Source organism: Acinetobacter schindleri CIP 107287, assembly GCF_000368625.1.
GTDB classification, from domain to species: Bacteria; Pseudomonadota; Gammaproteobacteria; order Pseudomonadales; family Moraxellaceae; genus Acinetobacter; species Acinetobacter schindleri.
The window spans coordinates 171795-229465 of record NZ_KB849576.1; the positions used below are offsets into that span (position 1 = coordinate 171795).

Here is a 57671-nt window from a genome sequence, read left to right on the forward strand (position 1 = left end):
ATCTGATCAAGTTTATTTAAGAGATTATTTCTTAAATCCTGAAGTTCAGAATTGTTTTTCCCTAGCTCTAGCTTATCAAATCCATCAATTAGAATATCTAAATCTAAAAGAGAATATACTTCAATATCAAAATGTTTATAGAAATCATAAAACCTTTTTGTATTCATTTTTCCATTTATTCTAATAATTGGAATATTTGTTTTTTCGAAACAATAAGATTCATTAATGAATTTTGACAATCCTTTCAAAAATATTAAATCTGAATCGCCTTCTACCAAAAGCACCTTTTTAGAAAAGAAAGCTGGTGTGCTGTTTTCATAACATATAATTTGGAAGGCATCCTTATAAGAACTATTTTGAACAAAATTAATTTCTTTTGCTTTAGAGCTAGGAGGTGTACAAGAAAATTCTTTATAAATTTTAATAAAACATGTTTCTTTAGCCGTAGCAGAAAAAAAGTTTGGGGAATGTGTCGTGACGAATACTTGATCTTTTAAGGATAATTTTTCAAGAACGTTATAGAGGATTCTCTGACCATTGGGATGGAGGTATAATTCAGGCTCTTCAAAAAGAAAAATGTAGTCTGTGTTTTGGTTGTCAGAATTAAGCTTTTCAACGTAAGTTCTAAGTATAGAAAATACTAGAGTACGTTTAACACCATCGCCTTTATAATCAATAGTCGTTTTTATACCATCATCTATTAAAATTTGAGTGCTATTAAAAATTTGTTTTACTTCTGGATTGGGAATTTCCAGCTCTAATTTAATTTGTGAAAAGCTTTCTTGAAAAACCTTTTCTATTTCAGTTTCTAATAATTTAAGGCTAGGTAATCGCTCGTCAAGAGTACTTTCAGTGCCATCCTCATCTTTGATAAGCTGACGATTTAGCATTTTATTGAGCTTTTCAAAAGAGTTTTTTATGTCTAAAAATTCAGGCGATTGTTCAATTTGTTTGAATAAAATTTTTATTAATTTACCAAAACTTGTACTTTCTTTAGTTTTTATTTCATCACTAAAATCTTTTACAGCTGGAATATAAATAGGTTCAGGAAACATTGGTGTAACTGTGTTACTGAACCCAGTTGGTAAATTTTCCCAACCATACTGGAATTTATCCTCAGGTAGATTTTCAATTAACTCTTCAATTTTTTCTTTTGCACCTGTTTGTGTGGAAATTGAGCCAGCTATATCTGGTGGCAATTGGTATGTATCTCTCATCAAGGCTTTTATTTCTGCTGGTTTTTTGCCTTTAAGTTCATTAACTATCCAGTTAGCATTATAAATTGTATCAATAGGTACTTTTTTGTAGCAAAGTAAATCACTTGTGAAATCTAGTTTATATTTCCTACGAAAGCTAATTGTATTATTTTCAATAATATTTTGAATTCTTGATCTATTTTCTTCATCTGATATTTTGTTTAAGTCATTTTCATTTAAATCACTAAAAGTTATATCGATAAAAATTTCTTTAGATTTATCATAATAGTCAGATTCTGAAATTTTTGTGCCATTTAGAAATAAATTGATAGCCAAAAGAGCAGTTGATTTTCCTGCATTATTTTCACCTATTATACAATTCATTTGTGATGGCGTTAAATCGATCTCTTTAAGACCACGAAAATTTTCAATGTGTATTTTTGAAATTCTCATTATTAAGTATCTATTTAATTTTAATGATTATATTTATAAATTATACATTAAAAAAAAGCCACCCTAAGGTGACTCTTTTTAATATCAAATTAACACATTAAAGCGCCGCAATCTGCTCCATATTCGCTTTAATCTTCGCTAACTGATCAGCAAACTCAGCAAGTTTCACTTTCTCACCTTCAACCACAGCCGCAGGTGCTTTTGCCACAAAACCTTCATTACCAAGTTTAGTTGCAATTTGGTCATGCTGTTTTTGAACCTTATCTAAGTCTTTTTGTAGACGACCCAATTCCGCTTTAGGGTCAATTAAACCCTTCATTGGAACGAATACAGATACATGACCTACCACACTTGATGAAGACAATGGCGGTTGTTCAGCATCCGCAAGGAAAGTAATGCTTTCAACTTTTGCCAATGCTTTAAACAACGGTTCAATACGGGCGATTTGCGCTTTTTCCGCATCCGTTGTGTTTTGCAGAAGAACAGGCAACAAACGCGCATTACCTAGACCCATTTCACCACGGATGTTACGTACCGCACCAATCAAACCTTGCAGCCATTGCATATCTGCTTCAGCTTGGTCATTGATGAGTGCTTGGTCAGCAACAGGGTACTGTGCAAGCATAATTGTTTCGCCAACGATGTTCAGTTTCGGCGCTAGCGTTTGCCAGATTTCTTCAGTCAGGTACGGCATTAACGGATGCGCTAAACGTAAAGACGCTTCCATCACTGAAAGAAGAACACGACGCACTTCAGCTTTACGCTCAACCGATACGTTTTCGTCATTCAGAACAGGCTTGGTTAGCTCTACATACCAGTCACAGTATTCATTCCAAATGAACTCGTAAATCGCTTGTGCAGCCAGATCCAAACGGTAGGTTGCAAATGCTGTTTGCACCGCTTGTTCCGCTTTTTGCAGACGGCTGACGATCCATTGTTCAGGCAATTCCCAAAGGTCTTGACGTGTTTCTGAACCAATCGTTTGACCTTCGACATTCATCATCACGAAACGCGTTGCATTCCAGATCTTGTTGGCAAAGTTACGGTAGCCTTCAACACGCTTCATGTCGAACTTGATGTCACGACCAGTATTCGCAAGCGCACAGAAGGTGAAACGAACCGCATCTGTACCGTAAGACTGAATCCCTTCAGGGAATTCTTTACGGGTTGATTTTTCAATCTTCGCCGCTTGTTTCGGGTTCATCAAACCTGTGGTACGTTTTTGTACCAGTGTTTCAAGATCCACACCGTCAATCAGGTCTAATGGGTCAAGCACGTTGCCCTTAGATTTAGACATCTTCTGACCTTCACCATCACGTACTAAACCGTGTACATACACCGTTTTAAACGGCACTTGCGGTGTGCCGTCTTCATTTTTCATGAAGTGCATGGTCAGCATGATCATGCGGGCAACCCAGAAGAAGATGATGTCGAAACCTGTTACCAATACATCAGTTGGGTGGAAGGTATTTAAGAAATAGTTTTCTTTATCTTTCGCTTCGTCACCCGTCCAACCTAAAGTTGAGAATGTCCAAAGACCTGAAGAGAACCATGTATCTAACACGTCTTCGTCTTGGTTCAGTTCAACGTCGGCAGGGATATTGTTTTTCGCACGAACTTCAGCTTCATCACGACCCACAAAGACATTACCTTGTGCATCGTACCAAGCAGGAATACGGTGACCCCACCACAATTGACGTGAGATACACCAGTCTTGAATATTGTTCATCCACGCCATGTACATGTTGCTGTACTGTTCAGGTACGAACTTGATGTCGCCATCTTTCACTGCTTTAATTGCAGGTTCAGCAAGTGGTGCAATCTTCACATACCATTGGTCAGTCAGTAATGGCTCAACGATCACGCCTGAACGGTCACCGCGAGGTGGTTTTAATGTGTAAGGTTGGATCTGATCTAACCAGCCTTCAGCTTCAGCTTGTTCAACTAATTTTTTACGTGCTTCAAAACGTTCTAAACCAACGTATTCTGCAGGTGCAGGAATGGTTTTAGAAATTTGCTCGCCCGCTTTTGCGATGTATTCAAACTCAGTCAACACTTCAGCATTTTTGTTGAAGATGTTGATGATTGGCAATTCGCAACGTTTACCCACTTCATAGTCATTGAAGTCGTGAGCAGGGGTGATTTTTACACAGCCTGTACCGAATTCTTTATCGACATATTCGTCTCTAACGATAGGAACCGCACGACCGGTAATCGGCAGGATAATATTTTTACCCACCAAATCTGCATAGCGTTCATCATCCAGTGCAACTGCAACTGCGGTATCACCTAACAATGTTTCAGGACGAGTTGTCGCTACTACGATGTGATCTTTACCATCGTGTGTGCGTAGTGACTTATCTTCAAAGAAGTATTTGAAGTGCCAGAGTGAACCTGCTTCTTCTTTATCAGACTCAACTTCCAGGTCAGACAGGGCAGTTTGCAGTTTAGGATCCCAGTTCACCAGACGTTTGCCACGGTAGATCAGACCTTCTTCATGCAGTTTTACAAACACTTCTTTTACCGCGTTTGATAAACCATCATCCATGGTGAAGCGTTCACGAGACCAATCTACAGAAGAACCCAAACGACGAATTTGACGGGTGATGTTACCGCCAGATTGTTCTTTCCATTCCCATACTTTTTCGATGAATTTTTCACGACCTAGGTCATGACGGCTAACCCCTTGCGCACCCAACTGACGCTCAACCACCATTTGCGTTGCAATACCTGCGTGGTCAGTACCCGGTTGCCATAAGGTATTTTTACCTGACATACGGTTATAACGAGTTAAGGCATCCATGATGGCATTGTTGAAACCATGACCCATGTGCAGGCTACCGGTGACGTTTGGTGGCGGAATCATGATACAGAAAGATTCGCCTTTTTCAGACGGCTTAAAGTAACCACGCTCTTCCCAAGTTTGGTACCATTTTTTCTCGATCTCGGTCGGATCGTAGGTTGTCGCGATATTTTGCGCTGAGTCAGTCATAGTCTAAACAGATCAAAAGTGAATGAAAAATTGGATCTATTGTAGCAAAAAAAATAGTGCATGCGGCAGCTTAACCAAATGCAAACTTTAGCCAATTGGCATGTATAGCAACTCATCGTATGATAGCAACAGCGCTAGACAACTCATCACAAAATTTAAATAACAAGATGAATATTAAGGATAAGAAGATGAGCTATAACATTTCCCTGAAAATACAGCCAGAAACTCACTATCGTTTCCGCGATATTCATTCCCGTCTCAATAGTGGTGATCAAACCAGTCTGTCCAAAGCCCTGGGTGAAAACCTGACGGATATTGCCTGCGAAATTATCGATCAGGTCTTTGGCCGCCTTGCGCGTCTTTCAAATTCTGCGGATCGCGAGTCTGAAAAAGTCGTTCAGCAAATTGTCGAGACTACACGTAAATATATGCCATGGTCAGTATCATTTTTTGGCAATGAACGGCTGATTCCAATGGTGAATTATCTTTATGAAATGACCCATGAAATTGAAGGCGATTATTACGTGCGTTATCCCATTCAGAAGACGCTGGCGATCGAATTACTCGGCTATGTAAAAGAAATGGAAAGTGGCAATTATCACTGTGTTTCACCTGCCTTAAAGACCTTTATTGAAGTAGTGGATCAGGGGGTTACCCATCTGGTACGTCAACCCAAAAACATGCTGAAGTTCAATATGGTGGTTGATAAAACCCTGAATGGTGTGATTCATTTAACTACACAGCTCGGTTATAAGCGTTTTGACAAGTTGGGAAGCCTGTATGATGCACCGACCATCAGTCATTACTTTGAGCATTTTTTAGCGTTTTTAGAAGATGAAGTAAAACAGACATCGGATATTTAAAAGAGATAGAGGGATCAATGGCAAAGCTGGAAAGTTTAAATGGAAAAGTGGTCTGGATCACGGGTGCATCTTCAGGGATTGGCAAGGCGGTCGCGCAGGAATGTGCATCACAGGGAGCGCAGGTAGTTTTAACGGCACGCCGTTTTGAAGAACTAGAAAATGTGCGTCTCAGTTTGCCCAATCCTGATCAGCATCTATCTGTCATTGCTGACATTACCGATGAAACCCAGGTGGAAAAAGCCTATGCCAAGGTTTTGGAAAATAAAGGCCGGATTGACTGGCTGATCAATAATGCCGGTTTAAGTCAGCGTGCCTTGATTACCGACACCACCATGCAGACTGAACGTGCCATTATGGAAGTGGATTATTTCTCGCAGGTGTTTTTGACTAAAACGGTCTTGCCAACTTTCTTGAAACAGCAGTCTGGACGGATTGCGTTTATTTCCAGTGTGGCAGGTTTGCTCGGCACCCAGTATCGCGCATCCTATTCCGCTGCCAAAGGTGCAATACATATGTGGGCGAACAGCCTGCGTGCTGAAGTGGCGGATCAGGGTATTCAGGTCTCGGTGATTTTCCCGGGCTTTGTCAAAACCAATGTCTCCTTTAATGCCTTAAATGGTGAAGGCAAACCGCAAGCCAAGCAGGACGAAGCGATTGAAAATGGTTTAGAGGCTGATGATTTTGCTAAACAGACGGTGAGGGCGTTACAGCAGGGCGAGGAATATATTGTGGTCAGTGGCAAGAAAGAAAAACTGGGCGTATTGGTTTCACGTATTTCACCGAAGATGCTGTATAAAATGATTCGCAAGACTAAAGTGAAATAAATTATTTAGCATACATAAAAGGGCAGCATTGCCCTTTTTTGATATCCCTTAAAAAAAGAAAATTAAAATAGATCTTTTTTATAAATCAAAACATGATCGTTATATTCATATTTAAATGGATATTGAAATTTCCGTCTCCCTCTGGGATGAGAAGCATAGCTTCGCAAGAGGATGAAGGGATTTCTTAGAAAAAAACCTCTCCTAAAAGGAGAGGGAATTCCCTTTGTAGTGATTCAATTATGATTTATGGAAGAACTCTAATATATGTACCATTTATTTCTGGAGAATCTGATCCAGAGAGTCCAGCTCTGATAACACGGATATGCAGTAAATTACCTTTTCACTCTGGTACTTAAGCTGAAAACCGGTATGTTAATTAAAAATAATAGTGAATTGGAATAAGCTCATTCGATGAAAACGCCGGTGCCAGACTACCTCAAGCATGTTTTAACTTCCTGCCGTGACAATCATAAAGGTGCCCTGGCAGATTATATTCCTGAGCTGGCAGCAGTAGACCCGGATAAGTTCGCTTTGGCACTCTCTACCGTAGATGGCACGATCTATTCAACCGGTGATGACGAAGTTGAGTTTACCATGCAGTCCATGTCCAAGCCCTTTGCCTATGCCTTGGCTTTGCAGAAAGTCGGCTTGACCAAGGTCATGGAAAAAGTAGGCGTGGAGCCTTCGGGTGAGGCCTTTAACCAGATTTCACTGGAGAAGGATTCCAATATTCCGAAAAATCCGATGATCAATTCGGGTGCTATTACCACCCATTCTCTGATTCCCTATAAACGAACAGTGTCCCGTGCCGAACAATTGCGCCGTTTTTTAAGTGGTTTGGCTGGGCGTGAACTGAGTTTTGATACCGATGTATATACCTCCGAACTGAAAACAGCGTTTCGTAACAAATCCCTGGGCTATATGCTGCGTACCGTGGGGGTGCTGGAAGAAGATCCAGAAGCGATTGTTAATGGCTATATCAAGCAGTGTTCAATTAAGGTGACGGTCAAGGATCTGGCGATGATAGCCGGGGTGCTCGCCAACGGCGGAATTCAGCCACAGACTGGTAAAAAATTGCTGGACCGTTCTGTAGTGCGGCAAGTCCTGAGTGTGATGCTCACTTGCGGCATGTATGATGCTGCCGGTGACTGGCTGACCACCGTGGGTATTCCGGCCAAAAGTGGGGTTGCAGGCGGTATTATCGGAGTGTTACCTGGACAGGTGGGTATCGCCGTGTTTTCTCCGAGAATTGATGAGCATGGACATAGTGTACGTGGCGTCGATATTTTTGAACGTATGTCCCGGGAAATGGGGCTGCATTTAATGGAAGGGACACCATCGGCACAAACTATTTTGCAAAGTCGTTATCTCACCGGTAAACGTGATCATGTGGTGGTATATGAACTACGTGGCGTATTGCAGTTTACTGAATCGGAAATGCTGCTACGTATATTGCAAGATGAACCGGAAGGCAAAAAACGAATTGTGTTGGATCTGACCAATTTGACCTTAATTCATAATGTCGGTGCTCGAATGTTATTTGAAGGTGTGGCCCGTTTGAAGAAGGATGGTCATCCAGTCGTGGTGGTTGACTCGGAAGGAATTTTAAGTGAAGCCCAAATGAAGGGAAATAAAAGGGTCGTGGTCAAAGAAAAACTGACCAAGTATCTGGAAAAATTTCAATAGACGTTTTTCTGCCAGCTTGCTTCAGAACAGGGTATACACCAGTAAATAAAAAAGCCCCGATAATGCGAGGCTTTTTTCAAATCTTGAAATTCTTATTTAATATGTTCAGCAATATCGGTAAAGATTACGCCTAACCCATGTGCACCTGCATCAGGATAGCCCAAGCTACGGTCACCGACCGTACCGGCACGACCCATACGCGCCACGATATCTTTGGTCGATTCCGCACCTTTTACTGCCGCCGCTGCACCCAACACAAAGTTTTCTTTAAACGTCTTGTCGGTATTGGCAGACCAGGAATCTGTACATGGCACTAAGGCATCAATCAGGGTCTTGTCACCAACAACTGCTCCACGACCAAATGAACGCTCACCGGTAACTTGAATACCTTTCACTGCTGCTTGCAGCATCTCGGCAAAATCTGCCACAGTTAATGTGGTTTTGCCTTGAATAGCTTTACTCGCTGCACGAAATGCTGAACCCCAGATTGGACCTGATGCACCACCACAGTGTTCCATAATAATCATTGAACTGTTCAGCAAAAATTCATCCATGTGCTGGGCTTGAATCAGGCTTTGCCATTCGCGTTTCAGCTGTTTAAAACCTTTAGCTACACTCATGCCAAAGTCACCATCACCTGCATGGGCATCCAGCTCGCAGAATGGCACTTCGTTTTTGATAATGCAGGCAGCCATCACATCGACTACATAACGCATATTTTCAATCGTGAACTGTTCATTTTGAATTTCAGCATGTTCGGGCTGAGTTTCGACTTCCGTATTTATTACATCTTCTGCTGCGGCATTTTTTGTTGAGAAGATTAAAGGCTGTGCTGCTGAACCATCCATTTTAAGAGCGGGCGTGTTCGCCTCTGCATCTAAATAGCCTTTTAGTTCATCATCCACAGCTAGCAATGACACCGAAGCACCATTCATATCGATACTGGTCATGTAGTTGCCGACAAAAGTGCGGTAAATCTTGATGCCTTTGCGCGCCAAATGTTCGCACACATCGTTATTAAAGACATACAGCTCTTGCATTGGTGTTGAACCAAAGCCGTTGACTAGAACAGCAACTTCAGTCAGATCAGGGCGATCGAGGAACAGATCATCGATAATACGTTGTGCCAGTTCTTTGGATGGCAGGATTTTTTCACGACGAATGCCGGGTTCGCCGTGGATGCCGACGCCGTATTCCATTTCATCATCTGCCAACGTAAAGGTGGGCGTGCCTTTGGCAGGAACGGTACATGAGGTGTAGGCGAAACCAAGGCTAATCACGTTATCTGTTGCTTTTTGAGCCACAGCTTTGACTTCCTCAAGCTCTAAACCTTTTGACGCTGCTGCACCTGCAATTTTGTGCACGAAGATGGTACCAGCAACACCACGACGGCCGACCGTGTAGAGGCTGTCTTTTACCGCGATATCATCCGCCACTTTTACATAGTCAACCTTGATGCCATCTTCCGCTGCTAAAGCTGCACCATTCTGGAAATTCATCATATCGCCAGAATAGTTCTTGATGATCATGAGCACGCCTTTGTCTGTTGCCACCTGTTGCAAGGCTTTATAGACTTGAATTTGCGAAGGTGATGCAAAGACATCCCCACATACGGCAGCATCTAACATACCTGTACCGACAAAGCCTGCATGGGCAGGTTCATGACCGCTACCACCGCCACTGATCAGTGCAACATTGTTGTGTTTTTCTTTTCTTGAAATGATTTTATGTGACTCAGTGAACGCTAGTTCAGGGTGGGCAAGGACAAAGCCTTTGCACATTTCGACAACCAGGTTTTCAGGGTTGTTGATGAGTTTTTTCATGGAGGAAAGCCTTCACGTGAATTTGGGAGATTTATAAATGTGGCTATTATCCTAGAAAGTGAGGTTTTTTGCTGACTTAAAAATGTAAAAACGGATGAATTAGGGGTGGGTGGTTAGAAAAAGGGCGGCTTGTTATTTTATTGCTTGCTTAATTTTACCTCCCTAGCTCTCACTTACACTTCATTTTAAAGCAATGCTTTAAAACATGCTCAGGAGAGGGAGCATCCATTATTAAATGCATACAGTTATTGGATTTGCTATGAGTTCTCCCTCTCCCATTGGGAGAGGGTTGGGGTGAGGGTGCTTAATATTTGATTATGAAATTATGTCTTATAAAGGAGATATAACGTTATTTATAATTTTATGTGTGTTGGGGGACATTACCTCTAAATCGCAAGAAGTAAAGAAATGAGGAACAATTATTAAAAGTAAGCCTGTAATCAATGTAATTATGCTTACAGCAAGTTCCAAAACAATATTAATTAATTCAATTTGAGTAGCCATACCTATAAATAATGTTAGTTTACTCATACTATTTATTACAAGTGCTAGAGAAGCCACCAAAAGTATGCTTCCTATAAATTTTGAATATTTAAGAGTAAAAAAATACATGTAAGAATAAACACGAGCGCTCATGTTGAACTCTTGTTAAAAAGAATTGAGGATTATTTAATCTATATTCGAATGTAGTAGTAAACGCAAGCAATTCGATAATTATTTATTACTTATTAAATTTTTTTACTTACATAACGGGCAGTCAGCACTTTACGTATGAAGGATTAGACACAGATAGAATTCGGGATGAAGCTTAGGCTGAGTTAGGTTTAAAGGTGCTTAGATTTGATAATGGTCAGATGATGGGGCAGTTGGATGATGGGGTGGAAGTGATTTATCAGTATTGTTTGAATCAGTTAGTTGATGAATCCTCCTAAATCCCCCTTTTGCAAAGAGGGACTTTCCACGAATTTGATGATGGTTTTGGATTTGTGTTGTTCCTCCCTTTCTTAAAGGGAGGTTAGGAGGGATTACGAATTTAATCTAATAAATGAAAATTAATGCCAATCTAGCTTTTTAAAAGACAACATATAACCGTGGAAAATACCATCTTGGGTTTCGGGTTTATTTTCGATAGTCTCAAGAGTAAAAGAATCTATAATTGAATTACCTTGACCATAGGATGTGAAAATACATCTCCTATCATTAGGGTTTTCAACTAATGCAACGTGGTTGGCTTTAATATTTTCAATATTTATCCTAAAGCATAGCTGCCCACAATAAACATTGTTTTCAATATGCTCACATTCAAAGAAACTTCTATTACAGATAGAGCAATTACCAATTGAAGAGGTAAAGGCAGAGCTTAGATAAACTTTTCTCTGAGGGAAGATACTATTTTCGATAGCTTCAAGATGTTTTGCTAAATTGTCTATGCCTTCGTAAGTGTTTATCTTCTTTGCAATAATCAGATATTCTTGTGCATCTACTAATGAATCCCATGCTTTTTTATAATCATTTTCCTCTAGCAATATCCAAATCTTTAATGATGATAACAAGCTATTCAAGAAGCACTGCATATGAAAGAGTTGATCTGCTTCATATGTATGTCTTTTTTCGATAGCTTGATATTTCATATTTTTTATATAGTTAATGAAAAGTGAGCAATCTTCTATAGCTAATTTTTTTCTAGATAAATTAACTGTGAAGTTGTTATTAACTTGAAGTTCATCAATTTTTTTACAAAATTGTATATGAATATCTTTAAGCGTTAGAGTGGACATACTATTTCTTTAATTTCTCAATTACTTTTTCAATTTCTGTTAATCCATCTTTAGGGCCTTCATACATAAAGTTTGTGTATTCTGTTTTAGATTTTTGAATAACAATATTTATCTTAATGTTGGGTGCTCTTTGGCCTTTAAAGTAATCAGATATATAATTTGAGAGAACATTAAGTGCTACTGACACTAATTCAGGGTTTTGTGTTAACGCGGCTGTTGTAAATAATAAAGTTGGCCCAAACCAATCAATAGATCTTTGTTCTAACACTATATCTGGTTTTTTTACGTAATTTATATTTATGAATTTCCTAGCAAATTTGAAAAAAGAAACCGTTGAAGAAGCATAAATATTTTGTTTATCTTCTGTTAACTCAGGAAGAATCATTAAATCGGAATAATGATCTAAGTTAGAAAGTTGTAAGTCTATTTGTTGTATTGTCATAATTAAAAAAATTATTTCTGTATATTCATAGCTTAACAAAAAATCCCCTCAATCGAGGGGATTTTTTATCTCAAAACTAGAGGATTCTTAAACCAATGAATCATCCAAATTCGGCGCTAACCAACGTTTCGCTTCATCTAACGTCCAACCTTTACGCTTTGCATAATCTTCCAACTGATCGCCAGAGATTTTACCCACGTTAAAGTATTCCGTTTCAGGGTTTGCATAGTAGAAACCGCTCACAGATGAAGGTGGCCACATCGCAAAGCTAGACGTTAAGTACGTGCCCATTTTCTCGGTTGTACCTAACCAGTCAAAGAGTGGCGCTTTTTCAGAATGCTCAGGACACGCAGGGTAGCCCGGTGCAGGACGAATACCGACATACTTCTCTTTGATCAACTCATCATTTGAAAGCTGTTCATCTGCCTGGTAGCCCCAGAATTCTTTACGAATACGTTGATGCAAATGCTCAGCAAATGCTTCTGCAAAACGGTCACCCAAGGCTTGAACCATAATCGCGTTATAGTCATCGCCTTTGGCTTTGTATTCTTGCGAAAGTTCTTCCGCACCAAAAATCGACACGGTGAAACCACCCAAGTAATCTTGAGCCACATCTTTAGGCGCAATAAAGTCAGCCAGCGAGTAGTTCGCTTTACCGGTCACTTTGTCAGACTGCTGACGGAGGTGCTCAAAGCTGTGTGTCACATTGCCATTTTCATCAGTCACCGCAACGGTATCTGCTGCGACACGGTTGGCAGGGTAAATGCTGAAGGTTGCACGCGCATCGAAACGTTTATTCTCGATGATGTCTTTCAGCATTGCTTGTGCTTGTGCATACAGATCACGTGCGGCTTCACCCACCACTTCATCTTCTAAGATTTTCGGGAATTTGCCCGCAAGGCTCCATGAGATAAAGAACGGTGTCCAGTCAAAGTATTCAACCAAGGTTTCTAAAGGATAGTTGGTGAATGTTTGTGAGCCAATGAAATTTGGTTTAACTGGTGCATTGTTGTCGAAGTCGATTTTGAAACCATTTTCAACTGATTCTGCATATGAAAGCTTCGCAGCTTTCGGCTGTTTGTTGGCAAGACGGGTACGGATTTTTTCATAATCCGCTGCATAGTCCGCCATCAATTGTGGTTTCATTTCAGCAGAAAGCAATTGTGTGGTCACACCTACAGCACGAGATGCATCGGCAGTATAGAACACACCATCATTTTGATATTGCGGAGCAATCTTCACCGCCGTATGGGCTTTAGAAGTCGTTGCACCACCAATCATCAGTGGAATGTTAAAGCCTTTACGTTGCATTTCTTTGGCAACAAAGACCATTTCATCTAAGCTAGGTGTGATCAAACCAGATAGACCGATGATGTCCACTTTCTCATCAATCGCCGTTTGTAGAATCTTCTCACATGGCACCATTACGCCAAGGTCAACGATGTCATAACCGTTACAGCCCAATACCACGCCCACAATGTTTTTACCGATGTCGTGTACGTCGCCTTTTACTGTAGCCAGCAGGATTTTACCTTTGGCTTCGCCTTGGGTTTTTTCCGCTTCAATGAACGGGTTGAGCCAAGCCACAGCTTGCTTCATCACACGTGCAGATTTTACCACTTGCGGTAAGAACATTTTACCAGCACCGAACAGGTCGCCGACCACGTTCATACCTGCCATCAGTGGTCCTTCGATTACATCCAGTGGACGGGCAGATTTTAAACGAGCTTCTTCAGTATCTTGGTCAATGTACGTGGTGATGCCTTTCACTAATGCATATTCAAGACGTTTTTCAACACTTTCATTACGCCATTCAAGGTTTTCTTCGGCTTTTTGTGCGCCTGCTTGACCACGGTATTTTTCAGCAATAGTCAGTAATTTTTCAGTCGCTTCTTGACCGCTTTCACCTTGATTACGGTTCAATACCACATCTTCAACAGCTTCTTTCAGTTCTGCATCGATATCATCGTAAATCGCAAGCTGGCCGGCATTCACGATCCCCATGGTCAAGCCTTTCTGAATCGCGTGATACAGGAACACCGCATGGATTGCCTCACGAACAGGCTCGTTACCACGGAATGAGAATGATACGTTGGAGATCCCGCCTGAAATCATCGCATTTGGCAGGTTTTGCTTGATCCAACCAGTCGCTTCAATAAAATCGACGCCATAGTTGTTGTGTTCTTCAATACCGGTTGCCACTGCAAACACGTTCGGGTCAAAAATGATGTCTTCAGATGGGAAGCCAACTTCATTCACCAGCACGTCGTAAGAACGTTTACAGATTTCTTTTTTACGCTCTGCTGTGTCGGCCTGACCATTTTCATCAAATGCCATCACGATAACCGCAGCACCGTACTGACGGCAAAGGCGGGCACGTTCGACAAACTCGTCATAACCTTCTTTGAGAGAGATCGAGTTAACAACCGCTTTACCTTGCACGCATTTCAAACCTGCTTCAATGATCTCCCATTTAGAAGAATCGAGCATGATAGGCACACGTGAAATATCTGGCTCAGATGCGATCAGATTCAGGAAGTGTACCATCGCACCTTGTGAATCCAACATGCCTTCATCCATGTTGATATCGATGATCTGCGCACCGGCTTCCACCTGTTGACGGGCAACGTCCAACGCTTCTGTGAAGTTTTCTTCTTTAATTAAACGCAGGAACTTTTTAGAACCAGTCACGTTGGTACGTTCACCGACGTTCACGAATAATGAATCTTTGGTGATGTTAAATGGTTCTAAACCACTTAAACGACATGCAGGCTCAATTTCAGGAATCTGACGTGGCGCAATACCTTCAACCGCTTGTGCAATCGCGCGGATATGATCCGGCGTCGTACCACAGCAACCACCCGTGATATTGATCAAGCCACTTTCTGCAAATTCTTTGATGAAAGCAGCCGTTTCTTCAGGGGTTTCATCATAACCACCGAAAGCATTTGGCAAGCCTGCGTTTGGATGTGCTGAAACGAAGGTGTCGGCAACGTCAGACACGGTTTTTACGTGTGGACGCATCGCATCTGCACCCAGCGCACAGTTAAAGCCGATTGAAATCGGTTCTGCATGACGCATTGAGTTCCAGAACGCTTCAGCCGTTTGACCTGTAAGCGTACGACCTGAGGCATCGGTAATTGTGCCCGAAATCATGATTGGCAATTCATAACCAATTTCTTTAAAGACTTCTTTCACCGCAAAGATCGCAGCTTTGGCATTCAAGGTATCAAATACTGTTTCGATCAGGATGATGTCCACACCACCTTCAATCAATGCTTTGGTCGATTCTATATAGTCGACTTTTAATGCATCAAAAGTGATGTTACGAAACGCCGGGTCATTTACGTTTGGTGAAATAGAGGTGGTACGTGAGGTTGGACCAATTACACCTGCCACAAAACGTGGTTTTTCAGGGGTTGAGTATTTCGCGCAGGCCTCTTTGGCAAGACGTGCCGCTTCACGGTTAATCTCCGGTACCAGATCTTCCATATGGTAATCCGACATTGAAACACGGGTACCGTTAAAGGTATTGGTTTCAATAATGTCAGCGCCCGCTTCAAGATACGCTTCGTGGATACCTTGAATAATGTGTGGTTGTGTTAAAACCAGAAGGTCGTTGTTGCCTTTAAGGTCATATGCCCAATCAGCAAAACGCTCACCCCGATAATCGGCTTCTTCCAATTTATGGCGTTGGATCATGGTACCCATCGCACCATCGATAATTAAAATTCTTTTGGCAAGAAGTTCTTTCAGGGTGGCAAGTGTGGACATTCAGACTTTCTCAGTAAGCATCAAAAACGGCAATAATCTTAACAGATTAGTGCGCAGTTTTCTGTAGCCATTATTCAGAATGCTGGATATGGCTGATATGAAAATCTGATAAGCAAATTGAACTGTGCATAGAAAGCTGAAAACAGATAGAAAACAGAAAGCTCGAAGTCAGTTATGGAGGAATTTGACCGAAAATAAAATATAAATGAGTTTCATGAAAGTGTCATATGACTGGGGCAATATAGAGTCAACTGTGACAGGCTCAGGAAGATGACAGTCCTGAGAAAATGATCAATTTTATTGCAAAACATGAATAAAGTTGAGTGGATAAACGGTTTTTATTTAAATAAATTATTGATTTTTATTTTTTAATTTTAATTTTAATAGTATTTAGCTTTAGGATGAACGGCAGCAAGAAAGTCTAAAAAATTGGTCTATATGACGGTGCTTTGTCATATAATTGTCACAATTAAACTGAACAATATGGGGATTCTTGAATCCTCTATTCCTGCTTGCATGAATTCTAATCAAACTCCCTCAGGTTCAGCCCATCAGTCGCCTTCACATAAGTCGACTAATGTTCATGTGCCAACACCGAAATTTTTTATGCCGGTGTTTCTGACTGTAATTATTTCTACGCTGATTTATATCGGCTTTCAGTTGACTTCAGATCTGGCGCATGTTCCAGCAATCGGTCTGTATTCGATGATTCTTTTAGCCACAGCGCTATTTATTGCGCTGGGCTTTGAATTCGTCAATGGTTTCCACGATACAGCCAACGCGGTTGCCACCGTAATCTATACCAACGCATTGTCTGCACCGGTTGCAGTCATGTGGGCAGGTTTCTGTAATTTCCTTGGGGTAATGGTGGCCAGTGGTGCCGTTGCTTACGGGATCATTGCATTACTTCCTGTTGAACTGATTATGAACGTGGGTACAGGTGCCGGTTTTGCCATGGTCTTTGCCATGTTGATCGCCGCGATTCTCTGGAATCTGGGCACCTGGTTCCTGGGTATTCCTGCTTCGAGTTCACATACCCTGATTGGTTCGATTCTGGGTGTGGGCATCATGAACTATCTGCTCAATGCAGGTGGTGGTGCTTCCGGTGTGGACATGGAGCAGGTGATGAAAGTCGGTAAGGCGCTGTTATTTTCGCCTTTGATCGGTTTTGCTTTTGCTGCAATCCTGTTCTTGCTGGTGAAAAAAATCTTCAGAAAGCAGCTAGAACTGTTTAAGCCACCTGAAGGTAACAAGCCACCACCACCATTGATTCGTGCCATTCTGATTTTTACCTGTACTGGCGTAAGCTTTGCCCATGGTTCAAATGATGGTCAAAAAGGTATGGGCCTGATCATGCTGATCTTGATCGGTTGTGTACCATTGGCATACTCGTTAAACAAGAATCTTGATGCACAGCATATCCAGTCTTTCGGTCAGTTATCTGCTCAAACTGCTGATGTGATCTATCCACAGCATGATGATATTCCGGATGAACAGGCACGTGCCGTAATTACCAAATATATTCAGACTAAAGAGTTAAATGCTGAAGTTGTACCAGCATTGGCAAGCTTAACGGATCATTTGGGTGAAAAAGTCGGTTCATACACGAACATTAAAGATGTGCCTGAGGCGCAAGTTTCAGAATTCCGTAATGACATGTACTTGAGCACCACAGCATTTAAACGCTTGGATAAAGCAGAAGCTTTACCTGCGATGACTGCTGCACAGGAAAAAACAGTTGACGACTATCGTGATAACCTGGATTCATTCTTGCAATACATCCCGACTTGGGTAAAAGTAGCAGTTGCTTTGGCACTTGGTCTAGGTACCATGGTGGGCTGGAAACGTATTGTAGTGACTGTAGGTGAGCGTATTGGTAAACAACATATGACTTATGGTCAGGGGATGTCTGCCGAGCTGGTAGCCATGACTACAATTGCTGCTGCAGACGGTTTCGGTATGCCGGTATCAACGACTCATGTTCTGAACTCTGCGGTTGCAGGTACGATGGTAGCGAACAAGTCTGGCCTGAACTTCCAGATGGTAAAAACGATTCTGTCTGCCTGGGTGTTCACACTGCCAGCAACGATCTGTCTGTCAGGTGGTTTGTACTGGGTACTGTTAAAAGTTTTCTAAGAAAATTTGATGTAAAAAAACGCTGCCGAGGCAGCGTTTTTTATGACGTTTTGAAAAGTTTAAAAATCGAAAGGTTTTAAATTATGATGAAGGCGACAGGGATGTCGCCGTTAGGCTGTCTTGAGTAATTTTTTAAAGCAATGCTTAAAAAATTACTCAGGATATATCATCAGCCTAACAAAAGATTTTTTACCTTGCGCGGCCGTGCTGCTCATCTTTCAAAAGTAAAGAAAAAAAGAATGTATAGAATGGATCAACTTCAATTTTCTTTAAAGTCCATTCATAAAAATTTGAAAGATTCAAAGCCTATATTGACCTCTTCCTTGCGCAGCAGTGCTGCTCATCTCCTAGGAGGAAAAAGAACTTTAAATTTACTTCTTCAACTTACCTAACAATCCTTTCGGCAACTTATCCGTCGCAAAACCATACAGCGCAGCAAATGGCAGTGCAGTACGTGCCAGATAAGCCACTCTCCATAAACCACCATGATTTGCACCGGACATCATCAGCTCAAGTGGATGATTCAGTTTTACATCTGGATTAGCCACAGACTCCGGATTACGCAGATCATGAATCCATAAGGCTGCCATAATCGCATTGGTAGTTTCTGGTGCAAAAGCTTCAACATCAAACAGGCTGGCACCATTAAACGCAGCCTTAAGCAGCGGATTCTTGGTTACAGAATAAGTGGTTGTAGAAGGTGCGATATTAATACTGACACGTTGGCCATTGGCACGTGCCAGTGTGGCACGCCATTGCTGGATGCGTTTTGCCAGCGCATAGTTCGGGCCTTGTTCAACGACCAGACAGTCACATATGCCGTAGGATTGATCAGCAACTTTGAATAAATCTTGTGCATTTTTCTTAAAGAAATTTTTGCGTGAGATTAGCGAAATACCTTTGGTCAAAGTACTTTCCAGTTTAGACAATTGCTGGTATTTGCTTTGCGATGCTTGAACCACTTCTTCTGGTACGGCATAGACGTCAGTTGGCGTACACATATACATCAGACTGGTATTGGCTTTCTGCTCGCTAACGTGTTTCATGATTGCATCCATTGCCATGGAAACACGCACATGTTTTTCACCATCCAGATAGGCGATTGCTGCCAGATCCAGGTTTTGCTTGAACTGAATCAGCCATTGGGCAATTTCTGGAATTTGCGTCAGCAGGTTGGCACCGAGCTTCTCTTTTAGAACTTCAATTGAAGTATCTGCTGGCAGAGTTTCAGCTGAAGGCGCATATAAAGTAGCATTACCTTCACTTACCGTATCCAGAATCTTGCTCCAGACACGGGTATTGGGCAGGTCAATTGCCACGATATTGGCTTTCCATTTAGATAACCAGGTCAGTGGACCCGCTTCAGAAGCAGCACCGAACAGCACCGTGGTACGATCTGACAGGTCAAACCATTCCGGATGGGCAATACATTCACGCAGGGCATGAGCATGACTTGGCTCGACGATACCACGTTCTTCCCATAGTTGGATCTGGTCCAGTAGGGCTTGTCCCTGCAATTTTTTACCATGATAAGGCACATACCATTCAGGAGCTTTTTCAGACTGACCTTTCAGCTGAAAGGTACTCAGGTTTTGCGCAGGTAAAGACATTACATCTTTGAGTAGATGCTTCTGGCCATCACGGTAATATTCAAAACTGGCATGCGCTGTTTCCAGACCTTGTTGGGCAATATTCAGTGCTGCACCTGGAGAGCGCAGGCCATCTTCAACCAGATGTTTAAAGTGAACCGGATATTGCTTACGCCAGTTTTTTTCCTGTTTAGCTGCGCTGGCATGTACAGGATCAACAGCGTTTAAGGCTTCAGAAATGATAGTGCGGCCAATTTTTGAAGTGCTAGGTTTTTGTTGTGAAGCAGAAATAGGGAATTGAAGACCGTCTGGGGAATTGGACATGCAAAATATCTCGCGATTTACAGCAATTAATATACAGATGTATACATTATCACTGCAAAATCCACCCCAAGGTTGGCAATATATGACATCCTGACTTTTAAAATTATTACGAGATGTTTCGAAATAAAAGGAAGCATATGGCTTCCTTATCATCATTCGTTTAAAAACTAATTCTCAGTACCCTTGATGAATGAAAGAATCTAGAAGGGAAGTTGAGCCAGTTTATTCAGGAAGTGTGGAATAAGTCGAGGTTCCAGGATAATAGTCATAATCACACCATAAGCCGCCCCCCAAAGATGAGCACTGTGATTGATATTGCTGTTCCCGCGTTTGCCAGACCAGACACTATAAGCGACATAAAGCACAGCAAAAATAATGGCCGGCACAGGAATAAAGAACACGAAAATCAGTTTCCATGGCTCAAACAGAATATAGGCAAATAGCACTGCTGATACTGCACCCGAGGCACCCAGACTTGCCCAGCGTGGATTATTTTTATTTTGCAGATAACTCGGAATAATGGCTGCAATCAGACCACCCAGATAGAACAGGACAAAGCCCAGATCATAAAGATACTGGCGATAAAAGCTCTCGATAATACTGCCAAAGAAGAACAGTGTAATCATATTGAACAGTAGATGTGTGCCATCTGCATGAATAAAGCCATGCGAAATAAAACGGTCATATTGACCACGTTGAATTGCCGGTGGCCAGAAAATCAGACGGTTCATGACCTGCTCTTTGGAAAAGGCAATAAAAGAGATGATGCAGGTAATCAGAATAAGGGTAACGGTATGATTAAAGGGTAAATGCAGCATAGACGGCAGTTCTAATTCTGAAGTAGTGATCCTTAATCTTGCCATTATTCTGACATTTAGGTAGTACTTTTATAATAAATCCGACAATTTTAGTTGAAATTTTAAATTTACCCCGCATCTTCAGTTAAAATGGCAGCTTCAGCTTGAGGAAATTATTGTTATGTCGACTGAGAACAGCAGCACTGCAGTTACAGAAGAAATTCCAAATCTATTGATTACACCGACTGCACAAGAGTATTTAAAGGATCTACTGGAAAAACAAAATACACCAGGTATTGGTGTACGCGTTTTCGTGGAAAATCCGGGTACACCGCGCGCTGAATGTTGCATGGCTTATAGTGCACCAGATGAAGTTGTACCGACAGATTACAAACAGGATTATCCAGAATTCCCTGCGTACATCGATACTCCATCTATTCCTTATTTGCTTGATGCAGTAATTGATTACAACAAAGACCGTTTTGGTGGTCAGCTGACTTTCCGCGCACCAAACTCTAAAGTGCCACGTGTAGGTCCTGATGCCTCTGTAGAAGAGCGTATCACTTACGTGCTTCAGTCAGAAATTAATCCAGGTCTGGCAGGTCATGGTGGTAACTGTGCACTGGTTGAAGTGGTTGAAGATCCTGAACACGGTTTGACTGCTGTACTTAAATTTGGCGGCGGCTGTCAGGGCTGTTCAGCAATTGACGTGACTTTGAAACAAGGCGTTGAAACGACTTTGAAACAGCACGTTCCAGAACTTGCACGTGTGGTTGACCAGACTGACCATAGTCAGGCTGAAGGTGCATACTTCAAGTAATATCCTGATTTAAAAAAAATTTAAAAGCCTCGCAAAAGCGGGGCTTTTATTTACTTTGGATTTTAATGAGAATTGTTATCAAAATCATTTACATTAGATTTTTAATCTATTACAATCCGCAACAATTCGGACATGATCTCTACATAACAATCGGGGTACCAGCGTATGAATACGCCATTCTTGAAATCCGCTTTAGCTTTCGCAGTGCTTTCTGCATTGGCTGTTCAAACACAAGCTGAAGTACAATCAGTTGACAATACTAAAGAACTACAAGAATCTACTTCATCGCTTGAAGCTCCTACATCTGATGCCGTTAAACTCAATACGATTGTAGTTACTACAGCAGGTGGTTATGAGCAAAACATTGCGGATGCAGCAGCAACAATTTCAGTGATTACAGGCGAAGAGTTAGCAAAAAAATCGTATAGCGATGTGACTGATGCACTTAAAATGTCCCGGGTGTTTTTGTGAATGGTGGTGGTACCAACCAAACCATTTCAATCCGTGGGATGGGTTCAGCTTATACCTTATTCTTAATCGATGGTAAGCCAATGAATGATGGTAGCCTATTGACCACAAACGGTGGGGTAGCGGGTGCATCTGTAAACTTTTTACCACCTATCGAAGCGATTGAACGTATTGAAGTGATTCGTGGTCCATCTTCATCTTTATATGGCTCAGATGCGATGGGGGGGGTGATTAACATCATTACCAAAAAACATCAGGATCAGTTGACCGGAAGTATTCGTACCGAATATATCAAGGCGGGCCAATCAAATGATGTGAATAACGATGCAACAAATACCAGTTTATATGTCAATGCACCTTTAATTGATAATTTATTGTCATTACAGGTAAATGCTGGTTTTCAAACCATTGAAGAAAGTGATTTACAAAAAAATAATACCGAATCTGCTGAAAGTGATCCTGAATTTAAAAAGAAAAATTTAGGTGCAAAATTTGTTTATACGCCAAATGATAAAAATACGATTACTGCAGAATATATAAACACCCAGCAAGAAAGAACACATAATCCTGGCAAAAGTATGTTGCCAGAAAGTAGCCGGACTTATTCTGAATTAGAGAAAAATAATTATAATTTAATTCATGAAGGTAAATATGAAAATTTAGTAGTTAATTCATATTTACAATATGATAAAGACCAAAATAATGCGATTACTGGCCGAACTGTCAATGGTGTGACCAACCCGGGCGGAATTTTATTTGAAACAATGACCGCAAACTCGCAAGGTACCTATTTCTTTGATCAACACACTTTAACGGTGGGTGGACGTTTCTTGAAAGAAAACTTAGAAGATGGGACGACCAACCAAGAGCCAACTATGGCAGGTAAAGTCACTAAAATGGATCGTTACCAATGGTCATTGTTTGCTGAAGATACTTGGAACGTCACTGATGATTTAGCATTAACCTTAAGCGGACGTTATGATGAGAATGAGTTCTTTGGTAGTAACTTCAGTCCTAAAGCATATGCAGTCTATAAAGCAAATGATAATTTCATCCTGAAAGGCGGTGTAATTTCAGGATATAAAGCTCCAAGCTTACGGGATTCATCTTCAGACTATCGTTTAGGTTCAATGGGTGGCGCGATTATTGCCAACCCAGATTTAAAACCAGAAAGCAGTTTAACCTATGAAACAGGTATTGCATTTGAAGATTCAGATCTTGGTTTAACTGCAAGTCTGATGCTTTATCAAACCGATTTCAAAGATAAGATTACCCGTTCTGGCCGTATTGCAGGTAGTCGAGCTCAAGATGAAAATGGTAATGCTATTGAACTAACAGGAAGCGCATTGGATGAATGGATGGCAGATAGCGCATTTTACCAAGCTAATCCTGAACTTCCATATAGCAGTACAGGCTATACACGTAAATTCAACATCGATGAAGCAACAATCCAAGGTCTTGAATTAACAACAGATTATCAAATCACGGATTATATTAAATACAGACAGTCTTATACCTATACAGACAGTGAACAAAAAAGTGGTGCAGATAAAGGTAAACCTTTAAATGATTTACCAAAGCATATGTTTAATGCAGGTCTAGATTGGGATGTAAATGATCAATTACTCTTATGGACTCAGGCTAATTATCGTGGTGAAACAGCAGGTACATCAGCAGATGTGCGCACACCTTCTTATACGTTCGTGGACCTAGGAGCAGTCTATAAATACACAGATCAATTGCAGTTCTCGACAGGTATTTATAATGTCACCAATAAAAATGTCGTGGAAGATGGCAATAACTATGTACTGGACGGAAGACGCTATAGTTTTGCATTAAACTATAAATTCTAAGTCCATTCTTCATTGAATGAAATAAAAGGGGCAATTGCCCCTTTTATTTCGATGTTAAGAAATGTTTTGGCAAAGGTTTTAAAATAGGAAGATTATGAATAAAAATCAAGGTTATGTGTTGGATAGCGTTTATCCAATGTTTTTCTATAAAGAAACTCAACCAATTTGGTTAAATACAATCATCCAATTTCAAGGTTTTAAAACTCCCGATATTCGAGAAACATTTTCCTATTTAGAGTTGGGCTGTGCAACAGGAATTAACCTAATTGTTGCAGCAATTTATCATCCGCATGCAAATTTTGTTGGTGTGGATTTTAATCCGGTACATATTGAAACAGCCAATCGTTTTGCAAAGCAATTGGGTATTAAAAATGTTACGTTCATCCACAGTGACTTCGAGCATTTTTTACGGACAAATCAACAAGCTTTTGATTATATTGTGAATCATGGGACCTATACTTGGATTGCATCTCAGCAGCAACATACATTATTAGATATTGTCGCAAACTCACTCAAAGAGGGGGGAGTCTTTTATCTACACTATATGTGTAGTCCGGGGTCGCTCGCATTAGACCCCATACAGAAATTGTTGCATCTGGTTGATCAGCATACTGAAGTTACCTCGGAACATAGTATTGCAATCGGCAAAAAATTATTTCATGATCTCAATCAGGCAGGTACATTTATAAATCATCCAAAAATCGATGCAATTATAAAAACTTTAGACAGTTCAAATGCAGCCTTGGCGCATGAGTTTTTAACTGAGCATTGGAAGCCTTTATATAGTGTTGATGTGCATCGTCAAGTTTTTCAGACTACAAAATCGACTTATATTGCCAGTGCGCAGCCTTGTGAGAATTTAGACAGTATCAGTATTCCTTTGAATATGCAGCAGATGATTAAAAGTATTCAAGCACCTGCTTTAAAAGAATATTTAAAGGACTTAGCTCGAGATGCCAAGCAAAGAGAAGATATCTTTTTGAAGAATCCACAGATGTTTCATAAAACTGAGCATTTACAAGTACTGGGCCAGCTTAATTTTAAACTGCAATCGAATATTCCCAAAAATGGTATTCGTGCTTTTAAAACACCGATTGGTCAAATTCAGGCACCTGAGCAGGTAATTTCGGTATTACTTGATCTGCTGTCCAAACAAAATGCAGATTTTAAAACTTTATCTCAACTTTCAGTATTCAAAGAGAATTTCATATTTTTAATAGAAACAATCTTTTTAATGATGAATGAACAATATATATTGCCGATCCTCAATCCAATCGAACAGATTAATAGCGATTTAGTACAGCAATTTAATATACTTATGCAAGACAAGGGGATACGTTTAAAACTTATTCCAGAATGTGGAACAGCGATAGGAACCTAAAAAAAAGCCACCGATCGGTGACTTTTTTATTATTTAATAATTTCTAAAATCTTGAGTGTTTGTTCTAAATAATAAAACTGTTTCAGATATTGGCGTGCACGTTCACGTAAATGACCTTGTGAAATCATCTGCTGAATGACAGGGACCAGTAACACATTTAATTCATGTTGAATCAGCGACTCATTGATATTCAGATCACGAAGTAGCAGGTCAAAAGTGTGTTCCTGATTACGGACATACCAGGCATGTACGCCATCCTGTATCTGCTGTTGCAGATAATCGGTCTGGCGCATGTGATCCCAGATTTCATGGCCCAAATTCACAGTCTGGGTCAGGTCTTGTACTTCAATATAATTCTTTAATACGGACAGAGGCATGTCTTTGATTTTATGCCAGAGATTCGCTTGAAAATGATAAAGTTTTTCATCATCAAAATGCTGGTTCAGGATATTTTCACTCAACTGGCCAAGCTTGAGAATATTCTTTTGCAAGTATTTGGCAATGGTATTGTCCAGACTGGTATCAGTCACATTTTCCAGTACAGATTTGCCCATTTTCATAAAGCGGGAAACGCCCGGTACACTCTTGGCAATCACCGAATTATCCAGATAATCCTGAATTGAATGCTGGATCAATTGGCTGATCATGGCAGAGAAGGCGGGATTATTCACCACTTTCTTGATCAGGCGCTGACGATGACCACTTTTACTTGCGACATACTGAGCAATCTTATCAATGGTCAGTACAGGAATCACATCGGCAATCTTGGTATTGTCATTTGCAGGGTGGACCAGAGCAAAACGGATATGTTCTGCAATCTGTTCAATCAGAAAAGAGCTGGCTGCTGTGCCTAATATTTGTTTTTGCAATAGCAGGTTAATTTGCATCGGACTCCACAGATCTTTCAGGGTCTGTTTGCGGAACCAGAGATAAAAGGTCTGAAACTCATTTTGAATCGTTTCAGATTGAGCAAATGACTGATCTAGAAAGTCAAGCTGAGCTTCGATCAATTGCTCAATCATCGGGTGTTTCTGCATATTGATTCTAAAAGTTAATTTAAAGGGATGAGTTTATCAGCAAGTGGATTTTTTAGGGTCTGTGTCTTTGCAAGAAAAGGTAAATAATACTGTGCAACCTGTCTTTCTGCTTCAAGAATCGGTATATGACCGACATTGTTCAGGATCACTGGTGTTTCGGCACGTTTAAATAGGGAGTGCAGCTCTTTAGCCACTTCAACATTAATAATACGATCCTGCTTACCCCATAAAATCAACGTTGGTGCTTCTACAGTACGGGTCAAACGAGCAAATGTTTCCGGCGTGTAGATCCGGCTCAGCATGACAATTTGATCAATAGCTTTGCTGGTCTGCTCGGAACGGGAAATCAGCAGTTTTTCCTGGGCATGTTTTAACTGATCTGAGAGAGCAGGCGGATGCTGCATCAGTTTATGACTGACATCTTCCAGATCTCCCGGTTTGCTTACAATCAGGTTCTTTAAAGCATATGGATCACGAGTATAGCGCGTATTGGCGTTTTTATAGATTCCGGCACTATTCAGTAAGAACAGGCTTTGCGTATCGAAAGGATATTGAGAAGCATAAACTGTGGCAATCGACCCCCCTAGAGAATGTCCAGCAACATGCAGATTCTCATTGACATCCAAAGCTTCCAGAAAGATACGCAGTTGAGAGGTTACATTCGGTACTGAGAAATCAAAATCTGCAGGTGTACGGGTGTCACCATTATTGGGTAAATCGGGAACGATCACATGATAATAAGGGGTAAGAAACCGTGCGACACGATTCCAGTCGTCTTTGGTGCCCGCCAGACCATGAATCAGTAAAATAGACGGTTTATTGACATTCCCGCCCTCGTTATAGCTCCAGGAAATATGACCGACTTTCAGTGTTTTGCTTTTCAGACCCGCCTGTAGCCGTTCCTGAACCAGATACTGGCTAAGAATATTATTACTTGGCTGAGCACGCGTAGGAAAACTGACTTGGGCCTGACTTAGTGTGCTGAAGCTTGGGGCTAATATTAGAGTCATGGCGCAGAGTAATTTTGAGCGCTTTATTAATTTTCTTATCATGGCGTCACATTCCTTGTCTTGCATCCAGTGTACTGTTCAAAACAGTTTCATCCTGAAGCAAATCCACCTTGTTCGGATAAAATTATAGAGTTATTTCTATTGTAAATAATTGTGAAGTAATGTCACCAATAAGTTATTCGCATAAGTGAAAAAAAATCAGTTTTCATGTGAACTCTGATCATAAATTGAAATATTAGTGTGATGCAGGTCCACTGATAGAAATTTAGACAAGCTGATTTTTTGCAAGTGACATTCATAAATCAGAGGATTAAGATATTGCAACTTAAAACAACGGTGGTAAACACGAATGCTCACAGCTCAGGAAGCTATAGAACGTCTTAAAAAGGGTAACCAACGCTTTGTCAACGGTGAAACGCAGCATTTAAAATTATTATCGCATCAGCAACGTGCTGAAATGGCAGAAAGTCAGGAACCATTTGCTATTGTTTTAGGATGTTCAGATTCACGTGTGCCAGCAGAAATGGTATTTGACCAAGGTTTGGGTGATCTGTTTGTCATTCGCGTAGCAGGGAATATTGTCGCGCCGTCTCAGGTTGGTAGTGTTGAGTTTGCTGCAGAAAGCTTTGGTTGTCCTGTAGTCATTGTTTTGGGTCATACACATTGTGGCGCAATTCATTCTACGATTGAAGCACTGACCAATCCGGCAACTCCGCCATCTGCAAATCTGATGTCAATTGTTAACCGTGTACGTCCATCAGTTGAAATTCTGATGCAGACTGAACTGAAGGATGACCTGAACAAACTGTCTAAGCATGCAGTACGTTCGAATGTATTTGCTTCTGTGAACCAGTTACGTCATGGTTCAGCAGTACTGGAAAATCTCATTGCACAAGGCAAATTACTGGTGGTGGGTGCTGAATACTCACTGGAAACTGGTGAAGTCACCTTTTTTGATTTCTAATTTGAATTTTAAGAATGAATGATATTAAAGGCGCCTTAGAGGGCGCCTTTAATATATGGATAAGCATTATTTAACAGGATACTTTGTGCCTTGGCATTTGGATGTACCAGATCCTGTTGCATCAAGTTTTTATTTCCTGCCACCCCATTCAAAAAGAATGGTAACAATTTCACTTTATATTGCTGGCTCACCACCTTGTAATTATTTTCAAAAGCTTTTGTATAACTTTGACCATAATTTGGCGGCATTTTCATGCCAAAAAGAATGACTTTTGCTTTGGCTTTCTGACTTTGCTGAACCAGATTTGCCAGATTTTTCTGAATCATCTGTGGCGGCTGACCACGTAGGCCATCATTACCACCCAGTTCAATAACGACAATATGTGGCTTATGGGTCTGGAGCAGTTTAGGCAGACGTGCCAGTGCACCGCTGGTGGTTTCGCCGCTTACACTTGCATTGACCACTTTATGCTGTTTCGGATACTGTTGGTTTAAACGTTTTTGCAACAGATTGACCCAACCCTGTTCAGGTTGAATACCATAACCCGCACTTAAGCTGTCACCCAGAATCATAATGGTCTTTGCTGAAACCAGCACCGGCATCAGGCACAGGCCAAACAGTGCTAAGCTGCGGAATAAATAAGACTTTAGAATTTGAATATTCAGATGCATAGGAAAAGTATGATTCAAGATCGCCAGAAAGCTACCATCATGCCACAGCCAATAATTTCTGCTCAACAATTGACACAAAAGATACAACTATCACAAAAACAGTTGACGATTTTTGAGGACCTCAATCTGGAGATTCTGGCTGGAGAACAGGTGGCGATTACAGGACGATCCGGCTCTGGAAAATCCACCTTACTGGGCATACTGGCAACCCTGGATCAGGCCAGTTCAGGTCAGTTACAGGTCTGTGGCGAATCCATTACTGAAATGAATGAAGAACAGCGAGCCAAGGTCAGACTGGAAAATATCGGTTTTGTATTTCAGTCTTTTCAGCTGTTGCCACATCTGACTGCATTAGAAAATGTGATGTTGCCCTTGCGTTTACAGCCAAACTTCAATTATGCCGCAGCTGAACAAAAAGCGTTGAATCTGTTGCAAAGAGTAGGGCTGGACCGTCAGGCCCAGCAAACCCCTAAAGTGCTTTCTGGCGGGGAACAGCAACGTGTTGCGATTGCCCGTGCTTTGGTGAGTGAGCCAAAAATTATTTTTGCTGATGAACCGACTGGAAATCTGGATGGGGAGACCGCCAAGGAAATTGAACAGCTGTTATTTCAGTTAAACCATGAATTGGGTACCACTTTAATTCTCGTGACCCATGACCAGAAACTGGCACAACTATGCCAGCGTCATTTTGAGTTAAGCAATGGTCAGTTGACTGAACATGTGAATGGAGGATGATATGAACCTCTTCCGTCCTTTACTGACTCAAAGTTTTAAGACTACGGGCATTTATCTGCTAATCATTGCTTTGACCCTGGCAATTAGCGCGACCACAGCGCTTAAGTTCAGTAATGAGCAGATTCAGAATGCCGTGGCATTGCAAGCAGCGGAAATGCTGGCTGGAGATCTGCTGCTTAGTAATAATGAGCCAATCGAAGATGCCTGGCGAGAAAAGGCTGATCAGCTGGGTTTGCAGCAATCAGAGGTTACTGTATTTGGCAGTATGGCACATACCAATGACGAATTTGTCATGGTCAATGTCAAAGCCATTGATACTGCTTTTCCTTTACGCGGTGAGCTAAGAGTCAAACCTGAAGCTAAACAATTAAAACCGGGTGAAATCTGGCTCAGTCAGCGTGCCATGGATCTGCTCAAAGTTAAAGTGGGGGATCAGGTTAATATTGCCGACGCCTCATTCAAGATTACTGCCGTGATTGACTATGACTCTAATCAGGAATTAGGCTTCTCGGGTTTCTCACCGACCGTAATTATCTCTCAGGCAGATGTGGCACGAACCAATGCGATTCAGGTTGGTAGCCGGATTGATTATCGCCTGCTCATGGCAGGTGATCCGGACAGTGTTCAAACCTATCAAAAAGACTTTAAGAAGATTGTTAAACCGGGTATGGATACAGAAGCTGAGGAACAACAGTTTGAGGAGCAGAATAGTCTGCGTCTAAGAAATGCCAGTGAAAGCAATACCCGTTTGATGAAGCCGATTGCTAATCTGGATACCTTTTTGCAGTTGGCAAATATTTTGACCATCTTGCTTTGTGGTATCGCGATTGCCTTAACCGCACAGCGCTATGTACAGCAGAATCAGGATCATATTGCGTTAATGCGTTGTATCGGCGCGACGAAACAGCAAATTCTGGCGGCTTATCTGGCATTACTTGGACTGGTACTGGCAATCGCAATGCTCATAGGCACCATTGTCGGCATCAGTTTAGGTTATGCTTTGCTGCAACTCATGTTACAGCTGATTCCACATCTGCAGCTGCAATTCTCGGTGATGGCAATGCTATCAGGTCCATTACCGATTGCGATGTTGACCAGTGCTGTGGTATTGCTTGGTTTTGTACTGCCAAGTTTGTGGCAATTACTCAATACTGCACCGATCCGGGTTATCCGTCAGGAAGAAAAATCCGTACATTCCATGTTGTGGATGCTGGTGAGTGGGACACTGAGCCTGATTATTTTCAGTGTGGTGCTCACCGAGAATATTGTATTAACGGCTTGGGTGATTGGCGCCATTATTTTGCTTTGCGCTGTGCTGTATCTCACCGTATGGGGATTGCTGAAAGTCCTGCGTAATACAAAATCCCGGATTTCCGCTTATGTACGGACACCGTATCAGACTGCGTTACAGATCACCGCTTTGGCATTGGGCTTGAGTCTGATTACTGTATTAGCCGTATTGCGTACCGATCTGCTGGAACGCTGGCAACAGCAGTTACCAGAAGGTACACCGAACCAGTTTGTCTATGGTTTGCCGCCTTTTGAGATGCCGCAGTTGAGGGCCGAGTTAGAGCAAAATGGCTGGAACAGTACGCCGCTATATCCGAATATTCGTGGCCGTCTGATTGCCAAGAATGATCAGCCATTTGCTGCAGAGTTAGTCAAGAAGAGTAATACACTACGCCGTGAACTGAACCTGACCCAGACCGATCAGTATCCACAAGATAATGTGATTTTAACTGGCGAAGCGCAATTGAAACAGCCGGGAGAAGTTTCGGTTGAAGCCACGACTGCGGAAGAGCTGGGAATCAAGATTGGAGATAAGCTGACGTTTAGCTTACCTGAGGGACCACTAGAAGCCAAAGTGGTGAATCTGCGTAGTGTGGAGTGGGAAAGCTTTAGTCCGAATTTCTTCTTTATCTTTACTCCGAATACCATGGATGCCAATGCCGGTAGTTATCTGGGCAGTTTCTATGTGCCGGAACAGGAACGACCAAAACTGGTTCAGCTGATCCAGCAGTTTTCTAATACGGTCTTTATCGATGTCAGCCTGATTCTGAACGAGATCAAGCGTATTGTGAATGTACTAGTGCAGATCGTGACGATCTTGGCCTTACTGGTGAGTGTAGCAGGGATACTGGTTCTGATTGCCTGTCTGAATCTGCTCATGGATGAACGCAAGCGGGAGGTGGCTTTACTTCGCTCATTCGGAAGTTCCAAACAGAAACTGAAAATCATGCTTAGTCTGGAAATTGGCTTTATTGGACTATGTGCCGGAATTGTATCTTGCCTGTTTGCCGAAGTGATTAGTGCCGTCGCCAGTTACCGCATGGAATTACCGATTCAGCCACACTGGGAAATCTGGCTGATTCTACCGATCTTTATGACTTTACTCTGTGCGCTGATTGGTCGTTATCGACTGAGTTATCTGAGCGATATTCCACCGCTGCAAAGTCTGCGCGAACTGAATCAATAAAAATTGAAGATGCGTCAGTTACAGTTTTAACTGCTGATGCATCATCTCCAGAATCTCCTGCCAGAGTGGCTTAATAGGATCAATTAGGATCAAGTTATATTGATAAAGCCCATAGCAGGCTGCTAAAGCAGCTATGAGTGCGATGAATTGAATAAAACCTGCGCGTTGCAGCTTTTGCCCGGCATACCAGAGTACAGCCAGCACAGCGCCCATAATCATGCCACCAATATGTGCAGCATTGTTAATGCCAGCAATCATAAAGCCCATAAACAGGTTAATCCCCATCACCATCAGCAAGGTTTTTTTATCTAAAATAAAGCGCTGACGTGGAAGAACTGGCAGAATCGACAAGATAGTTAACGCGCCGCCCAAGCCCATGACAGCACCCGATGCACCAGCACTTACGCTTGGTAAAAGTCCCGGATTGGCGACCCCACCTTCAATTAAGGCATAACTATCCTGAATATTCATATAACCGCTGAACAGACTGCCCATCAGCCCAGCACAAAGATAGAGGCCAACAAAATACCAGCGCCCAAATAGCTGTTCTGCCACGCTTCCAAAAATATAAAGCGCCCACATGTTTAACATTAAGTGAATCAGGCCAAAATGAAAAAACATGCTGCTGAACACACGAATGGGTTCCGCCAGATAAGTCAAAGGTGCATAATCAGCACCCCAGCGGATGGCATCTTGTGTACTTGGATGGCTGGCATCTGTGCCAGTAAAAATCTGCCAGGCAAACAATCCGACATTCACTGCAATCAATACCGCAGTAAACCACCAGGTGTGGACATCCAGTTTACGGTGAATGGAAGGAGGTGCGTATTCAGACATGCTATTCTTGCGCTGTATGAGATATTTCAAATAAGCTTAACACGAAAAAATAACATCTTCAGGAGTAACCCACTGACATGAAAGCTTTTCTAATCCGAATATTCTTGCTGCTGTTCAGTGTGGTTTTATGTATTCAACTCTGGATCTTTGCCAGTCTGGCCTGGTGGCGTTTTAATCCGGTCAATACCACGATGATGATGCGGATTGATTATTGGACTGAACCCTCCAAGCCCATTCAACATCAATGGCGTCCTTATGATGAGATCAGTACCAATCTGAAAAAAGCAGTGGTGACTGCGGAAGATGGAAAATTTGTGCATCATCATGGTTTTGACTGGGATGGAATTCAAACAGCTTTAAGCCGTAATAAAGAACAGGGTAAAGTTGTTGCGGGGGGATCTACCATTTCCCAGCAGCTGGCAAAAAATCTGTTCCTGTTCAACAAACGTTCTTTTCTGCGTAAAGGCCAGGAAGCGGTTGCCACCTGGATGATGGAACGCATGTGGTCGAAAGAGCGTATTCTTGAAGTGTACTTAAACTCGATTGAGTTTGGTCATCATATTTACGGGGTGGAAGCGGCCGCCAAACATTATTTTGGTAAAACTTCAGAAAGTCTGACCAGAGAAGAGGCAATTTTCCTGGCGGCAATTTTGACCAATCCAAAATATTTTGAAGAAAATCGCAATGCTTCTGCTTTAAAAGCACGTAAACGCATGATTCAACGTTATATGCGCTATGCAGAATTACCCTGACAGTAAAAAATCGTTATAAAAAAATTGCCATAAAGCCCGAGAATTCGGGCTTTTTTTATGAAATTGTCATAAATTTGAAGCATACTGATACTATTGACTCAGGCTTTAAAACGATTAAAGGTTCGATATGAATACGGCAGCCAACAGCCCTTCGGTACAAACTGAATATACCTATAATGACCGGTACATTAACCGGGAATTGTCTATTCTGGATTTCCATTTGCGTGTCCTGGAACAGGCTGTCGATCCTTTACATCCACTGCTTGAACGCATGAACTTTCTGCTGATTTTCTCGCGTAATCTGGATGAGTTCTTTGAAATTCGTGTGGCTGGGGTGATGGAACAGCTGGATCTGGGCAATGAAAGTCGTAGTCCGGATGGCCTAACGCCGAAGCAGGTGCTGGATCAAATTTCCAAAACTGCCCATGCTGCCATTGAACGCCAGTACCGCATTCTGAATGAAGAAATTCTGCCTAAACTGCGTGAAGAAGATATCTGTTTCCTGCGCCGTGGTGAGCTGACACCAGCACAGTCACAATGGATAAAAAAATATTTTCAGGAACAGGTGGCACCAGTCTTAACCCCGATCAGCCTGGATCCAGCCCATCCATTCCCACGTTTAGTGAATAAGTCGCTAAACTTTATTGTGACGCTGGAAGGGAAGGATGCTTTTGGCCGTCAGATCGATCTGGCTGTTGTGCCTGCACCACGTTCACTACCACGTGTGGTACGTTTACCAGATGAATTAACAGGCGGCAAGGAACATCATGTGATGCTTTCCGCAATTATACATGAACATGTTTCTGACCTGTTTCCTGGTATGACTGCAACAGGCTGCTATCAGTTCCGTGTAACCCGTAATGCTGATCTGGCTTTAAATGAAGATGTCGAAGATCTGGCGATTGCCTTAAAAGGTGAATTGAACTCGCGTCGTTTTGGGCGTGCAGTACGTCTAGAAGTTACAGAAAACTGTCCAAAACATATTTATGAATACCTGCTGGATGAATTTGATCTAGAAGAAGAACATCTGTACAAGGTTGCCGGACCGGTCAATCTGGCACGTCTGTTATCGAATTTTAAACGTCCACATTTACGCTATGATTCACATACACCAATCGTACCGAAAGTACTAAAGAAATCAGAAAATATCTTTAGCGCGATGCAGAAACAGGACATCCTGCTACATCATCCCTTTGAATCATTCTCGCCTGTAATTTCATTACTGCGTGAGGCTGCGCGTGATCCACAAGTCCTGGCAATCAAGCAGACCTTATACCGTAGTGGAGCGGACTCAGAAATTGTTCAGGTACTGGCTGAAGCAGCACGGAATGGCAAGGAAGTGACTGCGGTCATCGAACTACGTGCGCGTTTTGATGAAGAGTCTAATATCGCTGTAGCCAATGTCCTGCAAGAAGCGGGGGCCGTAGTTGTCTATGGCATTGTTGGCTATAAGACGCATGCCAAGATGATTTTGGTGGTACGCCGTGAAAATAACAAGCTGATGCGCTATGTACACTTGGGTACCGGGAACTATCACGCGGGTAATGCGCGCATCTATACCGATTATGGACTGTTAACCACAGACAAAGAACTGTGTGAAGATGTACACCGTATCTTCCAGGAACTCACCGGTATGGGAAAAATGGCCAAGCTGAAAAAGCTGTTACATGCACCATTTACATTGCATACCCAGCTGGTGAATTACATCGACAATGAAATTGCCAATGCCAAAGAAGGCAAAAAGGCTCAGATCATTGTCAAAGTGAATGCGCTTACAGAACTACAACTCATTAATAAATTGTATGAAGCATCGCAAGCAGGCGTGCAGATTGACCTGATTATCCGTTCGATCTGCTGTTTACGTCCTGGTTTGCCGGGCTTGTCGGAAAATATCCGTGTTCGTTCCATCGTCGGACGTTTCCTGGAACATACCCGCGTGTATTACTTTAGCAATAACGGCAATTCCCGTATTTATTGCTCAAGCGCAGACTGGATGGACCGTAACCTGTTTAATCGTGTTGAAGCCTGTTTCCCGATTGAAGATGAAACATTGAAAAAACGCATCTATCAGCAAGGCTTATTGAACTATCTTAAAGATAATCAGCAATCCTGGTTGCTGCAAAGTGATGGTACCTGGATCCGTACACAACCTGCGCAAGGTGAACAGCCGCATAATGCACAGCGCGTGTTACTGGAAACCTTTAAATAAAACATAATCTTTTAAAAAGAGACTGAATTTTCAGTCTCTTTTTATATAAATATGCTGTTTCTAAAAATAAAAAAAGGAACCAGTGTGGGCTCCTTTTTACGTTAGCAGTATCTTTATTGCTGCGCGATCTTTTGCAGGATAGGTAGCAGTACATCAAATTCGCTTTGTAGCGGTGTACTCTTACGTGTCACCAAAGCCAAGGTGCGGCTTGGTGCAGCAGCAATCTTTTTCACCTGAAGTTCAGGATTGGCTTTAATCATGTTGGTATGAAGTGCAATTTCAGGCAACAGGGTAAAACCAAGATTGGAAGACACCATCTCGATCAGCGTTGGCAATGAGCTTGCTTTCAGGCGATGATCATTCTTACGCTCACCAATTGGACAAGCACTTAAAGCATGATCACGTAGACAGTGGCCTTCTTCAAGTAACATTAAACGAGAAAGATCCAGATCTTCTAAGGAAGTGGCCTGAGCTGCATTCTGATCTGACTTGTGGTGAACCACATACAGATCTTCTTTCACAATTTCAGCAACTTTTAGGCTACGTGTATCAAAAGGCAGGGCCAGTACAACCATATCCAGGTTGCCATGTTCCAGCTTTTCAACAATTTTTTCACTTTGTGCTTCGTGCAGATGCAGCTGAATTTTCGGCAACTGTTTATGCACTTCATCAAGAAGTTGCGACAGAATGAACGGCGCAATGGTCGGAATCACACCTAAATGCAGATCACCTGTTAAAGGTTCACTCATCTCACGACTTAAACGCATTAAGTCCTGAGCATCAGCCAGTAGAACACGAGCGCGTGCAACCACTTGCTCTCCGAGTGGAGTCAAGCGTACATTCTGGCGATCACGTTCAACAAGAACGCCACCGAGTAAACGCTCCAACTCCATGATCCCGCCCGATAGGGTGGACTGGGTCACAAATGAACGGCGAGCAGCTTCTGTAAAATGCAGCGTCTCAGACAGTGTTACGAGATATGACAGCTGTCTTAGGGATGGTAATGCAGCCATAGTGTCCTAATTTTATGATTTAAAATGATCAGCAAATAATTCGCTAAGATATGGAATAAAATGCGGTGGGATATCATGCCCCATTCCATCAATTAATTCAAATTTAGCACCAGATATTGCTTTCGCAACAGCCTTACCATGGCTGGGTGGTAGCAAGCGATCTTGAGAACCATGAACTACAAGCGTCTCTTGTCGGATTTGCTTATCCAGTTGCAGCAACGAGCCCGTACATAATATTGCTAAAAACTGTTGAAGTACACCCGCTGGGTAATAACTTCGATTATATAATTTACGGGCGGTCTGCATTGCCTCAAGCTGATTGATATAACCAGGCGAGCCAATGATGTTAAACAGTTTCAAACTATGGTCAATTATACCATTTTCATCCTGCGAAGCGGGTTTGCCAATCAGACTAAAGAGCTGTTTTGGAAATGGTGGAGGTAACAGACGCTGATTGTTACTGGTAAATAACAGGGCCAGCTTTTTAACCTTCTCAGGATAACGTGCTGCCAGAATTTGTGCAATCATACCACCCATCGAAGCACCGAGCACATACACCTCGTCCAGTTCCATTTTATCAATCAGCAGACTGACGTCATCTGCCATGTCATACAGGGTATAAGGTGCTCCCTGGTTACCCAGGCCTAGCATGAAGCGACCCATCAGTTTAATAGTATTTAATCGTGGACCTTTATGATGGACTTTAGAGGATAGGCCAATATCGCGGTTATCAAAACGGATGACCCGGAAACCTTGATCGATAAAAGATTTACAGAAAAAGTCCGGCCAATACAGCATCTGTGCACCAAGGCCCATAATCAGCAACAAGGTCGGGTGATTCTCCTGACCACCTACCTCTACATGCAATTCAATACCATTGCCAAGGTCAACCTTGGTTTCATGCATGAAAGCAGTATATGGTGATGGTAATAGACTCGATTGCACATGACTATTCATGTTAAGTTCCCTATAAAAGGACATTCTGTACAAAGAATGACCTTTGTATTTAAACCTTAAACCGATACAGGAATCAAGTCAGGAACCTGCTTAGTCAATGTAAGACGCTGTTTCGCTGCGGTAGCGCCTAATAGTACAAAGCCGCGCAGGGTTCCTTCAGTATCTGTGGCTTTGGCAATCATGCCATCCTCAAACTCTTCAGTGTCCCAGGTTACATCAATATTGGCGGGTGCAGGCAGTACAGTCAGGGGGGCAGCAGGTGTTTTTACCGCAACAGGCATTGCTGGATAATGCACTGCTGTCGTTTCACCATTCAAGGTTTTAGCCAGCGCACGCGCCTGCTGCATGATTGGCATCACATAAGGCAATAAAGTACCATTCACTTCAGCACAGTCACCGACAGCGAAAATATCAGCTAAATTCGTTTCGAGCTGGCTATTGGTCAAGATACCGCGACCGATTTGTACACCAGACTCTTTGGCTACTGATGCATTTGGTTGTAAGCCCACTGCAGACAGAACCACATCTGCAACGACTGACTGACCATTGGCTAATGTCACCAGGTAGTCACCATTTTCAACTTTAGAGACTTTCTCTACAGTCGTGCCTAATACAAAGTTAATACCAGTTTCTTCCAGGTTTTGCTGGAAAACATCTGCAACATGTGAAGGCAATAAACGGGCTAGAGGCTGAGGTGCCAAGTCAATTACAGTCACTTGATGGTCCGTGTGCTGAAGGTCATTGGCAAATTCACAGCCAATCAAACCGGCACCCAAAATCACTACCCGCTTATCTTCACGTTTTTCCAGGCTGGTACGGAAAGCTTTATAATCAGTCAGGTTGTTGACCACGTGAATATCGTCACTGCCATCACCAGCAATTGCCAGACGAATTGGCTGTGCACCCACGGCAAGAACCAGTTTTGAATATGCCTGTTTTTGCTCAGACTGATCTTTTACAACAGTCAGTTCATGTGCAGTAGCATCAATGGCTTTAACCCAGGTATGCGTTTCAATACGCATATTTAACTGAGCTGCCATTTTGGCAGCATCGCCCAAGGCAATATTTTCGGGTGCTTTTTTGCCCACTAAAGCATTGGAAAGTGTCGGTTTGGCGTAGTTGGTTGCATCATCGGCACAAATCATGACGAGTTCATGGTCTGGATTCAGCTTGCGGAATTCGCGTGCGACAGCATAGCCTGCCATACCTGAACCAATGATGACGATAGGATGCATATTTAACTCCATGCTTTTTTATAGATAGTAGAAAGGCATAAAAAAAGACCACTCAATATGGCCTTTGTTTGGGCGAAATCAGATTTCGATCATTTCAAAATCGACTTTAGAAACGCCACAGTCTGGGCAGGTCCAGTCATCTGGAATATCTTCCCATTTAGTACCAGGGACGATACCGTCCTGAGGCCAACCTTCCGCTTCGTCGTAAATCCATCCACAAACGATGCATTGATATTTTTTCATGTAACTCTCCAAAACCAGCGAATATGGAAGCTGGCTCAAAAATCCTAAACAGGCAAGACTCTAATAATATGGCATTTAATAGCGGACATATTTGGCTAAATTTTTACGCAGTTCTGTTCAGAAAGTAAAGTAGATAACAGTTTAAACAGCAAAATTAAAAGCAGAATAGTGATCCGGGTCAGTAAAAGTCCTTTACTCAAGCTTTTTATTCTCTTAGAAATGCCGGAATATAATTTTATTTATGCAAATAAATAAAAGCTTATTGTTTCTCACACTGAGAGAAATAAAAAATATTTTACCGTCGGGTAATGATTCATAGATTTAAAACAATCATTAAAGTTTTTATGAAAAAAGTGCTCTTATAAATTAATGAAATATAAGTAAATAATTGCATGTCAATAGGGGTGTTGCTGCAATAATACTCGGTTTTCCCTATCCTTTAGTCGTAATTCAGTTTAAAATTTGCCGGTTCCTTTTTCTTATCTAACGATCTCCCATGAGCAATATGTCTACTTCATTGTGGTCTCACATTCGTACTGTCCAGGATTTTCCAAAGCCGGGTATTAGTTTCTTTGACTTAACACCGCTTTTCATGAATAACATCGGTCCATTAACTGATGCTTTGATTGCAAGCATTCCTGCTGAAAAACTGGCAGAAGTAGATAGCTTTATTGCTGTTGAAGCACGTGGCTTTGTATTGGCAAGCTTGTTGGCACAACGTACCGGCAAGGGCCTGTTACTGGTTCGCAAGGCAGGTAAATTACCACCTCCAGTGGTTGGTGTGGGTTATAGCCTGGAATACGGTCTGGACCGTCTGGAAATGTCTGCTGAGGTTCAATCACAAAAAGTGATTATTGTAGATGACGTATTGGCTACTGGCGGTACATTGAAAGCTGTCAATGAACTGGCTGAAAAATGTAATCATAAAGTACTCGGCGCGAGCATTTTTCTTGATCTACCTGATTTACATAGTGATCTTGGGCTGAATATCTGGTCTGTATTGGATGACAAATCGAAGCCTGAAGCTAATGCCGCTTAAGCGCAACAGATGAATAAAAAGCCCTGCAATATGCAGGGCTTTTTTTATGGCTTCTTTAAATGTAATACTTAACTTTTTTGCAGATTCTGTTGAATTTGCAGGATCAGGGGATTGATCCGTTCCGGTGTTTCAAGGCGATGATGTCCACCGGGAACCGCTTCTACCTGCATATAATCTTCTAGTTGGGACTGTACTGCATGCATATCCAGTATTTCATCGCCTAACTCAATATAGGCAAGCTGAGGAATGTCATGCTGTAGGTCATTATCACAAATTGCAGGATAATCATCGCGGAAATAGGGGGCTAGGCTTGGATTGGCAATTACACAAGGAATCTGGTGTTGCTGTGACATTTTCAGTGCCCAGTAACCCCCCAGACTATGCCCAACCAGAATATCTGGATGAATTTTTTCAATCATCTCGTTATAAAACTCTGCCACAGTCGCATAATTGAGGTTGCGGTAATCCACATCAATGCAATATTTATGATCGGCATCGATGGCATGGAATTTCGTAGATTCTCGTGAAGAATCAAGTCCATGAAAAAAAAGGATTTTAGAGGTGCATTGGCTCATTATGGTGGTTCGTATCAATTCGTTTTATGGTCCGGCAATGATTTGCGTCAGGGAGCATTGTAGAACTTCTATACAGGGAATGAAGTTAGCATTTGGTCTAAAGACTTTAGTCCAAGCCGACCTTAGTCAAAAAGACTGAAAGGTTCTGTAAAGAATTTGATATTAAAACGTTATTTTTTGATTAATTGGTCAATTAAAACTGTATATTCCTCGGCTTGGTTAGGGTGAAAGGCCCTGCCCAAAAGAGGAATTTGAGCCTTCCCCAGATATTTGAAAAGAAAAGCCAATTGAGATGCTGCTGGACGCTACGATTTAACTGCAAAATCTGCTATTGTATGCACCTTCTATTTTTTAACTAATCTTATTCGAGGCAGAGATGACGCAAACTAACGCTCAATCGACTTCTGAACAAATCATTTCCGAAAACGATTTAATTGCACAGCGTCATGCCAAGTTAAAGCAAATCGAAGATCAAGCCAAGGAAACTGGCAAGAGCCCATGGCCAAATACTTTCAAGCGTGAGCACTACGCGCAAGATCTTCAAGACCAGTTCGCTGACCAGTCAAAAGAAGAAATTGAAGCAGGCGAAAAGGTGTATGTAAAAGTTGCGGGTCGTGTGATGTTGAACCGTGGTTCATTCATCGTAATTCAGGACATGACTGGCCGTATTCAGCTTTATGTTCCTCGTAAAGAATTAGATGCTGAAGTACTTGCTACAATTAAAGGTCTAGACCTTGGTGATATCATTGCCGTTGAAGGTTATATCGGTCGTTCGGGTAAAGGCGACCTGTATGTACATATCGAACAATTCGAATTATTAACAAAATCACTTCGTCCACTTCCAGACAAATTCCACGGCTTAACAGATACAGAAGTGAAGTATCGTAAGCGTTATCTGGATCTGATCGTGAACGAAGAAACACGTAAGACTTTTGAAATCCGCGCTAAAGTTGTCGCTGGTATCCGTAACTTCCTAACTGAAAAACGTTACATGGAAGTGGAAACGCCAATGATGCACGTGATTCCAGGTGGTGCTTCTGCGCGTCCATTTGAAACGCATCACAATGCGTTGGACATGCCACTGTTTTTGCGTATTGCACCTGAGCTTTATTTGAAACGTCTGGTTGTCGGTGGTTTTGAGCGTGTGTTCGAAATTAACCGTAACTTCCGTAATGAAGGTGTTTCAACTCGTCATAACCCGGAATTCACCATGATCGAGTTCTACCAGGCTTATGCAGACTATAAAGACCTGATGGAACTGACTGAGCAAATGCTGGAAAAACTGGCATTGGATATTTTGGGTACAACTGACGTGCCTTATGGCGAAGAAGTATTTAGCTTCAAAGGTCCATTCAAGAAAATCTCAATGTTTGATGCGATTCTTGAGCACAACCCACAGTTCACGCCTGAAAATGTAGGCGACCGTGACTTTCTGGCAAAATACGTTCAGGAAGAGCTGAAAGAACAGGTGAAACCAGGTTTTGGTTTGGGCAAACTGCAAACTATCGTGTTTGAAGAAACAGTAGAAACTAAACTGCGTCAGCCAACATTCATTACTGAATATCCAGCAGAAACTTCTCCACTGGCGCGTCGTAATGATGACAATCCACACATCACTGACCGTTTCGAATTCTTTATTGGTGGTCGTGAGCTGGCAAATGGTTTCTCGGAATTGAATGATCCGATCGACCAGGCTGAGCGCTTCCAGGCACAGGTTGCCGAGAAAGACGCAGGCGATGATGAAGCAATGCACTTCGATGCAGACTTTATTGAAGCATTAGAATATGGCTTACCTCCAACAGCGGGTGAAGGTATCGGTATTGACCGTCTGGTGATGATCTTTGCCAATGCGCCAAGTATCCGTGACGTGATCCTGTTCCCGCACATGCGTCATAAACACGCTTAAGTATAAACACAAAAAAAACCCGCACATGTTGCGGGTTTTTTATTAGCTTTTTTTGCTACATAAGCTAGATATTGTAAAAGAGCAGCGTGAACTAAAATGATTTTTATAAAAGTTTCAGACAAAAAAAACGCAATGATTGGGGTTGTCATTGCGTAGAAAAAGGAAAAACTTGTTGCAAATGAAACTGTGGAGAATGTTTCTTGCTATTTCCTGAATATGTTTTCATATTAAAACTGGCTTGTTATTTTTACATTGGTAAACGTGTAAAGAGCTGTTAACTAAAGTAAGTTTTTCTACCTTTGTGTGACAGAAAAAAGCAACTATGAATCAAATGTGTAGGAATTCAATAAAAAAGCCCTTCATGTGAAGGGCTTTTCAAAATTTATCCAAGCATTAGAAGTGGAACACGCCAAGGGCAGTTTTAACTTCATCCAAAGTCGCTTGAGTAATATCACGGCATTTGTCTGTACCAGTCTTGAGTACATCCATAATGTAGTCAGGATCTTTAGAAAGTTCCATACGACGTTCACGAATTGGACCGATTAATTCTTTCAAAATACTTTCAAGACGTTTTTTCACTGTACCATCACCCAAACCACCACGGCGGTAATGGGCTTTTAGTTCTTCCAGTTCTTCTTTGTTGGTATCGAACGCATCCAGGTAAGTAAATACCACGTTACCTTCAACCTGACCTGGATCTTCAATACGCAGGTGGTTCGGATCCGTATACATTGCGTTAACGGCTTTCTTGATATCTTTGTCTGATGCATCTAGCACAATGGTATTGCCTAAAGATTTAGACATTTTCGCCTTACCATCAAAGCCTGGTAAACGGCCAACGTTAGATAGCAAGGCTTTACATTCTGGAAGTAGCTCACGACCTACCTGACGGTTCAGACGACGCACAATTTCGTTAGTCTGTTCAATCATTGGGATCTGGTCTTCACCCACTGGAACCACAGTCGCTTTGAATGCAGTAATGTCCGCGGCCTGCGCCACTGGATAGCACAAGAAGCCTGCCGGAATATCACGCTCAAAACCACGCATCTGAATTTCAGACTTAATCGTTGGGTTACGCTCGAGACGTGAAACAGTCACGAAGTTGAGGTAAAGCATGGTCAATTCATTGAGGGCAGGAAGGCAAGACTGAACACAGATTGTGGTTTTAGTCGGATCAATGCCTACCGCAAGATAATCTGTTGCAACTTCAATAATGTTACGACGTACTTTTTCGAAGTTATCTGCATTGTCTGTCAAGGCCTGTGCATCTGCCAGTAGAAGATGCTGATGGTGAGAATCCTGTAAACCCACGCGAGAGCGTAATGAACCAACAAAGTGACCGAGGTGAAGTTGTCCGGTAGGACGGTCGCCAGTCAAGATCACTGGACGATTATCTTGATTACTCATTATCTATTCCAAAACAGTAGTCGTACTATATTCAAATTTTTAGGATCGCAACATTGTACGGCATTCTGTTTTTGAATGTCAGTCACAATGAATCACAGTAATAAAAAATCTCTGAAATTAAAGAAGTAATACAATCTTTCTGCTGCTTTTTGATTAGAATATTTTTACATTTATAAGGAATAACAAGAATGGCGAGTAGCTTATTAATATTATTGGATGATATAGCCACAGTTCTAGATGATGTTGCAGTCATGAGTAAAATGGCGGCAAAAAAAACGGCCGGGGTTTTGGGAGATGATCTGGCGCTCAATGCTCAACAGGTAAGCGGTGTACGTGCCGAACGTGAACTTCCGGTGGTATGGAGCGTCGCCAAAGGTTCTTTTGTCAATAAACTCATTCTTGTTCCTTTGGCCTTGCTGATCAGTGTGGTTGCACCATGGTTAATTAATCCTTTATTGATGATTGGCGGCTTGTTCCTGTGTTATGAAGGCGTAGAAAAAGTACTGCATAGTCTCAAACATAGAAAAGCCAAAACTGAAGAAGCTGCGCAAGCAGAATTAAACGCAATCGAAACGGATCTGGTTAAATTTGAAAAAGATAAAATTAAAGGTGCGATTCGTACTGACTTTATTTTGTCAGCTGAAATTGTCGTGATTTCCTTGGGTACTGTTGCAGCGGCTGCTTTTTCCACCAAGGTGATGGTGCTTTCAACGATTGCTGTAGCCATGACCATCGGAGTGTATGGCTTTGTGGCCATGATTGTGAAAATTGATGATGTAGGTTTGCACTTGAGCAAGCAGGCATCGAGTTTCAAGCAAAGTGTAGGACGAGGCTTGTTAGCTTTTGCACCCAAACTGATGAAAACTTTAACCATTGTGGGAACAATTGCCATGTTCCTGGTCGGTGGCGGGATTATTGCTCACGCCATTCCATGGTTTCATCATTTCACTGAAGATTCAGTCGAGTATGTAGAGCACATTCCTACAATGGGCAGTATTATAGGTGCAGTTACGCCAACACTTATTAATTTAGTCATTGGTTTTATCGCAGGGCTCTTGGTATTCATTGTTATTGGCTTCATTCAAAAGATCAGATCAAAATCAAAGCAGGCATAATTTTGGTTGGCTAGAAGTAAGTCAAAATTAAACTATAAGGAATCTTACTATGCGCTGGAAAGGTCGTCGAGTTAGTAGCAATGTTGAAGACCGCCGTGGTGGGGGTGCCAAAGCGGGTGGTATCAGTATTCTGGGGCTGATTGTGGCTTTTGTTGCCTGGAAATTTTTTGGTGTAGATCCGCAACAAGCTTATCAAGCCACCAAGCAGGTAACACAAGGCGTTTCCAGTGCTGAAATGCGTGGTCTGGAAAATCCAACGCCAGAGCAGCAAGAAGCAATTGACTTTGTCGGAACTGTACTTGCCGATACAGAAGATACCTGGTCACAGGTGTTTCAGCAGCAGCTGAATCAGCAGTATACCGCCCCTAAATTGGTACTCTTCAACGGTGTGGTGAATTCAGGTTGTGGTGCGGCGCAATCCGCTATGGGACCTTTTTATTGTCCGGCAGATCAGAAAGTGTATATCGACACGACCTTCTTTAGGGATATGCGTAGCCAGATGGGCATTAGTGGTGAGCAGAATTCAACTGAGCTATCGCGTAATGATCAGGCTGGTGACTTTGCTCAAGCATATGTCGTGGCACATGAGGTTGGACATCACATCCAGACCATCTTGGGTATTTCTTCTCAGGTACAGCAGGCACGCCAGCAAGCAACAAAGGCACAAGCGAATCAGCTATCAGTCTATCAGGAGCTGCAAGCCGACTGTCTGGCGGGAGTATGGGCTTATCATAATCATGAGCGTACCCAATTCCTGGAACAGGGTGATGTACAGGAAGCCATGGATGCAGCGCATAAGATTGGTGATGACTATTTACAGAAAAAAGCCCAAGGACATGTGGTGCCAGATAGCTTTACTCATGGGACCAGTGCGCAACGCGTACAATGGTTTAATACTGGTCTGAAATCTGGTCAGATGGCAGACTGCGATACTTTTAATAAAGGTATTTAATATCCTAAAGGTATTTAGATCTATTTAAAGTGCCAGATGAAATCAAAAAAGAGCAGTTGCTTCTTTTTCTTGAGCATAGAAAAACCTATTTATTCAGAAATCGCTGAAAATTCCTGAGCAGCTTGAAGCTGACAAATAAAGCAGCTAAAGCAAATAAGCTAATACCAAAGACTACATATTTCAACCCAGCAATGTCCTGCTGATAAAATTGCTGAATCTCATTAGCAGAATAGGAAAATTCTGAAATCTGACCAGTGCGGCTATCTTTATATTTAACCTGTTGAATATAAGAAAACTCACCTGCCTTAAACAGTTTTACCTGATCAATCTGACGGGTATGAGACTGATTAAAGTCATCGCTACACAACGCCGTATAATGGGTGCAACTACTTTTGGAAATATAACCATTCCCTGCAATCAGAACAAAAATGGCGTGATCTGGTTTCTGGTTATTGGACAGCAAAACATACTGCTGATCTGGTGAGCTGGTTAAGTTAAGTGACTTGCCTTGTTGATAATACTGCTCGGCCTGCATGATCTCCTGAATTTTGGCAAAACAGGTAAAACACAATGCAAGCGTGACCAAAAAAATCACAGTAGCAAGAAAAAGACGGAAAACAAGTTTAACGGTTTGATGCATGAGAGAAGGATTCAGAAGAACTGGTAAAAGAATACAGCAAAGTACTAAGATGGAATTGTATGATAAACCACCATTTGAAACTATTGAAAAGAAACTTAACTAAATAGCAAAATAAACAGGATTAAAATTATTTCATCCGGAAATGCTTTTTCATTTGATATTTTATTTTTAAATAAGCCAAATCACTCATTTTCAGGAATGAGGCGCGCTTTAAGGGAACCCATGGGCAATTTCTTTTTCTTACAACTTTTGACCGTTGTTTTTGCATTATCTATTGCCACGACATTATTTAATAAAAGAGTGCTAGGTTTTCCTCAAGCGATTGGTGTTCCGATTGTTTCTGCAATTTTTGTATTTATCCTGCAATGGGGCGCGAGCCTGCTACAGGGCAATCCTTTTTTCAGTATCAATATTGCCAATATTGAAAATGCAGTCCGGCATATCGATTTTTATGATTTTCTGATTAACGGTGTCATCTGTTTTATTTTGACCTCATCTGCGCTGAAATTTAAGGTTTCCGATTTGCGCAATCATTGGCGTCCAATCGGAATTCTGGCCAGTCTGGCGCTGGTGATCTGTGCAGTCTTGTTTGGTCTAGTCCTGTATGGTTATCAGTTCCTGATCGGTAAGCATGTTGATCTGTTGGTATTACTATTACTGGGCGCAGCATTAGGTGCAACGGACCCGATCGGAATTAAAGGGGTGCTCAGTTCAGTTCGTGCACCGCATCACTTAATGGTAAAACTGGAAGGTGAGTCACTATTTAACGATGCGATGTGTATTGCCTTGTTTATGACGCTTTTGAATGTATTACAGGGTGAGAACTTTACCTTATGGGGCGTACTGCAAACACTGCTCTACGAAATTGTGGTGGCTGTATTCATTGGTGTGGTATTTGGTTGGGCAATCCTACGCATTCTTCGCGGCAAACATGAAATGGAATCCCTGATTCTAACCACTGCATTACTGGCTTGTGGTTCCTATCTGGTGGCTTTGCTAGCGCATGCTTCTGCACCAATTGCCTGTGTGATTGGAGGCCTGATCGTTGGTAATAAATGGAAGGAAATTCTGGCGGATGCTGATATTGGTGATGTAAACCATTTCTGGCATACGGTTGAAGGAATTATTAATTCTTTCCTGTTTACCCTGATTGGTCTTGAACTGTTTATTCTGGATTTAAGCACTAGCCTGATTCTGGGTGGAATCGTGGCTTTTATTATTCTGCATGTGGTACGTTTCGCAGCAAACTTCCTGTCTTTTTCCATGTTTCCACATTTGCGTAAAAAACGTTATAACGGCAGTCTTGCGATTCTCTCTTGGGGTGGTGTCCGTGGTGGAATTTCTTTAGCTTTGATTCTAGCTGTTGCCAATGTTCCGCAACTAAAAGAGTACAGCAGTATTCTGGTCGGTTATACCTTTATTGTGGTGCTGTTATCCGGTGTGGTTTGTGGTCTAGGTTTACCAGCTGTAATGAATGCCTTTTATTATAATCCGAATGAAGAGAAAGAAGGCTGGAAAGGCTGGTATCAGCAGATGTGCCATAAAATGAACCGTAAAGGTTTTCAATACATTATCGGTGAAGATGCAAATGGCAATGAAATTATTACGGTGTACAAGCCTGAAAGCCTGATTGATGAAAAAGATGAAGATGGCGTAGCAGCAGTGCATAATCCTGAAAAAGTACACGAAGTGAAACGTCTGGAAAGTCCGGATAACTTCTAAAATACTTTTGATTTAAAAAAGAGAATTTTTGGATTGTCTTTTTTATTTCCTAGATATTAACTTGGTGAGTTTGAATCCAAATATTATGATCAAAGCAGCTTAAATGGATATATTGAAAATGCCAGCCAAACCCAGTGATGAACTTGCCCGAATGATTCTTGGTGTGATTGCATTAATCCCTCGGGGGAAAGTTGCCAGCTATGGTCAGCTGGCCCAGCTTGCAGGATTGCCACGACATGCACGTCTGGTTGGACGGGTACTGAGGGATATGGATGAAGCATCTGATTTACCTTGGCATCGCGTCGTTAGTTCGCAAGGCAAAATCAGTGTGCAAAAACTGGATGAACAGGGAATGAACATTCAGGCAGGTAAATTACTGGAAGAAGGAGTTGCAGTTATTAAGGGTAAAATTAATCTGAAACTCTACCAATGGGATGGCAGCATCCAATAAAAATACCCCATGTGTACATGAGGTATTTTGAAGAGGATAAAATAATAATTTATGCCTGACCACGAACCACAAGCACTGGAACATCGGACTGTCCTAGAATGCTTTGAGCTACACTGCCAAGGAAGAATTTCTTGAACCCGGTACGGCCATGTGATCCAATCACAATCAGGTCGGCACCTAAAGTTTTTGCTGCTTTGGCAATCTCGGTATTTACCACCTGACCTTCCAGCAACTGGGTATCTACCTGTACACCAGCTGTTTCAAAACGTTTTTTCGCTTCATCCAGGTTTTGCTGGATTGCAGTACGTGCACGTTCAATTAAATCATTGGTTTGTGCTGCGGTAATGTATTCAGCCGCAATATAAGGGTCTAAGGTCATCACCTGAACCACAGTGATTTTACCGTTAAAAGTTTTCGCCAGTTGTACTGCCTGATCTACCGCAGCATAAGCCGTTTCTGAACCATCAATTGGAACTAAAATATGTTGAAAAGCCATGGTCATTCTCCACATGTATTTATGGGTATTATAAAAATTTTAAACAATGCCTATGATCCGTCGGGCATGGTATTTTTTAAATAATAACGCTAATCAGGTTAAAATAAAACCAAGTAAATCCATATGGTTAAATAATGTTTTAGTAAAAATATTTTTTATAAATTATTGTTTTATATTAAAAATAATAAAATATAGATTCATTTGTATTTTAAATGCTTCAAGCTGTCAGACTAAGGTCGCACCTAATAGATCATCTGCATTATTCACATTGAATTTGTGTGGTGTCTATTTTAAGTTTTGGTGCGAGCCGTTGATACTGTTGTTGAATAGAGACATTGGCTGATCCATAAATTTGTTGTTGGAGTTGGGAGATTTTGGATTCTGTAATGTGTATGCGTGCACAATGCAGGGCGATTTGGTTTTCTTGGGTAACTTTCATTTGTTCAGTTGCATCATATTCAGCAAAATGCTTCAGTTTTTGCTGTGCTTTACTCAGTTGAACCAAACTTCGTTTTTTTTGCATACTCATAAGTTGATGATTATTAATCCAATGTGCGACATCACGGCGTACACCGTTATAATCTACCATCAGTGGTGAAATCAATTGGCAGGCACTCAGGCTGAGTGCTGTAGAAATGGTCAAGAAAATTTTAGTTTTAATCATATCTGAGTAACTTAAAACGGTTTTAAAATTCATATTAATACGTGAAATACATAATAAAAACTGATTTTGGTTAAAGTTTGATGCAAATACACACATTTGCCTAAAGACTGAACATTTGTGAATTAAAATGCTTGACGGGGAATGCGGAAGTTACGATAATGCGCACACAGTTTACGGCTATGTAGCTCAGTTGGTTAGAGCACCGCACTCATAATGCGGGGGTCACAAGTTCAAGTCTCGTCATAGCCACCATTTTTATAGACCAAGCTCTCAGCTTGGTCTCTTTTTTTGTGTCAAATAAATATATTCAAGCCTATAAAATTGTTGCACTATTCTTGTTAATTGAAATTTTCCAGCGCCAACTTATTAATATATTTGAGTTATATATTTATCTTAAATCACTACCAATAAAAAACGCCTAAGCGGACTTAGGCGTTTTTCTGAATAAACAGGGCTAAATCAGATACCCGCTTTCCATCCATTTACGATTGGGTAACGACGTTCGCGGCTGAAAGCACGTGAGCTGATGCGAGGGCCTATCGCACCTTGACGACGTTTATATTCATTCACGTCAACCAGACGAATCACACGTTTTACCACTTCTTCATCAAAGCCTTTCTCAATGATGTCATCCTGACTCATGTCTTCTTCGATATAAGAGTAAAGGATTGCATCCAATACTTCATATGGAGGTAAAGAATCCTGGTCAACCTGATCTGGACGTAACTCTGCTGAAGGTGGGCGGGTAATCACACGCTCAGGAATCACTGGTTTGTCTGCAATACTGTTACGGTATTTCGCCAGTTCAAACACAATAGTTTTATACACATCCTTGAGTACTGAGAAGCCACCAACCATATCGCCATACAGAGTACAATAACCCACAGCTACTTCTGATTTATTACCTGTCGACAGCACCAGATTGCCAAATTTATTCGACAAAGCCATCAGTAGTGTGCCACGTGAACGAGCCTGCAGATTTTCTTCAGTTGCATCTACTGGAGCATCACCGAAGAACGGATACAGGGTTTGCAGGAAACCATTAACGATTGGATTGATCTCGGCTATACCGAAAGTCACGCCCAGTGTCTTCGCCTGTTCAGCTGCATCTTCCACACTGATCTGAGCCGTATAGGTATAAGGCATCATTACCGCTTGTACCTTATCTGCACCGATAGCATCTACAGCAATCGCAAGTGTCAAGGCAGAATCAATGCCACCAGACAGACCCAGAATTACACCCGGGAAACCAGAACGTTGTACATAGTCGCGTGTTGCCATGACCAGGCTTTGATAGATCTCTGCCATGGTGTCAAGAGTAGGGGTAATGCTGGTTTTGCTAAACGCAAGGTTAGTTGCATCATATTCAGCAATAGATAGATTTTCCTGGAAACTTGCTGCTTGCAGCGCAACTTCACCAGATTTATTTAGTACGAAACTCGTACCGTCAAAAACAAGATCATCATGACCGCCGACCTGGTTGCAATATACCAGGTTGATATTGAGCTGTTTAACCAAAGCTGCCATGGTTTCAATACGGTGCTGTGGCTTACCGACTTCATATGGAGAAGAGTTCAGTACCACCACAGTATCAACATTCAGCTGAGCCAGCTGTTGAACAACATTCAGAGACCATACATCTTCACAAATCAGTACTCCAAATTTATGACCGAGGTATTCAAATACCAGGTGTTGATGACCTTCATTAAAATAACGCTTCTCATCAAACACAGCATAGTTTGGTAAAGTCTGCTTGTTATAAATTCCCAATACCTGACCGTCTTTCATCACTGCAGCAGAGTTAAAACGCTGGCCATCTTCAGTCTGGTTGACAAAGCCAAAGACCATTACGATATCTTTGACTTGTGCCAGTTGGTCGAATGCCTGTTGGGTGCGTTTAGTCAAGCTTGGACGCAGAATCAAGTCATCTGCAGGGTAGCCCAGAGTCGAAAGTTCTGGAAAGATAATCAGGTCAGCATTGTCTTTTTTAGCCAGATTGGCCTGTTCGATCATTTTTTGCGTATTTGCATCGATATTGCCAACATGTGGAGAGAATTGAGCAAGGGCAATTTTAAAACTTTTCATTCCAACTAAATCCTAATCCTGATAGATTTTTTGCACTAATCGGCTATTGTTTAAAATTATAGTTATTTAGCCGAATGCAATCTGGTACTTACATAATGCCAAATGGCGGGAAACATAAACACAATAATAAAAGCTTGATACCTAATCTCATTTTTGGAAATAAAATATCATACAAGAGTTATTCTATCGAAATTTGAAGCAGATGCTAGCGTTGTTTGCATAGATTTATTGTTGAAATGCAACTGGATGATTAAAAATAAAAGGATCACATATTGTTTTGTATCGAATCTGCCTGAACAGGGCAAAAAGATTTATATATAAAGATTTTAATATACTACTCTCTAATCCGTTTCCTGAATGATATTTGGCAGCTTTTGAAGATAAATATCACGTGCAATATCACCTTGCTGCTCAATATTGTAGGTCCAGAAAGACTTGCCGGGAATATAGGAGTATTGATAAGGATTATAGCGGCCAAAACTCAAAAAATAAGCGGTTTGTAATATCGCGCCACGCAATACCACATTAATGCCATGCTGATGCTGGAAAATATGCGTCATCTCATGAATAAACACTGCACGATAACTTGCAGTCTCTTTGGAATAATCATCTTTAAAAAGTGCATTGCGTACATGAATATAGCCACTAGGTGCCATCAGAATATGCTTGGGTTGCCAGGGCAGGAAAGGATGGTTCATAACATGCACCTTGCCGTAATCAATCCGGTCTCCAAACACTGAACGGCACATCTGGATTTCGCCTACAGTTAGCTGACGGCATCTAAATTGAGGAAATCTGATCAGTCTTAACAGCAGGAATAAAAAACGGTAGGGCATAGTATTTATGAATAGCCAGGATGACCTGATTATAACGGGATTATAGGCTTGGATTTGTAAGCATCTTTATCATTCTATTTAAGACAATAATCTCAACTTTTTATTTGCTACTGTGCTTAATATTTTCATTGTCCATAAAAAACCGCCCGAAAGGGCGGTTTTTTGGGTCTTTCGACGCGATTCGAATTAACGAGCGATATCGCGTTGAGTTTCGCCAGTATAAAGCTGACGAGGACGACCGATCTTGTAAGGTGCGCTGTGCATTTCTAACCAGTGGCTGATCCAGCCTACAGTACGTGCAAGAGCGAAAATTACAGTAAACATTTCTGTCGGGATACCAATCGCTTTAAGGATGATACCTGAGTAGAAGTCTACGTTCGGGTAAAGGTTACGTTTAATGAAGTATTCGTCAGAAAGCGCAATACGTTCAAGTTCCATAGCTAAAGCAAGTTGTGGATCATTGATACCAAGTGCTGTTAACACTTCGTCGCAAGTCTCTTTCATTACTTTCGCACGTGGATCGAAGTTTTTGTAAACTCGGTGACCGAAGCCCATCAGTTTAACTTCTTTAGTTTTTACTTTTTCCATGAACGGAGCAACGTTCTCTACAGTGCCGATTTCATCCAGCATCTTAAGAACAGCTTCGTTTGCACCACCGTGAGCAGGGCCCCATAGCGCCGCGATACCAGCAGCGATACATGCATACGGGTTAGCGCCAGTAGAACCAGCAAGACGTACTGTAGAAGTAGACGCGTTTTGTTCGTGGTCAGCATGAAGCGTGAAGATACGGTCCATTGCTTTCGCAAGAATCGGGTCAACTTTGTAGTCACGGTCTGCAGGAGTAGCAAACATCATGTACAGGAAGTTTTCTGCATAAGTCAAATCGTTACGTGGGTAAACGAACGGTTGACCTACTGTGTATTTGTAAGTCCAAGCAGCCAGTGTAGGCACTTTAGCGATCAAGCGAATCGCAGTGATTTCACGATGGTCGATGTTTTCGATGTCAAGGCTGTTGTGATAGAACGCAGAAAGCGCACCAACAACACCACACATGATCGCCATAGGATGCGCGTCACGACGGAAGCCATTGAAGAAGCGGCTAACTTGGTCATGAACCATCGTGTGGTTACGAACTTTAGCATCAAATTCAACTTTTTGTTCAGCAGTAGGAAGCTCGCCATTTAGAAGAAGGTAGCAAGTTTCAAGGTAGTCTGCTTTAGTCGCTAACTGGTCGATTGGGTAGCCACGGTGTAAAAGAACGCCTTTACCACCGTCGATGAAAGTGATTTTAGATTCACACGCAGCTGTAGATACGAAACCAGGATCAAAAGTAAAGTGACCTGCAGCCAACACATCTTTAACGTCGATTACATCTGGGCCCAATGTGCCGCTGTAAATTGGTAGTTCAATTTGTTTGCCATCAAGCTGTAAAACGGCTTTTTTGCCAGTTGCTTCAGACATTCAATAGATCTCCTGTCCTGGTGAATGTTTATCCGAGTTGTCTATCAATCTTTTAATGTACAAAACGGACGGATCAAAAATTTGCTATAAGATTAGTGAGTACTGAAATTTTGTCAATTATACTTATGGATAAAAAATGACGTTACACAGCGGCTTAGTCACATAATCTCTGTATAAAAAGCTTTATTAAAATCACAGCATCAACGCGCTATAATAAGATAAAACATGCAGAAGGTGCAGAAAAAAATGCATTGTTTGCAGCAATAATCATCATCTTTTAATCGTAAAAAAATGTTTAAAATGATTAGGTTTATAACGATAAAGTGGCTAAAACTATATAAATTTCACTACTTACAGCTTTTTCAAGGGTTGTCAGTTTTTGTCAGGTTTTATAAATAAAAGCACTTAATAGAATATTTCAAAATGTCTGTTTGATTAAAAAATGACTTATTTTTGCTCGATTAAATCATACTAATTCGATTTATTTAGAGACCTGTTTCACATTTTTAAGTTGAATAGCATAGAGTGGTACTGAAATGCGTTTTATCTGCCTGAGTGACGTATTCATTCAACTATTATAAAGATAGTTTTGTATTTACCATTTGGCTTATCATAAATCTTTAAAAAATAGAGGGTTCTGTATAGTTTGAGTGATATTTTCAATCGAGCGCTAAGTGCTTGAATCTTCACCTTTAGTCTAAAGAACAGATGTTTCTAATATATATCCATATCGGACTAAATTAATCGGCTTTATTATTTAAAAACATATATATAAGTATTGATAGGAAGGCAATTATAAAATTATTGCAGATTAATCTTATTGTTAATGATTCTTATTTAAAGGATTTTTAGCCAAAAAGCTTATGAGAGTTGTTTGTATTTTGATAGTGAGCGTTTTATAATTCAGTGTCGTTTTACGTTTAGGCATGTATTTGTCTAATCAATGCCAGCTTTCCTTCGAATTAATTCCAACAAACTCCGGATGGAGTTTTTAACTACAGGATGCCCGCTGTGAAAAGCAACAGACCTGTCAATTTGTCCATGGGTCAAGTTTTAGAAGTAAACTTAAAATCACCTGTGGCTATTGCATCAATTCTACACCGTCTTTCTGGTGTGATCGTATTCTTACTCGTACCGGTCCTTTTATGGATTTTAGACAAGTCATTGTCTTCGCCTGAAGGTTTTGCTCAAGTGCAAGAAATCTTTAACGGTTTCATCGTGCGTTTTGTTGTATGGGTATTTGTAGCCGGCTTAATCTATCATACGTTTACTGGTATTAAGCACTTACTTGCAGATGTTGGCGTTGCAGAAGAACTGCAAAGCGGCCGTACTGCAGCTACTATTTCATTAATCTTGTCTGCGATCGGTATTGTTGCAGCATTTGTATGGATCGTACTCTAATGAAAAGTGCTACTGGTTTAACGGGTTCAGGTTCTCGCGATTGGTTTCTTCAACGTGTGAGTGCAGTGGTTCTAGCTGTGTATACTGTTATCGTTTTGGGTTGGATTCTACTGAATGGTGGCTTCAACTTTGAACAGTGGTACGGCTTTATGATGACTACACCAATGAAGATTTTGTCTTTATTGGCAGTATTCTCTCTTGTTGCACACGCATGGATTGGCATGTGGCAGGTTTTCACTGACTATGTGACTACTCGTCAAATGGGTCCATCAGCATCAGGTTTACGCATTGTATTGACTTCAGCAGTGATTATCGCTGTATTAGCATACGCAATCTGGGCAATCCAGATTTTCTGGGCTTGATAGGAAGAGATCATGGGCGCAATTAACCCTAAAGAAGATTACACAAATATTCCACATGAAACTTTCGATGCTGTCATCGTGGGTGGCGGTGGTTCAGGTATGCGTGCATCTTACCAACTTGCTCAAGCTGGTTTAAAAGTTGCTGTACTGACTAAAGTATTCCCGACACGTTCACACACTGTTGCGGCACAGGGTGGTATTGGTGCATCTCTTGGTAATATGCAAGAAGATAACTGGCACTACCACTTCTATGACACAGTGAAAGGTTCTGACTGGTTAGGTGACCAGGACGCGATCGAGTTTATGACGCGTGAAGCACCTCAAGTGGTATATGAATTAGAACATTTAGGTATGCCATTTGACCGTAACGCAGACGGTACAATTTACCAACGTCCATTTGGTGGTCACTCTGCGAACTACGGTGAAAAAGCGGTTCCTCGTGCATGTGCTGCAGCTGACCGTACAGGTCACGCACTTCTTCATACGCTTTATCAAAGCAACGTGAAAATGGGTACACAATTCTTCGTGGAATGGATCGCACTTGATTTGATCCGTAATGAAGCTGGCGATGTACTTGGTGTAACTGCTATCGATCAGGAAACTGGTAAAATTGCAGTATTCCAGGCGAAAGCTACTCTATTTGCTACTGGTGGTGCGGGTCGTGTTTACCGTGCATCTACTAACGCGTATATCAATACTGGTGACGGTCTTGGTATGGCAGCTCGTGCAGGTATTCCATTACAAGATATGGAATTCTGGCAGTTCCACCCTACAGGTGTTGCGGGCGCAGGCGTATTGCTAACTGAAGGTTGTCGTGGTGAAGGTGCAATCCTTCGTAACAAAGATGGCGAACCGTTCATGGAACGTTATGCTCCAACTTTGAAAGACTTGGCACCACGTGACTTCGTATCACGTTCTATGGACCAAGAGATCAAAGAAGGTCGTGGCTGTGGTCCTAAAGGTGATTATATCCTTCTTGATATGACGCACCTGGGTGCGGATACGATCATGAAACGTCTTCCATCTGTATTTGAGATTGGTAAGAAATTCGCGAACGTTGATATCACCAAAGAGCCAATTCCAGTAGTGCCAACAATCCATTACCAAATGGGTGGTATTCCTACGAATATTCATGGTCAGGTTGTTGTTCCAGAGTCTCCAGAAACTGAAGCACTGGTTACTCACTACGACAAAAACACTGATACATACTCTACTAACCAA

47 protein-coding genes and 1 tRNA gene (2 of these 48 cut by a window edge) are annotated in these 57671 nt (G+C 41.6%); 23 read left to right on the forward strand and 25 right to left on the reverse strand.

Annotation, left to right across the window (positions count from 1 at the left end; genetic code table 11):
* Together F955_RS08420 and F955_RS08425 are read right to left on the reverse strand one after the other, a co-directional pair.
* A protein-coding gene (locus tag F955_RS08420; protein WP_004893417.1) for an ATP-dependent nuclease crosses the window boundary here: on the reverse strand, positions 1–1649 show its 5' portion. 463 nt of this gene lie to the left of the window's left edge; only the first 1649 of its 2112 coding nucleotides appear in the window; its start codon is at positions 1647–1649; the stop codon falls past the left edge of the window.
* Between the two features lie 97 nt (positions 1650–1746).
* The gene (locus F955_RS08425) at positions 1747–4641 is read right to left on the reverse strand and encodes a valine--tRNA ligase (RefSeq protein WP_004893419.1); all 2895 of its coding nucleotides are present in this window, start codon (positions 4639–4641) and stop codon (positions 1747–1749) included.
* A 188-nt stretch (positions 4642–4829) separates the two neighbouring features.
* Between F955_RS08425 and F955_RS08430 the strand changes: the two genes are divergently transcribed.
* The 3 genes from F955_RS08430 (at position 4830) to F955_RS08440 (ending at position 8014) form a co-directional block, all read left to right on the forward strand.
* Positions 4830–5504 (forward strand): hypothetical protein, encoded by a 675-nt coding sequence (locus tag F955_RS08430; protein WP_004893421.1) that lies wholly within the window; start codon positions 4830–4832, stop codon positions 5502–5504.
* A 17-nt stretch (positions 5505–5521) separates the two neighbouring features.
* Positions 5522–6328 carry an SDR family oxidoreductase gene (locus F955_RS08435; protein WP_004893424.1) on the forward strand — a complete coding sequence of 269 codons (807 nt, stop codon included), beginning with the start codon at positions 5522–5524 and terminating at the stop codon, positions 6326–6328.
* A gap of 411 nt (positions 6329–6739) precedes the next feature.
* The gene (locus tag F955_RS08440) at positions 6740–8014 is read left to right on the forward strand and encodes a glutaminase (RefSeq protein WP_004893425.1); all 1275 of its coding nucleotides are present in this window, start codon (positions 6740–6742) and stop codon (positions 8012–8014) included.
* Between the two features lie 92 nt (positions 8015–8106).
* Here the strand turns inward: F955_RS08440 and dhaK are convergent, their stop codons facing one another.
* From dhaK to metH, 5 genes are all read right to left on the reverse strand, one after another.
* Positions 8107–9837 carry a dihydroxyacetone kinase subunit DhaK gene (dhaK, locus tag F955_RS16340; RefSeq protein WP_004893428.1) on the reverse strand — a complete coding sequence of 577 codons (1731 nt, stop codon included), beginning with the start codon at positions 9835–9837 and terminating at the stop codon, positions 8107–8109.
* 330 nt (positions 9838–10167) lie between these two features.
* Positions 10168–10473: a hypothetical protein gene (locus tag F955_RS08450; protein WP_155757526.1), complete on the reverse strand. Its 306-nt coding sequence runs from the start codon at positions 10471–10473 to the stop codon at positions 10168–10170.
* Positions 10474–10889: 416 nt separating this feature from the next.
* Positions 10890–11615 carry a hypothetical protein gene (locus tag F955_RS08455; RefSeq protein ID WP_004893432.1) on the reverse strand — a complete coding sequence of 242 codons (726 nt, stop codon included), beginning with the start codon at positions 11613–11615 and terminating at the stop codon, positions 10890–10892.
* Between the two features lies 1 nt (position 11616).
* On the reverse strand, positions 11617–12096 hold the full coding sequence (locus F955_RS08460; protein ID WP_004893434.1) for a hypothetical protein: 480 nt from the start codon (positions 12094–12096) through the stop codon (positions 11617–11619).
* Between the two features lie 48 nt (positions 12097–12144).
* Positions 12145–15831 (reverse strand): methionine synthase, encoded by a 3687-nt coding sequence (gene metH, locus F955_RS08465; RefSeq protein ID WP_004893436.1) that lies wholly within the window; start codon positions 15829–15831, stop codon positions 12145–12147.
* Positions 15832–16347: 516 nt separating this feature from the next.
* Between metH and F955_RS08470 the strand changes: the two genes are divergently transcribed.
* On the forward strand, positions 16348–17967 hold the full coding sequence (locus tag F955_RS08470; RefSeq protein ID WP_017401556.1) for an inorganic phosphate transporter: 1620 nt from the start codon (positions 16348–16350) through the stop codon (positions 17965–17967).
* A gap of 371 nt (positions 17968–18338) precedes the next feature.
* On the opposite strand, the gene F955_RS08475 is transcribed toward F955_RS08470, so the two are convergent.
* Positions 18339–19880, reverse strand: a complete 1542-nt coding sequence (locus F955_RS08475) for a hypothetical protein (RefSeq protein WP_004893438.1) — start codon at positions 19878–19880, stop codon at positions 18339–18341.
* 200 nt (positions 19881–20080) lie between these two features.
* Positions 20081–20698: a rhomboid family intramembrane serine protease gene (locus F955_RS08480; RefSeq protein WP_008304768.1), complete on the reverse strand. Its 618-nt coding sequence runs from the start codon at positions 20696–20698 to the stop codon at positions 20081–20083.
* Between the two features lie 160 nt (positions 20699–20858).
* On the opposite strand from F955_RS08480, the gene nfuA reads away from it, so the two are divergent.
* From nfuA to F955_RS08495, 4 genes are all read left to right on the forward strand, one after another.
* Entirely contained in the window at positions 20859–21497 is a 639-nt protein-coding gene (gene nfuA, locus F955_RS08485; RefSeq protein ID WP_004810902.1) for a Fe-S biogenesis protein NfuA, read from the forward strand.
* A gap of 165 nt (positions 21498–21662) precedes the next feature.
* Positions 21663–21968 carry a hypothetical protein gene (locus tag F955_RS16845; RefSeq protein WP_004893444.1) on the forward strand — a complete coding sequence of 102 codons (306 nt, stop codon included), beginning with the start codon at positions 21663–21665 and terminating at the stop codon, positions 21966–21968.
* Positions 21965–23818, forward strand: coding sequence for a TonB-dependent receptor domain-containing protein (locus F955_RS08490; protein ID WP_004893447.1), 1854 nt, complete (start codon positions 21965–21967; stop codon positions 23816–23818). Before F955_RS16845 ends, F955_RS08490 begins: the two co-directional genes overlap by 4 nt.
* Positions 23819–23912: 94 nt before the next feature.
* The gene (locus tag F955_RS08495) at positions 23913–25199 is read left to right on the forward strand and encodes a class I SAM-dependent methyltransferase (RefSeq protein ID WP_004893450.1); all 1287 of its coding nucleotides are present in this window, start codon (positions 23913–23915) and stop codon (positions 25197–25199) included.
* 29 nt (positions 25200–25228) lie between these two features.
* Here F955_RS08495 and F955_RS08500 read toward each other — a convergent pair whose 3' ends face one another.
* Both F955_RS08500 and F955_RS08505 read right to left on the reverse strand, forming a co-directional pair.
* On the reverse strand, positions 25229–26236 hold the full coding sequence (locus F955_RS08500) for a hypothetical protein (RefSeq protein ID WP_004893453.1): 1008 nt from the start codon (positions 26234–26236) through the stop codon (positions 25229–25231).
* A 14-nt stretch (positions 26237–26250) separates the two neighbouring features.
* Complete coding sequence (locus F955_RS08505; RefSeq protein ID WP_004893456.1) at positions 26251–27288, reverse strand: alpha/beta fold hydrolase; 1038 nt, start codon at positions 27286–27288, stop codon at positions 26251–26253.
* A gap of 307 nt (positions 27289–27595) precedes the next feature.
* Between F955_RS08505 and F955_RS08510 the strand changes: the two genes are divergently transcribed.
* Complete coding sequence (locus F955_RS08510) at positions 27596–28210, forward strand: carbonic anhydrase (RefSeq protein ID WP_004810892.1); 615 nt, start codon at positions 27596–27598, stop codon at positions 28208–28210.
* A gap of 35 nt (positions 28211–28245) precedes the next feature.
* Here F955_RS08510 and F955_RS08515 read toward each other — a convergent pair whose 3' ends face one another.
* Entirely contained in the window at positions 28246–28812 is a 567-nt protein-coding gene (locus F955_RS08515) for an arylesterase (RefSeq protein ID WP_372510645.1), read from the reverse strand.
* A gap of 78 nt (positions 28813–28890) precedes the next feature.
* On the opposite strand from F955_RS08515, the gene F955_RS08520 reads away from it, so the two are divergent.
* Positions 28891–29616 carry an ABC transporter ATP-binding protein gene (locus tag F955_RS08520; protein ID WP_004893459.1) on the forward strand — a complete coding sequence of 242 codons (726 nt, stop codon included), beginning with the start codon at positions 28891–28893 and terminating at the stop codon, positions 29614–29616.
* A gap of 1 nt (position 29617) precedes the next feature.
* A complete protein-coding gene (locus tag F955_RS08525) occupies positions 29618–32092 on the forward strand; it encodes an ABC transporter permease (protein WP_004893461.1) in 2475 nt (824 codons plus the stop codon).
* 18 nt (positions 32093–32110) lie between these two features.
* Here the strand turns inward: F955_RS08525 and F955_RS08530 are convergent, their stop codons facing one another.
* Positions 32111–32929, reverse strand: coding sequence for a rhomboid family intramembrane serine protease (locus F955_RS08530; RefSeq protein WP_004893463.1), 819 nt, complete (start codon positions 32927–32929; stop codon positions 32111–32113).
* Between the two features lie 77 nt (positions 32930–33006).
* Between F955_RS08530 and mtgA the strand changes: the two genes are divergently transcribed.
* Both mtgA and ppk1 read left to right on the forward strand, forming a co-directional pair.
* Positions 33007–33681 (forward strand): monofunctional biosynthetic peptidoglycan transglycosylase, encoded by a 675-nt coding sequence (gene mtgA / locus F955_RS08535; RefSeq protein ID WP_004810883.1) that lies wholly within the window; start codon positions 33007–33009, stop codon positions 33679–33681.
* 127 nt (positions 33682–33808) lie between these two features.
* Positions 33809–35890 carry a polyphosphate kinase 1 gene (ppk1, locus tag F955_RS08540; RefSeq protein WP_004893464.1) on the forward strand — a complete coding sequence of 694 codons (2082 nt, stop codon included), beginning with the start codon at positions 33809–33811 and terminating at the stop codon, positions 35888–35890.
* A 113-nt stretch (positions 35891–36003) separates the two neighbouring features.
* Here the strand turns inward: ppk1 and oxyR are convergent, their stop codons facing one another.
* The 4 genes from oxyR to rubA form a co-directional block, all read right to left on the reverse strand.
* Positions 36004–36903 carry a LysR family transcriptional regulator OxyR gene (gene oxyR, locus F955_RS08545; RefSeq protein ID WP_004893466.1) on the reverse strand — a complete coding sequence of 300 codons (900 nt, stop codon included), beginning with the start codon at positions 36901–36903 and terminating at the stop codon, positions 36004–36006.
* A gap of 12 nt (positions 36904–36915) precedes the next feature.
* Positions 36916–37860, reverse strand: a complete 945-nt coding sequence (gene estB / locus F955_RS08550) for an esterase EstB (protein ID WP_004893468.1) — start codon at positions 37858–37860, stop codon at positions 36916–36918.
* A gap of 56 nt (positions 37861–37916) precedes the next feature.
* Positions 37917–39095: an NAD(P)/FAD-dependent oxidoreductase gene (locus F955_RS08555; RefSeq protein WP_004893472.1), complete on the reverse strand. Its 1179-nt coding sequence runs from the start codon at positions 39093–39095 to the stop codon at positions 37917–37919.
* 78 nt (positions 39096–39173) lie between these two features.
* A complete protein-coding gene (rubA, locus tag F955_RS08560; protein ID WP_004783011.1) occupies positions 39174–39338 on the reverse strand; it encodes a rubredoxin RubA in 165 nt (54 codons plus the stop codon).
* 496 nt (positions 39339–39834) lie between these two features.
* On the opposite strand from rubA, the gene F955_RS08565 reads away from it, so the two are divergent.
* Complete coding sequence (locus tag F955_RS08565) at positions 39835–40377, forward strand: adenine phosphoribosyltransferase (protein ID WP_004810869.1); 543 nt, start codon at positions 39835–39837, stop codon at positions 40375–40377.
* A 68-nt stretch (positions 40378–40445) separates the two neighbouring features.
* On the opposite strand, the gene F955_RS08570 is transcribed toward F955_RS08565, so the two are convergent.
* Positions 40446–40952 (reverse strand): YqiA/YcfP family alpha/beta fold hydrolase, encoded by a 507-nt coding sequence (locus F955_RS08570; RefSeq protein WP_004810867.1) that lies wholly within the window; start codon positions 40950–40952, stop codon positions 40446–40448.
* Positions 40953–41328: 376 nt separating this feature from the next.
* On the opposite strand from F955_RS08570, the gene lysS reads away from it, so the two are divergent.
* A complete protein-coding gene (lysS, locus tag F955_RS08575; RefSeq protein ID WP_004810866.1) occupies positions 41329–42858 on the forward strand; it encodes a lysine--tRNA ligase in 1530 nt (509 codons plus the stop codon).
* A 393-nt stretch (positions 42859–43251) separates the two neighbouring features.
* On the opposite strand, the gene trpS is transcribed toward lysS, so the two are convergent.
* Positions 43252–44265: a tryptophan--tRNA ligase gene (trpS, locus tag F955_RS08580; RefSeq protein ID WP_004893476.1), complete on the reverse strand. Its 1014-nt coding sequence runs from the start codon at positions 44263–44265 to the stop codon at positions 43252–43254.
* A gap of 188 nt (positions 44266–44453) precedes the next feature.
* Between trpS and F955_RS08585 the strand changes: the two genes are divergently transcribed.
* Together F955_RS08585 and ypfJ are read left to right on the forward strand one after the other, a co-directional pair.
* A complete protein-coding gene (locus F955_RS08585; RefSeq protein WP_004893479.1) occupies positions 44454–45380 on the forward strand; it encodes a DUF808 domain-containing protein in 927 nt (308 codons plus the stop codon).
* 49 nt (positions 45381–45429) lie between these two features.
* A complete protein-coding gene (gene ypfJ, locus F955_RS08590) occupies positions 45430–46332 on the forward strand; it encodes a KPN_02809 family neutral zinc metallopeptidase (protein WP_004893481.1) in 903 nt (300 codons plus the stop codon).
* An 85-nt stretch (positions 46333–46417) separates the two neighbouring features.
* Here ypfJ and F955_RS08595 read toward each other — a convergent pair whose 3' ends face one another.
* Positions 46418–46972 carry a hypothetical protein gene (locus F955_RS08595; RefSeq protein ID WP_004893483.1) on the reverse strand — a complete coding sequence of 185 codons (555 nt, stop codon included), beginning with the start codon at positions 46970–46972 and terminating at the stop codon, positions 46418–46420.
* A gap of 222 nt (positions 46973–47194) precedes the next feature.
* Between F955_RS08595 and F955_RS08600 the strand changes: the two genes are divergently transcribed.
* Together F955_RS08600 and F955_RS08605 are read left to right on the forward strand one after the other, a co-directional pair.
* Positions 47195–48694 carry a cation:proton antiporter gene (locus F955_RS08600; protein ID WP_004893486.1) on the forward strand — a complete coding sequence of 500 codons (1500 nt, stop codon included), beginning with the start codon at positions 47195–47197 and terminating at the stop codon, positions 48692–48694.
* 118 nt (positions 48695–48812) lie between these two features.
* Complete coding sequence (locus F955_RS08605) at positions 48813–49145, forward strand: MGMT family protein (protein WP_004893487.1); 333 nt, start codon at positions 48813–48815, stop codon at positions 49143–49145.
* A gap of 49 nt (positions 49146–49194) precedes the next feature.
* On the opposite strand, the gene F955_RS08610 is transcribed toward F955_RS08605, so the two are convergent.
* Complete coding sequence (locus F955_RS08610; RefSeq protein WP_004810852.1) at positions 49195–49641, reverse strand: universal stress protein; 447 nt, start codon at positions 49639–49641, stop codon at positions 49195–49197.
* 259 nt (positions 49642–49900) lie between these two features.
* Complete coding sequence (locus F955_RS08615; RefSeq protein WP_004893489.1) at positions 49901–50401, reverse strand: hypothetical protein; 501 nt, start codon at positions 50399–50401, stop codon at positions 49901–49903.
* 79 nt (positions 50402–50480) lie between these two features.
* On the opposite strand from F955_RS08615, the gene F955_RS08620 reads away from it, so the two are divergent.
* A tRNA-Met gene (locus tag F955_RS08620) sits at positions 50481–50557 on the forward strand.
* Positions 50558–50764: 207 nt separating this feature from the next.
* On the opposite strand, the gene F955_RS08625 is transcribed toward F955_RS08620, so the two are convergent.
* The 3 genes from F955_RS08625 to gltA form a co-directional block, all read right to left on the reverse strand.
* The gene (locus tag F955_RS08625; RefSeq protein ID WP_004893491.1) at positions 50765–52390 is read right to left on the reverse strand and encodes an NAD+ synthase; all 1626 of its coding nucleotides are present in this window, start codon (positions 52388–52390) and stop codon (positions 50765–50767) included.
* 341 nt (positions 52391–52731) lie between these two features.
* On the reverse strand, positions 52732–53226 hold the full coding sequence (locus F955_RS08630) for a hypothetical protein (protein WP_026056766.1): 495 nt from the start codon (positions 53224–53226) through the stop codon (positions 52732–52734).
* 186 nt (positions 53227–53412) lie between these two features.
* Entirely contained in the window at positions 53413–54687 is a 1275-nt protein-coding gene (gene gltA, locus F955_RS08635) for a citrate synthase (protein WP_004893497.1), read from the reverse strand.
* A gap of 1002 nt (positions 54688–55689) precedes the next feature.
* Between gltA and sdhC the strand changes: the two genes are divergently transcribed.
* The 3 genes in view from sdhC to F955_RS08650 are tightly spaced (at most 12 nt apart) and all read left to right on the forward strand, a layout consistent with a single transcriptional unit that may run on beyond the window.
* Entirely contained in the window at positions 55690–56088 is a 399-nt protein-coding gene (sdhC, locus tag F955_RS08640; RefSeq protein ID WP_008301879.1) for a succinate dehydrogenase, cytochrome b556 subunit, read from the forward strand.
* Entirely contained in the window at positions 56088–56450 is a 363-nt protein-coding gene (gene sdhD, locus F955_RS08645) for a succinate dehydrogenase, hydrophobic membrane anchor protein (protein ID WP_004810840.1), read from the forward strand. The genes sdhC and sdhD overlap by 1 nt, the downstream gene beginning before the upstream one ends.
* Positions 56451–56462: 12 nt before the next feature.
* Positions 56463–57671, forward strand: the 5' portion of a protein-coding gene (locus F955_RS08650) for an FAD-binding protein (RefSeq protein ID WP_004810838.1). 690 nt of this gene lie beyond the right edge of the window; 1209 of the gene's 1899 nt are visible here — the first part of the coding sequence; the start codon lies at positions 56463–56465; its stop codon lies off the right edge, out of view.

Excerpts from the sequence above, each read along its gene's own strand:
- F955_RS08495 (WP_004893450.1), top strand. The coding sequence starts at position 23,913 with ATGAATAAAAATCAAGGTTATGTGTTGGATAGCGTTTATCCAATGTTT.
- F955_RS08515 (WP_372510645.1), bottom strand. The coding sequence starts at position 28,812 with ATGCCGGTGCTGGTTTCAGCAAAGACCATTATGATTCTGGGTGACAGC.
- F955_RS08565 (WP_004810869.1), top strand. The coding sequence starts at position 39,835 with ATGAGCAATATGTCTACTTCATTGTGGTCTCACATTCGTACTGTCCAG.
- ppk1 (WP_004893464.1), top strand. The coding sequence starts at position 33,809 with ATGAATACGGCAGCCAACAGCCCTTCGGTACAAACTGAATATACCTAT.
- F955_RS08440 (WP_004893425.1), top strand. The coding sequence starts at position 6,740 with ATGAAAACGCCGGTGCCAGACTACCTCAAGCATGTTTTAACTTCCTGC.
- F955_RS08570 (WP_004810867.1), bottom strand. The coding sequence starts at position 40,952 with ATGAGCCAATGCACCTCTAAAATCCTTTTTTTTCATGGACTTGATTCT.
- sdhC (WP_008301879.1), top strand. The coding sequence starts at position 55,690 with ATGCCCGCTGTGAAAAGCAACAGACCTGTCAATTTGTCCATGGGTCAA.
- gltA (WP_004893497.1), bottom strand. The coding sequence starts at position 54,687 with ATGTCTGAAGCAACTGGCAAAAAAGCCGTTTTACAGCTTGATGGCAAA.
- F955_RS08470 (WP_017401556.1), top strand. The coding sequence starts at position 16,348 with ATGAATTCTAATCAAACTCCCTCAGGTTCAGCCCATCAGTCGCCTTCA.
- F955_RS08530 (WP_004893463.1), bottom strand. The coding sequence starts at position 32,929 with ATGTCTGAATACGCACCTCCTTCCATTCACCGTAAACTGGATGTCCAC.
- F955_RS08475 (WP_004893438.1), bottom strand. The coding sequence starts at position 19,880 with ATGTCCAATTCCCCAGACGGTCTTCAATTCCCTATTTCTGCTTCACAA.
- F955_RS08585 (WP_004893479.1), top strand. The coding sequence starts at position 44,454 with ATGGCGAGTAGCTTATTAATATTATTGGATGATATAGCCACAGTTCTA.
- F955_RS08435 (WP_004893424.1), top strand. The coding sequence starts at position 5,522 with ATGGCAAAGCTGGAAAGTTTAAATGGAAAAGTGGTCTGGATCACGGGT.
- F955_RS08455 (WP_004893432.1), bottom strand. The coding sequence starts at position 11,615 with ATGTCCACTCTAACGCTTAAAGATATTCATATACAATTTTGTAAAAAA.
- F955_RS08525 (WP_004893461.1), top strand. The coding sequence starts at position 29,618 with ATGAACCTCTTCCGTCCTTTACTGACTCAAAGTTTTAAGACTACGGGC.
- F955_RS08610 (WP_004810852.1), bottom strand. The coding sequence starts at position 49,641 with ATGGCTTTTCAACATATTTTAGTTCCAATTGATGGTTCAGAAACGGCT.
- F955_RS08505 (WP_004893456.1), bottom strand. The coding sequence starts at position 27,288 with ATGATAAGAAAATTAATAAAGCGCTCAAAATTACTCTGCGCCATGACT.
- F955_RS08615 (WP_004893489.1), bottom strand. The coding sequence starts at position 50,401 with ATGTGTGTATTTGCATCAAACTTTAACCAAAATCAGTTTTTATTATGT.
- F955_RS08510 (WP_004810892.1), top strand. The coding sequence starts at position 27,596 with ATGCTCACAGCTCAGGAAGCTATAGAACGTCTTAAAAAGGGTAACCAA.
- F955_RS08430 (WP_004893421.1), top strand. The coding sequence starts at position 4,830 with ATGAGCTATAACATTTCCCTGAAAATACAGCCAGAAACTCACTATCGT.
- F955_RS08450 (WP_155757526.1), bottom strand. The coding sequence starts at position 10,473 with ATGAGCGCTCGTGTTTATTCTTACATGTATTTTTTTACTCTTAAATAT.
- F955_RS08595 (WP_004893483.1), bottom strand. The coding sequence starts at position 46,972 with ATGCATCAAACCGTTAAACTTGTTTTCCGTCTTTTTCTTGCTACTGTG.
- F955_RS08500 (WP_004893453.1), bottom strand. The coding sequence starts at position 26,236 with ATGCAGAAACACCCGATGATTGAGCAATTGATCGAAGCTCAGCTTGAC.
- rubA (WP_004783011.1), bottom strand. The coding sequence starts at position 39,338 with ATGAAAAAATATCAATGCATCGTTTGTGGATGGATTTACGACGAAGCG.
- F955_RS08630 (WP_026056766.1), bottom strand. The coding sequence starts at position 53,226 with ATGCCCTACCGTTTTTTATTCCTGCTGTTAAGACTGATCAGATTTCCT.
- dhaK (WP_004893428.1), bottom strand. The coding sequence starts at position 9,837 with ATGAAAAAACTCATCAACAACCCTGAAAACCTGGTTGTCGAAATGTGC.
- F955_RS08605 (WP_004893487.1), top strand. The coding sequence starts at position 48,813 with ATGCCAGCCAAACCCAGTGATGAACTTGCCCGAATGATTCTTGGTGTG.
- sdhD (WP_004810840.1), top strand. The coding sequence starts at position 56,088 with ATGAAAAGTGCTACTGGTTTAACGGGTTCAGGTTCTCGCGATTGGTTT.
- F955_RS08425 (WP_004893419.1), bottom strand. The coding sequence starts at position 4,641 with ATGACTGACTCAGCGCAAAATATCGCGACAACCTACGATCCGACCGAG.
- F955_RS16845 (WP_004893444.1), top strand. The coding sequence starts at position 21,663 with ATGAATACGCCATTCTTGAAATCCGCTTTAGCTTTCGCAGTGCTTTCT.
- F955_RS08625 (WP_004893491.1), bottom strand. The coding sequence starts at position 52,390 with ATGAAAAGTTTTAAAATTGCCCTTGCTCAATTCTCTCCACATGTTGGC.
- trpS (WP_004893476.1), bottom strand. The coding sequence starts at position 44,265 with ATGAGTAATCAAGATAATCGTCCAGTGATCTTGACTGGCGACCGTCCT.
- F955_RS08555 (WP_004893472.1), bottom strand. The coding sequence starts at position 39,095 with ATGCATCCTATCGTCATCATTGGTTCAGGTATGGCAGGCTATGCTGTC.
- metH (WP_004893436.1), bottom strand. The coding sequence starts at position 15,831 with ATGTCCACACTTGCCACCCTGAAAGAACTTCTTGCCAAAAGAATTTTA.
- mtgA (WP_004810883.1), top strand. The coding sequence starts at position 33,007 with ATGAAAGCTTTTCTAATCCGAATATTCTTGCTGCTGTTCAGTGTGGTT.
- estB (WP_004893468.1), bottom strand. The coding sequence starts at position 37,860 with ATGAATAGTCATGTGCAATCGAGTCTATTACCATCACCATATACTGCT.
- ypfJ (WP_004893481.1), top strand. The coding sequence starts at position 45,430 with ATGCGCTGGAAAGGTCGTCGAGTTAGTAGCAATGTTGAAGACCGCCGT.
- oxyR (WP_004893466.1), bottom strand. The coding sequence starts at position 36,903 with ATGGCTGCATTACCATCCCTAAGACAGCTGTCATATCTCGTAACACTG.
- F955_RS08600 (WP_004893486.1), top strand. The coding sequence starts at position 47,195 with ATGGGCAATTTCTTTTTCTTACAACTTTTGACCGTTGTTTTTGCATTA.
- lysS (WP_004810866.1), top strand. The coding sequence starts at position 41,329 with ATGACGCAAACTAACGCTCAATCGACTTCTGAACAAATCATTTCCGAA.
- F955_RS08520 (WP_004893459.1), top strand. The coding sequence starts at position 28,891 with ATGATTCAAGATCGCCAGAAAGCTACCATCATGCCACAGCCAATAATT.
- nfuA (WP_004810902.1), top strand. The coding sequence starts at position 20,859 with ATGTCGACTGAGAACAGCAGCACTGCAGTTACAGAAGAAATTCCAAAT.
- F955_RS08480 (WP_008304768.1), bottom strand. The coding sequence starts at position 20,698 with ATGCTGCATTTACCCTTTAATCATACCGTTACCCTTATTCTGATTACC.